The organism is Micromonospora sp. CNZ280 (assembly GCF_011759515.1).
Genome location: NZ_JAAOYP010000002.1, coordinates 1 through 57,123, shown reverse-complemented (window position 1 = coordinate 57,123; position 57,123 = coordinate 1). Strand labels below are relative to the sequence as shown.

Sequence of the window (57,123 nt, the reverse complement as noted above, 5' to 3'; positions counted from 1 at the left end):
TGGCCACCGGCACCTGCCGGATCTTGTAGCCGCGGCGGGCGGTGTGCACCAGCGTCTCGACGGTGTCGCCGAGGTACTCGGCCGGGTACCAGCGGGCGAACATCTCGATCACCCGCCGGTTGGCGGCGCGGAAGCCGGAGGTGGTGTCGGTGAGCTTGGTGCGGGCCACCCGGGACAGCACCGCGGAGAGCATGACCATCGCCCAGCGGCGCGGGCCGCGGACGGAGTAGTCGCCCTCGCCGGCGAACCGGGCGCCGATCACCAGGTCGTTGTCGTCGAGCAGGTCGACCAGCTTCGGCACGTAGCGGGGGTCGTGCTGGCCGTCGGCGTCGATCTGGATGGCGACGTCGTAGCCGTGGTCGCGGGCGTACCGGTAGCCGAGCCGCATGGCCCCGCCGACGCCGAGGTTGTACGGCAGCTGGGCGACCCGGGCCCCGGCGGCGGCGGCGACGTCGGCGGTCCGGTCGGTGGAGCCGTCGTCGACGACCAGCACGTCGACGCCGGGCAGTTCGCCGCGGACCTCGCCGACCACGTCGGCGATCGAACCGGACTCGTTGAGCGCCGGGATGATGATCAGGACGCGCTTGCCGTTAACCATCGTGCGACACCAGTTCGTCTCGGGCGGCCCGCTCGGCGGCGATCTCGGCGCGCAGCAGGGCGAAGTCTTCGGCCAGGGTGCGGGTCTCCTCCTCCAGCGCGCTGACCTCCCAGCTCAGGTGCACACAGACCAGGAGCAGGAAGACGATGCCGAGGAAGAGCACCAGGCTGACGCCGGAGGCGACGCCGAGCACCCCGGCGACGCTGTCCAGCAGTCGGGGGAAGAGCGACAGGGGGATGACGACCAGCAGCACGCCGAGCCACAGCATGCCGTACTTCTCCCGGAGCTGACGGCGGCGCAGCAGCTCGACGATGGTGCCGAGCAGCAGCAGACCGGTCAGGCCGGTGACGAGGGTGAGCTTCATGCGACCTTCCACGGGGCGGGTGGAGCGGCGGAGGCGAACGCGTCGGCCAGGGTGGCGTGCCAGTCCGGAAGCGGCGGCAGACCCGCGGCGGCCCAACGGCCGTGCCCTAGCACACTGTACGCCGGTCTGGGGGCCGGACGACGAAACCGATCGCTGGTGGTGGGTCGGATCCGGTCCGGGTCCAGCCCGCGCAGCGCGAACACCGCGCGGGCCAGCCCGTACCAGGTGGTCCGGCCGGAGCAGGTGCCGTGGTAGACGCCGGCGGGGGCCCGGCCGGCCAGGGCCGCGTCGCCGAGCGCCACCAGCTGCGCGGCGAGGGCGTACGACCAGGTGGGCTGGCCGTGCTGGTCGTCGACCACGTCGAGCTGCTCGCGCTGCTCGGCCAGCCGGAGCATGGTGGCGACGAAGTTGGGCCCGTGCGCGCCGTAGAGCCACGCGGTGCGTACCACGTAGCCGGTTTCGGGGAGAAATCGGGCGACGGCCCGCTCCCCGGTCAGCTTCGAGCGGCCGTACGCGTTGACCGGGGCGGTCGGCGCGTCCTCGGCGTACGGGGTGTCGCCGTCGCCGGGGAAGACGTAGTCGGTGGAGATGTGCACCAGCCGGGCGCCGGTGGCCGCGCAGGCGGCGGCGAGGTGCCCGACGGCGTCGCCGTTGACCGCGGTGGCGGCCGCCTCCTGCTCCTCGGCCCCGTCCACGTCGGTCCACGCCGCGGTGTTGACCACCAGGTCGTGCCCGGCGACGGCGGCGCGGACCGCGGCGGCGTCGGTGATGTCGAGGTCGGCCCGGGTGGCGGCGGTCACCTTCAGGTCGGGCCGGGTGCCGAGCACCGCGAGCAGGTCCCGGCCGAGCATCCCGCCCGCACCGGTGACGAGCAGGCGGCTCACGCCGGCACTCCGCTGCGCTCCGTGCCGTCCTGAGGCACCACGGCCCGGCATTGACGACTCGCTCGCTGCCGCTCGCTCATGCGGCCGGTGCGGACTTCAGGGGCTCCCACCAGGCCCGGTTCTCGCGGTACCAGCGCACGGTGTCGGCGAGCCCCCGGTCCAGGTCGATGCTCGGGGCGTACCCCAGCTCCTCGCTGATCTTGGTGATGTCCAGCGAGTAGCGGCGGTCGTGGCCCTTGCGGTCGGCGACCGGGACGACCCGGTCCCAGCCGGCCCCGCAGGCCTCCAGCAGCCGGCCGGTGAGCTCCTTGTTGGCCAGCTCGGTGCCGCCGCCGATGTTGTAGACCTCACCGGCGCGGCCCTTCTGCTGCACCAGTGCGATGCCCCGGCAGTGGTCGTGCACGTGCAGCCAGTCCCGCACGTTGCCGCCGTCGCCGTAGAGCGGCACCGTCCCGCCGTCGAGCAGGTTGGTGACGAACAGCGGGATGACCTTCTCGGGGAACTGGTACGGCCCGTAGTTGTTGGAGCAGCGGGTGACCACCACGTCCATGCCGTGGGTGCGGTGGTAGGCCAGGGCGAGCAGGTCGGAGCCGGCCTTGGAGGCCGAGTACGGCGAGTTCGGCGCCAGCGGCCAGGTCTCCGTCCAGGACCCCTCGTCGATCGAGCCGTACACCTCGTCGGTGGAGACGTGCACGAACCGGCCGGTGCCGTGGCGCAGCGCGGCGTCGAGCAGGGTCTGGGTGCCGAGCACGTTGGTGGTGACGAACGGCGCGGCACCGGCGATCGACCGGTCGACGTGCGATTCGGCAGCGAAGTGCACGACCACGTCGTGACCGGGCACCACCTCGTCGACCAGCGCCGGGTCGCAGATGTCGCCCTGCACGAAGCGGAACCGGGGGTCGTCGCGTACCGGCGCGAGGTTGGCCAGGTTGCCCGAGTAGGTCAACTTGTCGAGCACGGTCACGGCGGCGGGCTCGACCGCGGGCACACCCGTGGCGCTGCCGAGGGGCACGCCCAGCAGCATGCGGACGTACTCCGACCCGATGAATCCGGCTCCGCCGGTGACGAGGATCCTCACGGGTCCGGAAGTGTACGCGACGTGACGGCGGGGCCGGGGGACGCGGACCCGGCTGTCCGGTTCGGCCCGGTCCCGGTAGGCTCCCCCGGTGCGCGGAATCCTACTCGCCGGCGGCACCGGATCCCGGCTCTGGCCGATCACCCGGGCGGTGTCCAAGCAGCTGATGCCGGTCTTCGACAAGCCGATGATCTACTACCCGCTCTCCACGCTGGTGATGTCCGGCGTGCGGGAGATCATGGTGATCACCACGCCCGAGGACCAGAGCCAGTTCCAGCGGCTGCTGGGTGACGGCAGCCAGTGGGGGCTGCGGCTGGAGTACGTCGTCCAGGCCCGCCCGGAGGGCATCGCCCAGGCGTTCGTGCTCGGCGCGGACTTCATCGGCGACGAGGCGGTGGCGCTGATCCTGGGCGACAACATCTTCCACGGCGTGGGCCTGGGCCGGCAGCTCGCCGCGCACGGCGACCTGGTCGGTGGCCGGGTGTTCGCCTACCCGGTGGCCAACCCGGAGGCGTACGGGGTGGTCGAGTTCGACGCCGACGGCAAGGTGCTCTCGATCGAGGAGAAGCCGGCCCGGCCCAGGTCCCGGTACGCGGTGCCGGGGCTGTACTTCTACGACAACCGGGTGGTCGACATCGCCGGCAAACTCACCCCGAGCGCCCGCGGCGAGTTGGAGATCACCGCGGTCAACGAGGCGTACCGGGAGACCGGCGAGCTGTCGGTGACCGTGCTCGACCGGGGCACCGCCTGGCTGGACACCGGCACGTTCACCTCGATGATGCAGGCCGCCGAGTTCGTCCGGGTGATCGAGGAGCGGCAGGGCATGAAGATCGGCTGCGTCGAGGAGGTGGCCTGGCGGGCCGGCCTGATCGACGACGCGCGGCTGCGCGCCCTGGCCGAGCCGCTGACCAAGAGCGGCTACGGCGACTACCTGCTCGGGCTGCTGGCCGAGCGCGACGGCCAGGCGGTGCCGCGGTGAGCGCGGGGCGGCGGCGGGCCCGGCGGGCGGGGGTGGCCCGGTGAAGATCCGGCCGTTGGGCATCGAGGGCGCCTGGGAGATCACCCCGCAGCAGCACGGCGACCCGCGCGGGCTGTTCATGGAGTGGTACCGGTTCGACCGGCTCGCCGAGGCGGTGGGGCATCCGCTGCGGCTGGCCCAGGGCAACCTGTCGGTCTCGGCCCGTGGCGTGGTGCGCGGCATCCACTTCGCCGACGTGCCGCCCGGCCAGGCCAAGTACGTCACCTGCGTGCGCGGCGCGGTGCTCGACGTGGTGGTCGATCTGCGGGTCGGCTCGCCCACGTTCGGCCGCTGGGAGGGCGTCCGGCTGGACGACGTGGACCGCCGCGCGGTGTACCTCGGCGAAGGGCTGGGGCACGGGTTCTGCGCGCTGACCGACGACGCGACGCTGAGCTACCTCTGCTCCACCACCTACAACCCGGCCGGCGAGCACGCGGTGCACCCGCTGGACCCGGAGCTGGGCATCGAGTGGCCGGTCGACGAGCCGCAGCTGTCGGCCCGCGACGCCGCCGCGCCCAGCCTGGCCCGGGCGCGCGAGACCGGCCTGCTGCCCGACCACGCGACCTGCCGGTCGTACGTGGCGAGCCTGGGACCGGACGGTTTGCCGCGATCGGCCGGGAATTGACGGCCCCGCGGACCACGACCTGTGGTGTGACAGTGACGAACGGGCCCTCCGGGCGGCTAATGTCTCATCATGGAGCGGCGAATCTTCGGCCTCGAGACCGAGTACGGCGTCACCTGCACCTATCGGGGGCAGCGGCGGCTCTCCCCTGACGAGGTCGCCCGGTACCTCTTCCGCCGGGTGGTGTCCTGGGGCCGGTCGAGCAACGTGTTCCTGCGCAACGGCGCGCGGCTCTACCTCGACGTCGGCTCGCACCCCGAGTACGCCACCCCGGAGTGCGACTCGGTGGTCGACCTGGTCGCCCACGACCGGGCCGGCGAGCGGATCCTGGAGGGGCTGCTCGTCGACGCGGAGAAGCGGCTGCACGACGAGGGCATCGCGGGTGAGATCTACCTGTTCAAGAACAACACCGATTCGGCCGGCAACTCGTACGGCTGCCACGAGAACTACCTGGTCTCCCGGCACGGCGAGTTCGGCCGGCTGGCCGACGTGCTGATCCCGTTCCTGGTCACCCGGCAGCTGATCTGCGGCGCGGGCAAGGTGCTGCAGACCCCGCGCGGCGCGGTCTACTGCCTGTCCCAGCGCGCCGAGCACATCTGGGAGGGCGTCTCGTCGGCGACCACCCGCAGCCGGCCGATCATCAACACCCGGGACGAGCCGCACGCCGACGCCGAGCGCTACCGCCGGCTGCACGTCATCGTCGGCGACTCCAACATGAACGAGGTCACGACGCTGCTGAAGGTCGGCACCGCCGACATCGTGCTGCGGATGATCGAGGCCGGGGTGGTGATGCGCGACCTCACCCTGGAGAACCCGATCCGGGCGATCCGTGAGGTGTCGCACGACATCACCGGCCGGCGCAAGGTGCGGCTCGCCTCCGGCAAGGAGGTCAGCGCGCTGGAGATCCAGCAGGAGTACCTCGCCAAGGCGACCGAGTTCGTCGAGCGGCGCGGCGGCGACCAGACCGCCAAGCGGGTCGTCGAACTGTGGGGCCGGGTGCTGCGCGCGGTGGAGACCGGCGACCTGGAGCCGGTGGCCCGGGAGATCGACTGGGTGACCAAGCTGCGGCTGATCGAGCGCTATCAGCGCAAGCACGATCTGCCGCTGTCGCACCCCCGGGTCGCGCAGATGGACCTCGCCTACCACGACCTGCGCCGTGGCCGGGGCCTCTACGGGCTGCTGGAGCGGCGCGGCGAGGTCGACCGGGTGGCCACCGATCCGGAGATCTTCGAGGCCAAGGAGACCCCGCCGCAGACCACCCGGGCTCGGCTGCGCGGCGAGTTCATCCGGCACGCCCAGGAGAAGCGGCGCGACTTCACCGTCGACTGGGTGCACCTGAAGCTCAACGACCAGGCGCAGCGCACCGTGCTCTGCAAGGACCCGTTCCGGGCGTACGACGAGCGGGTCGAGCGGCTGATCGCCAGCATGTGACGGCACGCCCGCGCCCCGGCGGCGGTCACCGCCACCGGGCGCGGGCGGCCGGGTAGGCTGACCGCGCCATGACGACTTCCGAACCACCCGACAGCGGCCGGCAGCGGCAAAACTTCATCGAGCGCCGCCGCGAGAAGATCCGCGCCGAGATCGAGCGCAACCGCCGCGGCGAGTACACCGTGCCGACCTGGGTGCTCGCGGTCGCGCTGGTGGTGATCGTCGGCGCCTGGCTGGGCCTGATCTTCCTCGCCTGAGCGGCCCGGCCGCCGCGCCCTCCGCCCGGTCCGGCGGATCGGGTCAGCCGGCCAGGCGGGCGGCGTGCCGGCCGGCCGCGGCGGCGGCCAGGAAATAGGCGTGGTCGGCGTCCAGGCCACGGCCCATCGTGGACAGCCCGACCGGCGTGGCGCGCAGCGCGGCATCCAGCCCGTCGGTGGGCACCCGGACGATCCGGTGCCGCGCCGCCAGCGGGGCGAGGGTCGCGTCGACCTCGGCGGCCAGCGCCGGTTCGAGGCCGTCGGGCACCACCAGTTCGGCGGGAGCGAGGGCCACCCGGCCGTACGCGGTGAGGCTGTGGTGGGACACCCCACGGTGCCGGGGACGCGGGTCGGCGGCCGAGATCCGCAGCGACCCGACGGCCCGCCCGCCCAGCGCGGCGACCGCGTTGACCGCCTCGCCGACGGCCACCCCGGAGAAGCCCCAGCGGGTGCCGGTGCCCAGGTTGCCCGGCCCTTGGGCGACGATCGCCAGGTCGGCGCGGAGCACGTGCCGGGCGGCGAGCAGCCCGCTGTGCAGGGTGGCGGCCTCCAGGTCGCCGCCGAACGCCTGCCCGACGCTGATCGTGCCGACCAGGGTGTCCCGCAGCCCGGCGAGGGTGCGGGAGAACCAGGCGGGCAGCGCCCCGCCGTCGGTGAGCAGGTACGCCACCCGCGCGTCGGGTGCGTCTGCGTGGATGCCGGCCAGGATCGCCGGCAGCGCCGAGTGCAGATCGGCGGTGACCACGGGCAGTCCGGCGACGTCCTCGGCGGCCGCGAGCACCGCCCGGTGCGGGGAGGCCTCCTCGTCCACGCCGAGCAGGATCGGCTGCAACGGGGTGTAGCGGGCCTTGACCAGGTGACCGGCGTCGCGGCTGTCCAGCGCCTGCGGCGGGTCCGGCGGCAGCCGGTCCGGCAGCGCCACCACCAGGGCGTAGCCGCCGGTGCCGAGCCCCATCAGCAGGGCGCCGGCGTTGAGCAGCACCCGGTCGCCGGGCTCCGGCCGGCCGACCAGGTCGGGGTAGGCCAGCGCCCGCATGGTGGCGCCTTCCGGCAGGTCGACGTCGAGCTCGACCGCCCCGGCCCACTGCCGCCGCAGCGCCGTCACCGTTCCCGACCGCCATCGCACCATGCCCGGCACGCTAGCGGTCGCCGGGTACGGCCCCCGCGCCCGGGGCCGGGCGTCCGCCACCGGCCGTCGCCGTGGTGTCGGCGACCGGGTGGACCGCGCCGGGGAGCATCGCCGCCGAACCGGCGACCAGCCCGGCGACCAGCCTCGCCACCGCGATGGCGTGGTTGGCGGCGCCGGTGGCGACGACGTGCCCACGCTCTCGGTCCGGGCGGTCGCCGCGGTCTCCGGGTCACCCGGTGGCCGCCGGCGACGTGTCGCCGGGCGACGCGGTCCGCGACGGGCGAGGCTCCCCGGCGCGTGGGTGCGCGTCGCGGGCGTGCGGGCTGCTAGCGTTACCGCGTGTCGCGGACCCGCACCGAGCGCCTGGTCAACCTGGTGATCTGCCTGCTGTCCACGCGACGGTTCCTGACCGCCGCGCAGATCGCCGCGACCGTGCCCGGGTACGAGCACGACCCGGACGACGCCCGCGACCACGAGGCTTTCCAGCGCAAGTTCGAGCGGGACAAGGCCGAGCTGCGCGAGCTGGGCGTGCCGCTGGAGACCGGGACGGCGAGCGTCTTCGACGCCGAGCCCGGCTACCGGATCGCCCGCCGGGAGTACGCCCTGCCGGACATCCCCCTCGAACCGGACGAGGCCGCCGCGGTGGGCATCGCCGCCCGGCTGTGGCAGCACGCCGGCCTGGCCGCCGCCGCCTCCTCCGGGCTGGCCAAGCTGCGCGCCGCCGGCGTCGACGTGGACCCGCAGGCCACCCTCGGCCTGGAGCCGATGGTCACGGTCGACCCGGCGTTCGCGCCGCTCACCGCCGCCGCGCGGGACCGTCGCGAGGTCAGCTTCGACTACCGGGTGCCCGACCGGGACGCGCCGAGCCGGCGTCGCCTCCAGCCGTGGGGCGTGGTCTGCTGGCGTGGCCGGTGGTACGTGGTCGGGCACGACCTGGACCGGGCGGCCACCCGCTGCTTCCGGCTCTCCCGGGTGGTCGGCGCGGTCCGGGTGACCGGCGAGCCGGGCGGCTACCAGCCGCCGGCCGGGGTCGACCTGATCAGCCACGTGGCCCGCTGGTCGGGCCCGGTGGAGCGGGCCGGCCGGGCCACCGTGCTGGTCACCCCCGGGCGCGCCGCGGGGCTGCGCCGCTGGGCGGTGAGCGTCACCACCGGCGGCGACGCCGACCGGCTGGTGCTGCCGTACGCCGACCCGGACTCGCTCGCCGGTCAGCTGGTCGGCTACGGCCCGGACGTGCGGGTGCTCGACCCGCCGGAGGTGCGCGAGGCGGTCATCCAGCGGCTCAAGGAGATCGCCGCCCGGCACGACGAGCTGGCCGGCGCCGGAGGTGCCCGGTGACCCGCCCGGCCGCCAGGGGCGGCTCCCGGGCCTCGGCCGACCGGCTGGCCCGGCTGCTCAACCTGGTGCCCTACCTGCTGGCCCGCCCCGGCATCGAGATCGCCGAGGCGGCCGGCGACCTGGGCGTCACCGAGCGGCAGCTGCGCGAGGACCTGGAGCTGCTCTGGGTCTGCGGGCTGCCCGGCTACGGGCCCGGAGACCTGATCGACATGGCCTTCGACGGCGACCGGGTCACCATCACCTACGACGCCGGCATCGACCGGCCGCTGCGGCTCACCCCGGACGAGGCGCTGGCCCTGGTGGTGGCGCTGCGGATGCTCGCCGAGACGCCCGGGGTGGCCAACCGGGAGGCGGTGGAGCGGGCGCTCGCCAAGATCGAGAACGCGGCCGGCGACCTGGTGGCCGCGCCGGTCGAGGTCCGGCTGCCCGCCGACACCCGCCGGGTGCACGAGCTGCGGACCGCGGTGGAGAGCGGCCGGGCGCTGCGGATCACCTACTACACGGCCGCCCGGGACGAGACCACCGAACGGGTGGTCGACCCGCTGCGGATGCTGATGGTCGGCGGGCGCGCGTACGTGGAGGCGTGGTGCCGCCGGGCGGAGGCGGTGCGGCTGTTCCGCTCCGACCGGATCGACGCGGTCGCCGAGCTGGACGAGCCGGCCGTGGTGCCGCCGCAGGCCCGCCCGCACGACCTCACCGACGGGGTGTTCCGACCCTCGCCGGACCTGCCGCTGATCACCCTGCGGGTGGGCCGGAGCGAGCGGTGGATCACCGAGTACTACCCGTGCGAGTCGGTGGCGGCCGGCGACGGCGACCAGTGGCTGGTCTCGCTTCGGGTAACCGACCTCGGCTGGGCCCGCCGGTTCGTGCTCGGGCTCGGGCCGGAGGTCACCGTGGTCGCCCCGGTCGAGCTCGCCGAACAGGTGCGCGCGGCGGCGGCCGCCGCGCTGGACGCGTACGCCGCACCGGCGCCGGGCCCCGCGCCCGCGCAGCCGGCGGGGGGACCCGACACGCCCGCGGCGCCCGCCGCCGGTCCGGCGGTGACGGCGGGCGCCCAGTAGGCTGACCGCCGTGGTGACGTGGATCGTGCTCGCGGTGGTGCTGGTCGCGCTCGTCGGGTTCGCCCTGGCCGTCCGGACGGTGCTGGCCCGGCTGCCCCGGCTGCGCCGCGCGGCGCTGGCCCTGCAAGGGCGGGCGACCGAGGCGGAGGCGCTGCGGGAGAGCGCGGAGAGCCTCCAGCAGCGTGCCGAGACGCTGCAGGGCCAGCTCGACACCGCCCACCAGCGGCTGGAACTGATCAAGGCGAGGCGCGGCGACTGATCGACCACCGTTGTCGTCCCTGCGCGATCCGGTCGGATTGCGCGCAGGAACGATCGGGCGCCGGCGGTTGACGGGACACTCGGGGTTGGTCAAGACTTCACCGGCCGGGACGAACCACCACCGCCCGGCGGGTGGCAACGGCCTTCGGCGCACGTACGATGGGCTGCGACACACCCCTTGCCAGACACACAGAGCGACTGGAGCTTCCCATGGGTGCCCTCAAGCCGTGGCACATCGCCGTACTCGTGGTCGTGCTGATCCTGCTCTTCGGCGCGAAGCGGCTCCCCGACGCGGCCCGTTCGCTGGGCCGTTCGCTGCGGATCATCAAGGCCGAGACCAAGAGCCTGCACGACGACGACCGCGACCTGGCCGAGAAGGCCGACGCGCAGGCCGGCTACCAGCCGCTGCCGCCGCACGCCGGGCAGCAGGCGCCCTACCAGGCCCCGCCGCAGCAGCAGCCGGTCGTTGACCCGGTGCACCGCGTCCGCGACAACTGACCGAAAGGCCCGCAACCGTGGCCTTCGGTCTCCGTAAGCGCGGTCCGAGCAACTTCCAGCGGGCCGCCGACGGCTCGATGACCCTGATCGAGCACGTCCGCGAGCTGCGCAACCGCCTGTTCAAGGCGTCGCTGGCGATCCTGGTCGGTTTCGGCTTCGGCATCTGGCTCGCCGGCCCGGTGCTGAACGTGCTCAAGCGGCCGTACTGCGACCTGCCGCAGGCGCAGACGACCAACGGCGCCTGCGACTTCGTCCAGCTCGGGCCCGCCGACCTGTTCCTGCTCAACCTGAAGATCGGGCTCTGGGTCGGGCTGATCCTCGCCGCGCCGGTCTGGCTCTACCAGCTCTGGGCGTTCATCGCGCCGGGCCTGCACCGGCACGAGCGGCGCTACGCGTACGTCTTCACCGCGCTGGCGGCGCCGCTGTTCGCCGCCGGCGCGGTGCTGGCCTACTTCGTCACCTCGAAGGGCCTGGAGTTCCTGCTGGAGATCTCCGGCAGCGAGATCAACACCACCCTGGACATCACCCGGTACGTCTCGTTCGTCACCAACCTCATCCTGCTCTTCGGGGTGGCGTTCGAGTTCCCACTGCTGGTGCTGATGCTCAACTTCGTCGGCATCGCCAGCGCCAAGCGGCTGCTGGGCTGGTGGCGGGTGGCGGTCTTCGTCTTCTTCGCCTTCTCCGCGGTGGTCACCCCCACCCCGGACCCGTTCGGGATGACCGCGCTGGCGATCTGCCTCTGCGCGCTCTACTTCGCCGCCGTCGGTGTCGCGTTCCTCAACGACAAGCGCCGGGGACGCGGCAAGGAGGTCTACGCCGGCCTCGCCGACGACGAGGTATCGCCGCTGGAGTTCGACCGGGAGCCGGTGGAGGCGGGGGAGCGGGTGGACGCCAGCGCGCCGATCACCGCCCCGGAGCCGATCGCCGCGCCGGCGCCGATCGACCGCCGCTACGACGACATGACCTGACCCGCGGCGCAGCCACGACGGAAGCCGCCCCCGGTGGGCGGCTTCCGTCGTCTCGTACCGGGGTCAGCGGTGGCGGGCCCGTTCCCGGGCCAACCGGTGCGACACCCGGGGCATCCGCAGGAACGCGACCAGACCCACCCCGCCCACGATGTTGCCGAACACCGACCAGGCGAGCGCGCCGAGCCAGTCCAGGTAGCCGAAGGGTGCCCGGCCGGCGGTGAGCGCGGCGAGCATGAAGATCGAGTCGAGCACGCTGTGGAAGAGCTGCCCCGCGGCGAGCAGGGCGCCGAACAGCAGTGCCGCGGCCAGCCGGACGCCGAGGCTCTCGGTGGCGTGCTGCATCCGGGTCATCAGGGTGATCACCATGCCGGCGAGCACCGCCAGGGCGAACGAGCGCAGGTTGACGCCGAGCTGCGCGTAGTGGGTGCCGGTGCTGATCGCGGTCTCCCGCAGCTCCGGGTAGCCGCGGGTGATCAGCCAGGCGACCAGCCAGCCGCCGACCAGGTTGCCGGCGAGGGCGACGGACCAGAGCCGGAGCAGGGCGCGCGGGTGGCCGTGCCGGGCGGCCACCGCGGTCACCGGCACCAGGAAGTTCTCGGTGAACAGTTCGCTGCGGGCCAGCAGCAGCGCGGCGAAGCCGATGCCGAACGCCGCGCCGGCCAGCAGCGGCTCCCCGGTGACCTCCGCGACGAGCAGGTACGCCAGCACGCCGGTGCCGATGTCCACGCCGCCGAGCAGGCCCGTGACGACCAGGGACGGCCAGGGCCGGGCCAGCCGTACGGTGCCCTCCTCGACGAGCCGGCCGAAGGCCTCCTCGACCTCCGGCTCCGGCCGCGCGGGCTCCGCGAACCGGTCGGGACGCTTGTCGGGCATGCCGGCGTGTCCCCGGTGGCCTGACCGTTAAGCGTGGTGTCGGTGACACCGTCCGGACAGCCGGTGACGACCTGCCGGCCGAGGTCGGCGGGGTTGCCGGTGGGGGTACGGTGCTCGCCGTGACCGCTGACGATCACCCCTCCGTGGCCCCCGACGGTCCCGTCGCCGTGCTGGCCAATCCGACCGCCGGCCGGGGTCGGCACCGAGGACTGCTGCCCGGGCTGCTGGACCGGCTCTCCGCCGCCGGCCGGCCGGTGCGGCTGCTCGAGGCGCACAGCGCCGACCAGGCCGAGGCGGCCTGCCACGCCGCCGTCGCCGACGGGGTGGCCGCCCTGGTCGCGGTGGGCGGCGACGGCACCGTGCACCGGGCGTTGCAGGCGGTCGCCGGGACGCCGGTCCCGTTCGGTGCGGTGCCGGCCGGCACCGGCAACGACTTCGCCATGGACACCGGGTTCCCGGCCGACCCCCTCGCCGCCGTCGAGGTGATCGCCGACGCGCTGCGCGCCGGCCGCACCCACCCGGTCGACCTGGCCCGGCTGACCGGCGCCGACGGCACCCGGCGCTGGTACGGGGCGGTGCTGGCCGCCGGCTTCGACGCGATCGTCAACGAGCGCGCCAACCGGATGCGCTGGCCGCGCGGCCCCCGCCGGTACGACCTGGCGATCCTGGTGGAGCTGGCCCGGCTGCGGCCACGCCGGTACAAGCTGCGCCTCGACGGCGAGCCGCAGGAGGTGGACGCGGTGCTGGTGGCGGTGGGCAACGCGCCCAGCTACGGCGGCGGCATGCGGATCTGCCCGGACGCGGACCTCAGCGACGGGCTGCTCGACGTGGTGGTCGGCGGGCGGTTCGACCGGCTCACCCTGATGCGCGTCAAGCCGAGCATCTACCAGGGCACCCACGTGCGGCACCCGCTGGTGCGCAGCTACCGGGTGCGGGAGGTGGAGTTGGCCGCCGAGGGCATCACCACGTACGCCGACGGGGAGCGGGTGCTGGACCTGCCGGTCACCGTCACGGCTGTGCCGGCGGCGCTGCGGCTGCTGCGCTGACCCGCACCGCGCCGACGCTGGCCGCGATCACCAGCCCGATCGCCAGCACCTCCGGCACGGTTAGCGCCTGATCCAGCACCAGCCAGCCGGCCAGCGCGGCGATGGCCGGGCCGAGGCTCATCAACACGGCGAAGGTGTGCGTGGGCAGCCGGCGCAGGGCGAGCAGTTCGAGGGTGTACGGCAGCACCGAGGAGAGCACGGCGACGGTCGCGCCCAGCGCCAGCACCGCCGGGTCCAGCAGCGCCGTGCCCGACCCGAGCAGCCCGGCCGGCAGGGTGAGCAGCGCGGCGACGGCCAGCGCCAGGGCCAGCCCGTCGGCGCCCGGAAAGCGCTGACCGACCCGGGCGCTGAAGACGATGTACGCCGCCCACATCGCGCCGGCGGCCAGCGCCAGGCCGGCGCCGACCGGGTTGAGCCGGTCGAAGCCGCCCTGCCCGAGCAGGGCCACCCCGGCCGCGGCGAGCCCCGCCCAGCACCAACTGGCCAGCCGGCGGGCGGCCAGCACCGACAGGGTCAGCGGGCCGAGCACCTCCAGGGTCACCGCCGGGCCCAGCGGGATGCGCTCGATGGCCTGGTAGAACAGCGAGTTCATGCCGGCCAGGGCGACCCCGAACGCGGCGGCGGCCGCCCAGTCGCCGGGACGGTGGCCACGCAGCCGGGGCCGGCACACCGCCAGCAGCAGCACCGCGCCGATGGTCAGCCGCAGCGTGACCGCCCCGGCCACCCCGGAGCGCGGGAAGAGCAGGGCGGCCACGGCCGAGCCGAACTGCACCGACAGCGCCCCGCCGAGCACCAGCCCCACCGCCCGCAGGCCGCCGCGCGGGCGCGGTGGCACGGCGACGGGGGCGGGTGGGACGGGGCGCAGCGTATCGGTCACCCTTCCGACGCTAGGAGCCGGCGTCGCCGTGCGGAAATGCCGGTTCGCCCGCGCTTATGCTTGGCGGTCATGACCGTGGAGCTGCGCCACCTGCGGGCCTTCCTGGCCATCGCCGAGGAGGGCAGCATCACCCGGGCCGCCGCCCGGCTGCGGCTCACCCAGCCCGCTCTCTCCCGCACGCTGCGGCAGCTGGAGACCCACCTCGGCGTACGCCTCGCCGACCGCTCCACCCACCACCTGGCGCTCACCCCCGCCGGCCGGGCGCTGCGCGACCGCGCCGCCGCGGCGGTGGCCGCGGTCGACGACGTGCTCGACCCGGCGCACCTGGGCGGCCGGCCGATCCGGCTGGGGCACGCCTGGTCGGCGCTGGGCGGGCACACCGTGACCCTGCTGCGCCGCTGGCGGCGGCAGCACCCGCACACCCCGCTGGAGCTGCTGCGCATCGACGAACGCACCGCCGGGCTGGCCCGGGGCCGGGTGGACGTGGCGGTCCTGCGCCAGCCGGTGGACCTGCCCGGGATCCGCACCCAGCGGCTGCTCGACGAGCCGCGGCTGGCCACCGTGCCCGCCGACAGCCCGCTGGCCGGCCGGGCCGTGCTCACCCTGGCCGATCTGGTCGACCAGCCGATCGCGGTGAACGCCGCGACCGGCACCACCACCCTGGAGCTGTGGCCCGCCGGCCGGGCGCCGGCCACGGTGGTGCCGGTGGCCAACACCGACGACTGGCTGGCGGCGATCAGCGCCGGCCGGGCGGTCGGGGTCACCACCGCGGCGACCGCGGCGATGTATCCCAGCCCGGCGGTGGCGTACCTGCCGCTGAACGACGCGCCCCCGGTCACCGTGCTGCTGGCCTGGCGCGAGCCGCCCGGCCACCCGGCCGTCGCCGACCTCGTCGCGCTGGCCCGGGACACCGTCCGCGACTGAACCGCCAGCCCGACCCCTGCCGGCGGGGTGCCGTCGGCGGTCAGCCGGGCAGGGCCAGGTCGAGCACGGCGCCCAGGCCGTTCTCCCGGCCGGCCTCGGCCGCCGGGAGCACCAGCACGGCGCAGCCGGCCGCCACCGCACCCGCGTCGGCCGGGGTGTCGCCGACCATCAGCGTCTGCTCCGGGTCGACGCCGAGCATCCCGCAGCCGCGCCAGAAGATCGCCGGGTCCGGCTTGCAGCGCCCCACCTCGTACGACAGCACGAACGCGTCGACCAGGTCGGCCAGCCCCCAGGCGGCGAAGTGCGGCCGGATGTCGAAGCCGATGTTGCTGACCACACCGACCCGCACCCCGGCCTCGCGCAGCGCGCTCAACGTGGGCCGGGCGTCCGGGTAGGGCACCCAGCCCTCGGGCACCAGCAGCCGCTCGTAGAGGGCCTCGGCGAAGCCGTCGATGCCGGCGTCCACGGTCTCGGCGAGCCCGGTGTACGCGCCGCGGTGGGCGTGCGGGTAGAGGTCGCGGTCGGCCCACAGCTCGGCCAGTCGGGGCGGCACCCGGGCCGGCAGCGGCCCGCCCGCCCGGCCGGCGGTGAGCAGCCGGTCGGCCAGCGCGGTGGCCCGGGCCCGTTCCAGGGTGACCCCGCAGGTCGCGGCGGCGGCCAGCACCCACTCGCGCGCCTCCTCGACCTGGGCCAGGGTGCCGTGGAAGTCGAACAGGACCGCCTTCACGGGCCGGCGGTTCGCCCTCGGACCGGCGGCGGCGCTGCCCGGGGCGGGTGTCTGGGGCGGTTCGGGATGGTCCGGCACGTGCTGCACCCTACCGACCGGCCCCGACGGCCCCGATCGGGCGGCCTTGTCCGGTGTCGGCCGCCGGCACGCATTAATCTTGGTGCCATGTCGAGCCCCGCCGAGCGGTACGCCGCGGCGCGCCGCCGGGCCGCGCAGGCCTCCCAGTTCCCGGCGCTGGACGAGTTCGCCCTTGACCTGGGGTTCGATCTCGACGACTTCCAGCGCGAGGCGTGCCAGGCGTTGGAGCGGGGCAGCGGGGTGCTGGTCTGCGCCCCCACGGGCGCCGGCAAGACGGTGGTGGGGGAGTTCGCCGTGCACCTGGCGCTGCGCGGCACGCCCGGCCAGGCGACCGACGGGGCCCGGCGCAAGTGCTTCTACACCACGCCGATCAAGGCGCTGTCCAACCAGAAGTACCACGACCTGGTGGACCGCTACGGCGCCGCGCAGGTTGGCCTGCTCACCGGCGACAACGCGATCAACGGCGACGCGCCAGTGGTGGTGATGACCACCGAGGTGCTGCGGAACATGCTCTACGCCGGCTCGGCCACCCTGGAGGGCCTGGCGTACGTGGTGATGGACGAGGTGCACTACCTCGCCGACCGGTTCCGCGGCGGTGTCTGGGAAGAGGTGATCATCCACCTGCCCGCCTCGGTGACGCTGGTCTCCCTGTCGGCCACCGTCTCCAACGCCGAGGAGTTCGCCGACTGGCTGGTGACCGTACGCGGCGAGACGGCGGTGGTGGTCAGCGAGCACCGGCCGGTGCCGCTGTGGCAGCACATGCTGGTCGGCAAGCGGATGTTCGACCTGTTCCACGACGCCGATGCGGCCCGCAAGCACGACGTGCACCCGGAGCTGCTGCGCTACACCCGGGACACCATGCGCCGGCTGGAACTGGGCGAGGGGCGCAGCGCCGGCCCGGGCGGCGGGCGGCGCGGTCCCCGCTGGCGCGGCCCGATGCGGCCGGACATCGTCGACCGGCTGGACCGGGAGGGGCTGCTGCCGGCGATCCTGTTCATCTTCAGCCGCGCCGGCTGCGACGCCGCGGTGCAGCAGTGCCTGGCCGCCGGGCTGCGGCTGACCTCGCCGGAGGAGCGGGCGGAGATCCGCCGGGTGGTGGAGTCCCGGGTCACCGCCATCCCCGGCGAGGACCTGTCGGTGCTGGGCTACTGGGAGTGGCTCGACGGGCTGGAGCGCGGGCTGGCCGCGCACCACGCGGGCATGCTGCCGGCGTTCAAGGAGGTCGTCGAGGAACTGTTCGTCCGCGGCCTGGTCAAGGCGGTCTTCGCCACCGAGACGCTCGCCCTGGGCATCAACATGCCGGCCCGCTGTGTGGTGCTGGAGCGGCTGGTCAAGTACAACGGCGAGGCGCACGTCGACCTGACCCCGGGGGAGTACACCCAGCTCACCGGCCGGGCCGGCCGGCGCGGCATCGACGTCGAGGGGCACGCCGTGGTGATGTGGTCCCCGGAGACCGACCCGCGGCACGTGGCCGGCCTGGCGTCGACCCGTACGTACCCGCTGCGGTCCAGCTTCCGGCCCTCGTACAACATGGCGGTGAACCTGGTCGGCACGGTCGGCGCGGAGCCGGCCCGGGCGCTGCTGGAGTCGTCGTTCGCGCAGTTCCAGGCCGACCGGTCGGTGGTCGGCCTGGCCCGGCAGGTGCAGCGCAACACCGAGACCATCGAGGCGTACGGCGCCGAGGCCGTCTGCCACCACGGCGACTTCGACGAGTACTTCGCGCTGCGGGTGGCCGTCGCCGACCGGGAACGGGCGCTCGCCCGGCAGGGGCAGAGCCAGCGCAAGGCGGCCGCGGTGGCCTCGCTGGAGCGGCTGCGGGTGGGTGACGTGATCCGCGTGCCGTCCGGCCGGCGGGCCGGGCTGGCGGTGGTGCTGGACCCGGCGACCGGCGGGTTCGGCGAGCCCCGCCCGCTGGTGCTCACCCAGGACCGCTGGGCCGGGCGGGTCAGCGCCGGCGACTTCACCACCCCGGCCGAGGTGCTCGCCCGGATCCGGGTGCCCAAGCACTTCAACCACCGCTCCCCGGCCGCCCGGCGGGATCTCGCCGCCGAGGTCAGCGGCACCGGGCTGGACCGGCACGGCGGGCGGCGCGGCCGGTCCCGGCAGGCCGTCGGCGAGGACCACCGGCTCAGCCAGCTCCGCGCCGAGCTGCGCCGGCACCCCTGCCACGCCTGCCCGGACCGGGAGGAGCACGCCCGCTGGGCGGAGCGGCGGCGCCGGCTGGAACGCGACACCGAGGAGCTGCGGCAGCGGGTGGCCGGCCGGACCGGCTCGCTGGCGCGTACCTTCGACCGGATCGTCGCCCTGCTCACCGCGCGCGGCTACCTCGCGCCGGACGGCGCGGTGACCGACGCCGGACGGATGCTGGGCCGGATCTGGACCGAGGCCGACCTGCTGGTCGCGGAGTGCCTGCGGCGCGGGGTGTGGGACGGCCTCTCCCCGGCCGAGTTGGCCGCCGCGGTCTCCGTGGTGGTCTTCGAGGCGCGCCGCGACGTCGACGAGCGGGCCTCGCTGCCGCGCGGCGGGGTGTCCGAGGCGGTGGACGCCACGCTGAAGCTGTGGAGCGAGATCGAGGCCGACGAGGCGTCCCGGGGGCTGGCGGTGACCCGCGAGCCCGACCTGGGCTTCGCCTGGCCGATCTACCGCTGGGCGCGGGGTGAGCCGCTGGCCAAGGTGCTGGCCAGCGGCCACGAGATCGACGGGGAGATGCCGGCCGGTGACTTCGTCCGGTGGGCCCGGCAGGTGGTCGACCTGCTCGGCCAGCTCGCCGACTCCGGTGGCGCGTCGGCCGAGCTGCGGTCCACCGCCCGGCAGGCGATCGCCGCGGTCAACCGGGGCGTGCTGGCGTACCACGCCGCCGCCTGACGCCGCCGTCGGCCGGCTTCCGGCCGGGCCGGTGGCCGGTCAGGGGTGGGCGGCGAGGGCGTCGACCAGGCGGCGGGCGGAGCCGGCCAGGTTCCACCGCTGGGCCAGCTCCAGCAGACGGTCCGGGTCGGCCGGGGCGGTCGGCAGGTCGGTGGGCAGGTCGGGCAGCGGCACGTCGAGCGCGACCTTGACCACCTTCGGCGCCACCGCCAGGTAGTCCCGGGCGGCGGCGAGCTTGGCGCGCAGGCCGGGAGCGAAACCGGAATCCGGGTCGTCCAGGGCGGCCAGGATGCCGGCGATGTCGCCGTAGCGGGTCACCAGCCGGGCAGCGGTCTTCTCGCCGACACCGGGCACGCCGGGCAGGCCGTCGCTGGGGTCGCCGCGCAGCGCCGCGAAGTCGGCGTACCGGTCGGCGGGCACCCCGTAGCGGGCGCGCACCGCGGCGTCGTCGCAGTCCTCCAGCTTGGCCACGCCGCGCCCGACGTAGAGCAGCCGCACCGGGCGGGCGTCGTCGACCAGTTGGAACAGGTCGCGGTCGCCGGACACCACCTCGACCGGCGCGGGCTGGGTGACCGAGAGCGTGCCGAGCACGTCGTCGGCCTCGTAGCCGGCCGCGCCGACGGTGGTGATGCCGATGGCGTCGAGCACGTCGAGGATGACCGGCACCTGCGGGGTGAGCGTGTCCGGCACCACCTCGCCGCCCTCCGGGGCGAGCCGGTGCGCCTTGTACGACGGCAGGAGCGCCACCCGCCAGTCGGGCCGCCAGTCGTGGTCGAGCGCGCAGACCATCCGGTCGGGCCGGCGGGTGCGGATCAGGGTCGCCAGCATGTCGAGGAAGCCGCGTACCGCGTTGACCGGGCTGCCGTCCTCGGCTCGGGCGGCGGACTCGGGAATGCCGAAGTAGGCCCGGAAGTAGAGGCTGGGCGAGTCGACGAGCAGGATCGGGGGTTGCTGTGCCACATCCGACAGCCTGGCACAGCCCACCGACGATCGGGGGGACGGCCCGCCCGGGTCAGCTCCGGTCGTCCGGCCGGTAGACGGTCTCCCGGCGGGCCACGTACTGCAGGGCGTAGCTGACCACCAGCAGCAGGATGGCGGCGGTCACCTCGATCCACGCGGTGGCGCCGTCGGCGATGGTCAGGCCGACGACGAGCAGCAGCAGGCCGACCAGCGCGAGCACCCCGGACCAGAGCAGCCGGCGGCGGCGCGCCGCGGCGCGGTCCGCGTCGTTGGCTGCCACCGGCATCGGTCCTTTCGCCCGTCGGCGCCCGTCGCCGGACGCCTGACCTCAGGCTATCGAGGGTCCGGCGGCGGCACGCCGGAACCGGGATGCGGCCGGGCGGCTCGCTGGCGCAGACTGCTCGGCGTGGCTTTCCTTCCCGGCCTGAACCTGGCCCGCCGGTTCCACGACGAGGTGGTGGTCCCGGTCCTGCGCCGGCACTGCCCGGGTCTGCGGTACGCGGCCGGACTGCTGGACGGCGGTTCCGAGCTGCTCGGCCTGGACACGCCCCGATCGACCGACCACGACTGGGGGCCGCGGGTCCAACTGTTCGTCGACGCCCGCGACGCCGGGCGCGTCTCCGGCGTACGCGCCGCGCTGGACGCCGGCCTGCCGGCGGAGTTCCTCGGCTGGCCGACCCGGTTCGCCGGCGCGGACGCCCGACTGGGCGTCGCGGACCGGGCCGGCGTGCGGCACGGGGTGAGCGTCCACGAGCTGGGCGGCTGGTGGCACGATCGGCTCGGCTTTGATCCGACGGCAGGGGTGAGCACCGCGGACTGGCTGGCCACCCCCACCCAGCGGCTGGCCGAGCTGACCGGCGGCGCGGTCTTCCACGACGGCCTCGACGGCGCGCTCACCGCCGGCCGGGCGGCCCTGACGTGGTACCCCGACGACGTGTGGCGGCACGTGCTCCGCGCGGGGTGGACCCGAATCGCCCAGGCGGAGCACCTGCCGGGCCGCTGCGCCGAGGTCGGCGACGACCTGGGCAGCCGCACCGTCACCGCCGGGCTGGCCCGGGACCTGATGCGGCTCGGCCTGCTGACCCGGCGCCGCTGGCCGCCGTACGACAAGTGGCTGGGCACGGTCTTCAGCCGGCTGCCGGACGCGGCGCCGGTGGTGGCGGCGCTGTCCGACGCGCTCGGTCCCAGGGACTGGCCGCGGCGCCAGGACGGGCTGGTCCGCGCCCTGGAGGCGGTGGCCGGCTGGACCGACGCCACCGGGCTGGCCGACCCCGTGCGCGCCCGGGCCAGGCCGTTCCACCGCCGGCCCTTCCTGGTGCTGGACGCCGGCCGGGTCGCCGCCGCGCTGCGCGCCGCCATCGTCGATCCGGCGCTGCGGGACCGCCCGCCGCTCGGCGCGGTCGACCAGTACGTGGACAGCGTCGACGTGCTGACCCAAGCCCGTCGGGCCCGCCGGGTGGCCGGCGCGCTGAGCTGACCCGGCCCCGGTCATCGCGAGCACCCCGGCGAGCGGCCGCCGCCACCGGTGACCATCGCCGTGCGGCCCGCCCGGCCGGCGGCGGGTCAGCGACCGGCCGGCACCGGGACGGCGGGTTGGTCGTCGGTCTCCCGGTCGTGGTCGGTGAGGTCGCGCAGCCGGCGGACGGGGGAGAGCAGCAGCACCAGCGGCGCACCCACGACCGCGCCGGCGAAGATCAGCAGCGTGACCCGGGCGCCGAGAGCGGCGGCCAGGGCACCGGCGACCAGTCCGCCGACCGGGATCGCGCCCCAGGAGACGAACCGGACCGTGGCCATCACCCGGGAGAGCAGGTCGGGTGGGCTGGCGATCTGTCGGTAGGTCCGGGTGGTCACGCTGAGGACGACCACCCCGACGGAGAAGACCACGTTGCCGACCGCGAAGGCCGCGTACGCCGGCCAGCCGGTGCCCAGTGGGACGACTAACGCGCCGCCGACGGCGACCACGCCGGCGACGACCAGTGCCCGGGCGGTGCCGAGCCGGGCCGTGATCCGAGGGGTGAGTGCGGCGCCGAGCAGCGAGCCGACGCCCTCGACGGCGAGCAGCACACCGACCAGGCCGGCCGGGGCGTGCAACTCCCGGACCAGGTAGAGCGGGTAGAGCGCGTGCTGGGCGCCGCAGACGAAGTTGATCGCGGTCGCGGCCCACATGCTCGGGCCCATCACCGGGTGGTGCGCGACGAAGCGCCAGCCCTGCCGGATCAGTTCGCCCATCGGCGGCCACCGGTCCGGCGCGTCCGCGCGGCGGGCGGGCAGGGTCCGCAGCAGCACCGCCGAGACCAGGTAGCTGGCGGCGTCGACCAGCAGGGTCGGCACCGCCCCCAGCACCTGTACGGCGAGGCCGCCGAGCGAGGGGCCGCTGAGCTGGGAGGCCGCGTAGGTCGCGGAGGTGAGGCTGTTGCGCGCGTGCAGTTGCTCCCGCTCGACGATGCTCGGCAGGAAGGTCGAGTTGGCCACGTCGAAGAGCACGTTGGCGAAGCTGATCACCAGCGCGCTGACCACCAGGTGGGCGACCGTCAGGTGGCCCCACCACCAGGCGAGCGGGATCGACGCGACGGCCGCCGCCCGGGCCAGGTCGGCGCCGACCTGCGCGCCGCGCAGCGGCAGCCGCTGCACGATGACGCCGGCCGGTAGGCCGATCACCAGCCAGGCCACGTAGTTGGCCGCGGCGATCAGGCCCATCTCGAACGCGCTGGCGTCCAGCACGGTGAGCGCGGTCAGCGGCAGCGCCACCGCGCCGACCGCCGACCCGACCTGGCTGGTCGTGCCGGCGGTCCACCAGCGCCAGAACACCCCGGCTCGCTGCCCGACGCCCATGTCGTCCGCCCCCGTTTCGACCGAGCCAGTCCGTTCCAAACTGAAACGGACTATAGTCGGGGCGACGGCTACCGGTGAAGGGGTGGGGGTGTGCGGCGGGCCGACCTGGCGGACGCGGACTGCGGCATCGCACAGGCGCTGGGCGTGCTCGGCGACTGGTGGACCTTCCTGATCGTGCGCGACGTCGCCGGCGGGACGACCCGCTTCGACGCGCTGCAGCGGGCGCTCGGGGTGAGCCGGCGGGCCCTGGCGGAACGGCTGGCTGGGCTGGTCGAGCACGGGGTGCTGCGGCGGCGGGCGTACTCGCAGCACCCGCCGCGCTTCGATTACCTGCTCACCGCCAAGGGCGAGGCGTTGCTGCCGGTGCTGATCGCATTGCAGGACTGGGGCACCCACCACGTGATGGGCGACGGCGACCTCACCGCCACCGCGGGCGCGGACTCGGCCGAGGCGCGGCGGGTGCACGAGCTGGTCGGGCGGCGGCTGCCCGAGGTGCTGCTGCCCGGTCCGGACGGACGGCCGGTGGCCCCGGCCGGGGGCGACCGCTGGACCGTCCTCTACTTCTTCCCCGGCGCGTTCCCGCCCGGGATGCCGGGGCTGCCGCCGGGCTGGGGCGAGATCCCGGGGGCGCCGGGCTGCACGCTGGAGTCGACCACGTACGCCGCCCGGGCCGCCGAGTTCCACGCCGAGGGGGCCCGGATCGTCGGGGTGAGCACCCAGCGCCCGGACCAGCTGGCCGACTTCGTGGCGTACGCCGAGCTGCCCTTTCCGCTTCTGTCCGACCAGGACGGCCGGCTCGGGGCCGGACTGCTGCTGCCCACCTTCCGGGCCGGCGGGGTCGAGCGGTTCAAGCGACTGACCCTGCTGGTCGATCCGGCCGCCGTGGTGCGCGCGGTGCAGTTCCCGGTGACCGACCCGGCCGGCTCGGTGGACGGGATGCTCGACCTGCTCCGCAGCAGGGTGACGGTGCCCGACGCGTCGGCCGGCGTCAGGAGGCGCGGGGGCGGCGGCCGGTCCGCCGGGCCCACCCCGGCCGGCGAGCCGGCTACCGGGGTGGGCTGACGCGGGACCGCGGGCGATGTGGCCGACCGGTCGGCCCGCCGCCCGGCGGCCGCCGGGCGCGGGCCGGGGTGGCGCCCCGCCGCTCGGCGGGACCCCACGGCTCGGCTCAAGCGGGCAGGCGCCAGACCTGGTTGGCGCCGCCGAAGCAGTCCCAGATCTGTAGCCGGGTGCCGTCGGCGGAGCTGTTGTCGGTGGCGTCGAGGCACTTGTTGGCCTGCGGGTTGCGCAGCGTGCCGTTGGCCTGGGCCTGCCAGACCTGGGCGCCGGTGCCGTTGCAGTCCCACAGCTGCACCTTCGCGCCGTTGGCGGTGGAGCCGCTGGTCACGTCGGCGCACTTGCCGAGGGCGCGCAGCGTGCCGTCGGCGCCCACCGTCCAGCGCTGGGCGTTGGTGCCGTTGCAGGTCCAGAGCTGGATCGGCGTGCCGTTGGCGGTGTTGGCGGCCGCCACGTCGACGCACTTGCCGGCGATGCCGGTGATCGGGCCGGTCTGCCCGCCCGGCGGCGGGGTGCCGCCCATGACGGTGTCGTAGATGGCGCTGACCAGCGAGGTGGAGTCGGTGCGGTCCTGGGACAGCTCCCAGTTCATCATCCCGCCGGCGTTCGCCAGCGCCCACTGGGTCTTCCGCTTGACCGTCGGGATCCCGTTGTAGCACTGCTGCACGCCGCCGACGCTGGTGCAGTCCCGGTTGGCGTTGGCCGGGTCCATGCCCACCAGGGCCGAGTAGGTGTGATAGCCGGGCCGGCTGTAGAACGGCACCCCGAGCACCGCCTTGGCGGCCGGCAGGCCGCGCGCCTTCCATCCGTTGACGGCGTTGATCGACCAGTCGTAGTTGGCGTGCGGACTGCCCCCGTCGTACGCCATGATGTTCAGCCAGTCGACGTGGCCGAACACGGCGGTCGGCACGCCCTGCACGTAGTAGCCCTCGGACACCACGGCCGCGGTGAGCAGCTTGCCCCGGGGCCGTAGGGCGCCGCTGAGCTGCTGCATCAGCAGGCCGTAGTTGGTCGCCGACGCGCCCGGGTCGGGGTATTCCCAATCCATGTCGACGCCGTCCAGGTTGTACTGGTCGACGAAGTTGACCACGTTGTTGACGAACGCGGTGCGCGTGCCGGCGTTGGCGGCGAGCGCCTCGAACGCGGAGTCGTCGCCGTCGTTCCAGCCGCCGATGGCGATCGACACCTTGACGTTGTTGCCGTGCCCGAGCGAGACCAGTTGGGACAGCTTGCCCGGGTTCTCCACCGGGCGCAGGCTGCCGTCGGCGTTGGGCAGCACGAACGCGTAGTTGATGTGGGTGAGTTCGCCGTACTGGACGGAGGTGACGCTGCCGCTCCACGACGGCAGGTAACCGACGCTCTTGAAGTTGTTCGGCAGCACCGCGGCGGCGGCCGGGTCCGGTGCGGCGAGGGTCAGGCCGGCGCCGGCGGTGACCAGCGCGAGCAGGCCGGCGGCGGCGCGGGCCGATCGGGGACGGGGACGTGGTGAGGACATCGCGGGCCTTCCCGTGGGCGGGCGGTGGCGACCGTGCCGCCGTACCGGCGTCCGGGCGGGCCGGGCACCGGCGCGGCGTACGGAAGGGAGGGTGCGCATCCTCGGCGGAGCCAAATCCTAAAGAATGTTAACGGATTGCGTCAACGATGCTTCTCGATGATTGGGAGAGCGCTTTCCCGGTTGCGGGGCGGCTGGGGCGCCGCCCGAACGAGCGTTAAGCTGACCGGGTGGGAATCGACGAGCTGTACCCGCCGGACCGGCTGGCCGCCGCGCAGCGCGCCACCGCCGCCGCCGGCCTGGACGCGCTGCTGCTCACCCCCGGCTCCGACCTGCGCTACCTCACCGGCTACGACGCGCACGCGGGGGAGCGGCTGACCTGCCTGGTGCTGCCCGCCGAGGGCGAGCCGACGCTGATCGTGCCGACCCTGGAGCGTCCCGCCGCCGAGGCGTCGCCGGCCCCGGCCACCGGGGTGCGGATCGTCGGCCACGCCGACGGCACCGACCCGTACCCGCTGGTGACCGCCGCCCTCGACGGGCCGGTGGCGGCGGTCGGACTGGCCGACCGGATGTGGGCCGAGCAGGTGCTCGCGCTGCGCGCCGCACTGCCCGGCGCCGCCCAGCGCCTCGCCGGCGAGGTGCTGCGCGAGCTGCGGATCCGCAAGTCGGCGGCGGAGGTGGCCGCGCTGGCGGAGGCCGGCGCGGCGATCGACGCGGTGCACCGGCGGATGGGGCAGTGGCTGCGCCCGGGGCGCACCGAGGCCGAGGTAGCCACCGACATCGCCGCGGCGATCCGCGCCGCCGGTCACGTCACCGTCGACTTCGTCATCGTCGCCGCCGGGCCGAACGGCGCCAGCCCGCACCACGGCACCTCGGACCGGCCGATCGGGGCCGGTGAGCCGGTGGTGGTGGACATCGGCGGCACCATGCCGTCGGGCTACCGCTCCGACTGCACCCGCACCTACGTCGCCGGCGGTCCCGCCCCGGCGGAGTTCACCGACTACTACGCGGTGCTGCACGCCGCCCAGCGCGCGGCGGTGGCCGCGGTGCGCCCCGGGATCACCGCCGAGGCGGTCGACGCCGCCGCGCGCGAGCCGATCGCCGCGGCCGGGTTCGGTGCCGCGTTCCTGCACCGGACCGGGCACGGCATCGGCCTGGACGGGCACGAGGAGCCGTACGTGGTGGCCGGCAACCCCCGACCGCTGGAACCCGGCATGGCGTTCTCCATCGAACCCGGCATCTACCTCGCGGGCCGACACGGGGCCCGGATCGAGGACATCGTCGTCTGCACGACGGACGGCGTCCACCGGCTCAACACCACCCCCACGGAGCTCATCGCGCTATGACAGTCGACCGGATCCTCCCCACCGACGAGGCCCACGACCTGCTGGACCTCGCCACCGAACTCGCCGACCGGGAGCTCGCGCCGCGGGCCGCCGGGTTCGAGGAGCGCGCCGAGTTCCCCCGCGACGTGCTGCGCACCCTCGGCCGGGCCGGACTGCTGGGCCTGCCCTACCCGGAGGAGCACGGCGGCGCCGCGCAGCCGTACGAGGTCTACCTCCAGGTGCTGGAGATCCTGGCCAGCCGCTGGCTCGCGGTCGCCGAGGCGGTCAGCGTGCACACCCTGTCCTGCTACCCGGTGGCCGCCTTCGGCACCGACGAGCAGCGCAAGCTGCTGCCCGACCTGATCGGTGGCGAGCTGCTCGGGGCGTACTGCCTCTCCGAGCCGCAGGGTGGCTCGGACGCCGCCGCGCTGACCACCCGGGCGGTCCGCGACGGTGACGCGTACCTGGTCTCCGGCACCAAGGCGTGGATCACCCACGCCCGGGTGGCCGACTTCTACAACATCTTCTGCCGTACCGGCGGGCCCGGCCCGAAGGGCATCTCGTGCCTGCTCGCCGACCGCGGCACGCCCGGCATCCACCCCCAGGCGGCCGAGCGGACGATGGGCCTGCACGCCTCCCCGGTGGCGCAGATCGCCTTCGACGACGCCCGGGTCCCGGCCGACCGGCTGATCGGCGGGGAGGGCATGGGCTTCACCATCGCGATGTCCGCCCTGGACTCCGGCCGGCTGGGCATCGCCGCGTGCGCGGTGGGGCTGGCCCAGGCGGCACTGGACTACGCGGTCGGCTACGCCATCCAGCGGCAGCAGTTCGGCCGGGCCATCATCGAATTCCAGGGGCTCGGCTTCAACCTCGCCGACCTGGCCACCCAGATCTCCGCCGCCCGGGCGTTGACGCTGGCCGCGGCCCGGCTGCGGGACGCCGGCCGACCCTACTCGATCGAGGCGGCCAAGGCGAAGCTCTTCGCCACCGACGTGGCGATGCGGGTGACGACCGACGCGGTGCAGGTGCTCGGCGGCGCGGGCTACGTGGCCGACCACCCGGTGGAGCGGTACATGCGCGAGGCGAAGGTGCTGCAGATCGTCGAGGGCACCAACCAGATCCAGCGGCTGGTGATCTCCCGCGCGCTGGCCAGGGGCTGAGCCGGTCGACCGTGGGTGGCGGCGCCGGTGCGGTGGGTCGACCATGCCGGCGCCATCGCGGCCGTCCGGCGGCGGCGTCGTCGCCGGACGGCGGTTTTCCGGTAGGTTGCACGCCGTGGAGGAGATCGACCGCGCCATCGTCGCAGCGCTGACCGCTGACGGCCGGCTGTCGTACACGGATCTGGCGGAGAAGGTGGGCCTGTCGGTCTCCGCCGTGCACCAGCGGGTGCGCCGGCTGGAGCAGCGCGGGGTGATCAAGGGGTACGCCGCGCGGGTCTCCTTCGAGGCACTGGACCTGCCGCTGACCGCGTTCGTGGCGATCCGGCCGTTCGACCCGTCGCAGCCGGACGACGCGCCGGAGCGGCTGGCCCACCTGCCGGAGATCGATTCCTGCTACTCGGTGGCGGGTGAGGACTTCTACCTGCTGCTGGTGCGGGTCGCCAGCCCGGCGGACCTGGAACGGGTGCTCCAGGAGATCCGCACCGCGGCGAACGTCACCACCCGGACCACGGTGGTGCTCTCCACCCCGTACGAGGGGCGGCCGCCGAAGGTCAGTGCCGAACTCCCGGCGCGGGCACGGTCCCGGGTGCCGGGAGCGGTGGCTGGTTCCAACGCCGGATGACCTGCCGGCCGTGCTCGTGGCCGAGGGTGCTGACCGTGGCGGTGTCCAGCCGCAGCCGGCCGCCGGCGGCGGGGGGCAGACCGATCCAGCGGGCACCGGCCACCCGGAGGCTGTGCCCGTGCGCTACCAGCGCCACATGACCCTGGTCGAGCAAGGGGGTGACCCGGGCCAGCACCCGGTCGAGGCGGGCGCCCACCTGATCGGGTGACTCGCCGCCCGGGCACCCGTCGGTCCACAGGTTCCAGTGCGGGTGGTCGGCGCGGATGTCGGCGCTGGTGCGGCCCTCGTACTCGCCGTAGTTCCACTCGGCGAGGTCGTCGTCGGTCCCGGTGACGGTGAGGCCGGCCAGTTGGGCGGTGCGTACCGCCCGCTGCCGGGGGCTGCTCAGCACCGCGACGAACCGCCGACCGGCCAGGAACGCGCCGACCATCCGGGCCTGTCGCTCGCCGTCCGGGGTGAGCGACAGATCGGTGTACGAGGTGTGTCGGTGACTCGCGCTCCAGGTGGTCTCGCCGTGCCGGATCAGCAGGATCTCGCCCATTCGTCCAGTTAACCAGCCGCCGGTGTCCGGCGTGCACCTAGTGTCCTAGGACGCCGTAGGGAGTGTGCGGTAGGTGACCCACGTTTCCGCTCACCGGCCACGGGCATGCACCGGGTCGAGGGGCCTGTCGGCCCCCGGATCGGCCGGAGCAGAGGGAGGCGACATGAGCTTCACCGACAAGGCGAAGAACAAGGTCGAGCAGCTGACCGGCGCCGCCAAGGAGCGGATCGGCGACATGACCGAGAACCCCCGGATGAAGGGGGAGGGCGGCTCGCAGCAGCGCGACGCCCAGGCCCGTCCGGCCGGTGAGCAGGCCAAGGAGGCCGGCCGAAAGGTGCGGGACGCCTTCACCAGGTGACCTCGCCCGTCGTGGCGGCCCCCGGCGTGACGCCGGGGGCCGCCACGCGTCCCCGGGGCTTCCCGCGTCCCGGTGGGCCGGTCGGCTGCGCTTGCCGCAGCCACCAGGGGACTCCGGGTCGGCAGGCGGGGGTGGACCTGGTCGGTGGACGCCTTCAGCTCGCCGATGTGGCGTCGGTCGGTGGGCCGGACCGGTGGGACCTGACCGGCGCGGCGATCTGCCTGCTCGGGGTCGCCGTGATCATGTACGCGCCGCGCGGCTGACCGGTCGCGTCGGGCCGTCCGGCCGGTGGCCGTCGATGACCACCATCGCGGTCACCGAGGCGATCACGACGACCAGGTGCAGGGTGGCATTGAGGTGGCCGCCGATCGGGACGGTGGCCAGGACCAGGGCCGCGGTGACCAGGCGGCTGGCCGGGTGCCCGTGGTGGACGACGCGGCGGATGTCGGCGACGCCGACCAGGAAGAGGGCCACTCCACCGGAGAGGGCGAGCGCGGCCGGCCATCCGGTGGGGGCGTCGGGATGGGCGACGGTGGCGTGCAGGCCGGTGGCGGTGGCGATGATTCCGAGCAGCAGGACGAAGTGGCTGAGGATGTAGACGCGGGCGGAGAGCCGGCTGCGGGGGCCGAGTTCGGTGCGGTCGAGGGCCGCCTCGGCGGCGCCGGCCTCGGTGAAGTAGGTCCACCAGAGGGCGGCGGGGAGCGCGAGGGCCAGCACGATGGCGCCCGCCGTGCCGGGAGTGAGGTGGTCCAGGGGCGCGCCCATGCCGATGGTGACCACGGTCTCGCCGAGGGCGACGATGACGAGCAGGCCGTGCCGTTCGACGAAGTGGGCCGGGGCGATGCGGAAGCTGGCGGCGACGCCGAGCCACGAGTAACCGGGTAGCAGGTAGGGCAGCAGGGTCTGGACGAAGACGGCGGCGGCCCAGAGGGCGTACACGGCGGGTCCGGAGAGCAGGCCGGCGGCGAGGACGAGCAGGGCGGCGCCGAGGTTGTAGGGGGCCAGCCGGCGGACGCCGGCGCGGGCGGTGCTTCGGCTGAACAGGGCCAGGTGAACGGTGACCACGACGAGGTAGCCGATGCCGAAGAGCAGGCCGCTGCCGGTGAAGGCGTCGGGGATGGCGACGGCGGTGAGCAGGAAGCCGGCCATCCCGGCGAAGAGGAGGAGTTTGCGGGCGGGTCGGCGCGGTGGCACGTGGTTGGTGAGCCAGGCGTAGCCGCTGTAGAGGTACCAGAGCAGGCCGAGGATCAGGACGGTGCTGCCGAGGCCGGTCCAGTCGAGGTGGTCCTCGAGCAGGTGGGCGAGTTGGGTGATGGTGAGGACGAAGACGACGTCGAAGAAGATCTCGACGGGAGTGGCCCGGTCCGCGGTGTCGGCGTCGCCTCGCTCGGGTGCCATGGGTGCAGGGTAGCCAGCGGATCGCGCCGGGTTTCCGGATCGGGTGCCGCACCCTCGGTCGTCGTCGGGGCGACGACCGAGGGTGCGCGGGGGTCGGTCAGTCGTTGCGGTGGTCGGCCCACCACTGCTGGCCGGACTCGGGCAGGGTGTCGATCGGGTCGTAGTAGGCGTAGCGCTTGTTGAGCGCCTCCAGGTCGGCCGACTCGATGCTGGTGCGGTAGTTCTTGGTCCAGTACGAGATGCCGCGTTCGCGGTCGTACTCGGTGAGCATGTGCACCCAGCGCTTGCCGACGAAGGGGACGTCGCAGACGATCCGCGGGGTGGCGTAGCCGGGCAGGTAGCCCATGATGTCGTGCTGGAGCTGCTGGGCGTGCCAGACCGGGACCCGCCAGTGTTCGGCGTTGGGGATCATGTCGCACATGTAGAAGTAGTACGGCAGGATGCCTGCTTCGCCCTGCAGGGCGAAGCAGAGGTCGAGCAGGTCCTTGCTGGTGGCGTTGACGCCGCGCATGAGCACGCCCTGGTTGCGTACGTCGCGGACGCCGACGTCGAGGGCGGTCTGGGCGGCCTTGGCGACCAGTGGGGTGAGCGACTGGGCGTGGTTGACGTGGGTGTGGATGGCGAGGTTGACACCGCGGCGGGCGGCGGTGCGGGCGACGCGTTCGAGGCCCTCGACGACGTCGGCCTGGAGCCAGTGCTGCGGCAGGCCCATGAGGGCCTTGGTGGCGAGCCGGATGTCGCGGATGGTCTCGATCTCGAGCAGCCGCATCAGATAGGACTCGAGGTTGCGCCAGGGCACGTTGGCCACGTCGCCGCCGGAGACGACGACGTCGCGGACGCCGGGGTGTGCCTTGAGGTAGGTGATGTGGGCGTCGTAGCGGTCGACGGGCTTGAGGGTGAGCTTGAGCTTGTCGACGGCGGGGGTGGAGTTGCCGACCAGGTCCATCCGGGTGCAGTGGCCGCAGTACTGCGGGCAGGTGGAGAGCAGTTCGGCGAGGACCTTGGTGGGGTAGCGGTGGGTGAGGCCCTCGGCGACCCACATGTCGTGCTCGTGCAGGGAGTCGCGGCTGGCGTATGGGTGTGAGGGCCAGTCGGTGCGCCGGTCGGAGGCGACCGGGATCATGTAGCGCCGCACCGGGTCGGCGAGGAACGCCTCGGTGCTCATCGGCGCGAACGGGACCATGGTGTTGAGCATCTGCGGCGGCACCAGCATCGACATGGTGGCCAGGGCGGCCTGGTCGGCGGCGAGGTCGGCGTAGAAGGTCTCGTCGACGAGATCGCCGAGGACGGTGCGCAGCTGCTTGATGTTCTTGACGCAGTTGACGCGCTGCCACTGGGCGGATTCCCACTGCTCGCGGGTGACGTGGCGCCAGCCGGGGAAGCGGGTCCAGTCGGGTTCGACCAGGGGTGCGCGGCGGTATTCGTAGGGCTGTCCGGCGGTGGGGACGGTGGCCGGCGTGGGGCGGGGCGCTGGGATGGTCTCCACCGGTTGGGTCTGGGTCACGGCCCCTCCTCGTATGTGCGATGATCGGCGGCCTCGAAGGCTACTGGAAAATATCCGGCGAAGAAATTAGTCTGCCGGAAGTTTTCCCGCTACGCGAGCCCTGCCCGGGGGTTCGGGCGGTTGGACAGGGGAGGTCAGCGTGACGTCACCGGTGGGTCTGCACCGCGTTGTGGAACCGGCGGGGGTGCTGCCGCAGGCGGCGTGGCGGCTGGACGCGTCCCCCGAGATCGCGCCGAACGAGGTGCGGATCCGGGTGGAGCGGCTGAACCTGGACGCGGCGAGCTTCCGGCAGTTGTGGGAGAGGCACGGCGGCGACGGCGACGCGGTGCGCGCCGAGGTGCTGGAGATCGTGTCGACCCGGGGGAAGATGCAGAACCCGGTGACCGGGTCGGGCGGGATGCTGATCGGCACGGTGGACGATGCCGGGCGGCGCTCGCCGCTGGGGCTGAAGCCGGGGCAGCGGGTGGCGACGCTGGTGTCGTTGACGCTGACCCCGCTGGTGATCACCGACGGGCTGGCCCGGTGGGACGGGCGTAGCGAGCAGGTGCCGTGCGACGGGTACGCGGTGCTGTTCGCCCGGTCGATCGCGGCGGTGCTGCCGGACGATCTGGATCCGCAGTTGTCCCTCGCGGTGCTGGACGTGTGCGGGGCGCCGGCGCTGACGGCGCGGGTGGTGGCGCGGTATGTGGCCGACCGGGCGCGCGAGGGGGACGCCCGGCCGGTCAGCGTGGCGGTGATCGGCGGGGCGGGCAAGAGCGGGTCGCTGTCGTTGGCGGCGGCGCGGCGGGCAGGTGCCGCCCGTACGGTCGGGGTGGTGCCGGTGGCGGCGGAGCGGGACGCGCTGACGGCGGCCGGGCTGGCTGACGTGGTGGCGTTGGCCGACGCCCGGGATCCGGTGGCGTTGTCGCAGGCGGTCACGTCGGCGCTGGGGGTGCCGGCGGACGTGACGGTGGTCTGCGTGGACGTGCCGGGTTGTGAGCACGGGGCGGTGCTGGCGACCGCGGACGGCGGCACGGTGATCTTCTTTTCGATGGCGACGAGCTTCTCGGCGGCGGCGTTGGGCGCGGAGGGGTTGGCGGCGGACGTGACGATGCTGGTCGGCAACGGCTACGTGCCGGGGCACGCGGAGTTGGCGTTGGGTCTGCTGCGTGCGGAGCCGGGGGTCCGGGCGCTGTTCGAGTCGCGGCTGGCGGCAGACTGAATGCCATGACGAACCCCTCGACCCTGTACCGCGGTGGGCTGCTGTACTGCCCGGCCGACCCGAGCGCGACGGCCCTGCTGGTCGCGGACGGCAAGATCACCTGGCTGGGGACGGACGCGGACGCGCCCGCCGCGGACCGGGTGGTGGACCTGGCCGGGGCGTTGGTGACCCCGGCGTTCGTGGACGCGCACGTGCACGCCACGGACACGGGTCTGGCGTTGTCGGGGCTGGACCTGTCGGGGGTGCGGTCGGCGGGGGAGCTGCTGGACGCGGTGGCCGGGTTCGCGGCGGGTCTGCCGGCGGACGCGGTGGTGCTGGGGCACGGTTGGGACGAGTCGTCGTGGCCGGTGCCGCGGTTGCCGGACGCGGGGGAGTTGGACCGGGCGGCCGGTGGCCGGCGGGTGTACCTGTCGCAGGCGTCGATCCATTCGGCGTTGGTGTCGCGGGCGTTGCTGGCGGCGTGTCCGGAGGCGGCGGGCGCGGCCGGGTACGACGGGTCGGGGTGGCTGCGCCGGGACGCGCACCACGTGGTGCGGGCGGCGGCGTTCGGGTCGGTGACCCGGGCGCAGCGGGTGGCCGCGCAGCGGCGGGCGTTGGCGCACGCGGCGTCGTTGGGTATCGCGGCGGTGCACGAGTGCGGTGGGCCGGAGATCTCCGACGAGGAGGACTTCACCGGGCTGCTGGGGATCTCCGGTGCGGGGTTGCCGGAGGTGTACGGCTACTGGGGTGAGCTGGGCGGCGCGGCGCGGGCGCGGGAGTTGGGCGCGGTGGGCGCCGGTGGTGACCTGTTCGCCGACGGGGCGTTGGGGTCGCGGACGGCGCACGTGTCGCGGGACTACCTGGACGGGGACGGTGGCTGCGGGCACGGGTACCTGAGCGCGGAGCAGGTGCGTGACCATCTGGTGGACTGCGCGGCGCACGGGTTGCAGGGCGGGTTCCACGCGATCGGTGACGCGGCGATCGGCACGGTGCTGGCGGGGTTCGCGGCGGCGGCCGAGCGGGTGGGCACGGATCGGTTGCGGGCGGCCCGGCACCGGGTGGAGCACGCGGAGATCATGGACAAGCGGTTGATCGCCGGGTTCGTGGAGTTCGGGATCGTGGCGAGCATGCAGCCGGCGTTCGACCGGTTGTGGGGTGGCGCGGGCCGGATGTACGAGGCGCGGTTGGGCCTGGACCGGTCGTTGGCGTCGAACCCGATGGGGTCGATGCACGCGGTCGGGGTGGCGTTGGCGTTCGGGTCGGATTCGCCGGTGACGCCGCTGGACCCGTGGGGGTCGGTGCGGGCGGCGGCGGCGCACCACAACCCGGCGCAGCGGATGAGTGAGCGGGCGGCGTTCGCGGCGCACACCCGGGGTGGTTGGCGGGCGGTGCACCTGGACAACGAGGGCGTGCTGGCGCTGGGCGCGCCGGCGACGTTCGCGGTGTGGTCGACGCCGGCGGGGGTGGACCGGGGGTTGCCGGTGTTGCAGGCCGACGACCCGGAGGCGCGGGGTCCGCAGGATCGGACGCCGTTGCCGGTGTGCCGGCGCACGGTGCTGCGCGGTGAGGTGATCTATGAGGAAGGGTCTGCGTGAGCGAGCGAACCATCGGTGCGGCGCGGGTGGCGCCGTCGCCGGGCGTGGCGGGGTGACGGCGTGACGGGCAAGCTTGACCTGGATCCGGCGCTGGTGGCGCGGGCGCGGGAGTTGGCGCGTCGGGCCGGGCAGCCGGTGGTGGAGTTGGCGCGCAGCCACACGACGGTGTCGGTGGAGCGGGCGGTGCTGCGGCTGGCCGGGGTGACCGGCGCGGACCCGGACGGCATTCCGTGGGTGAACCGCCTGGTGGACGCGGTGGTCGCGGACGTGGGGCTGGGCCACGGGGTGGCGGTGCCGGTGTTCGATGCCCTGGCGCGGGAGCAGATCAGCGACGTGACGTTGCTGGCGCAGAAGGCCGCCGCCGGGTCGGTGCGGTTCGGGCAGCCGACCGGGAAGGCGGCCACCGCGGCGCGGCGGGCCGCGCGCAAGGCGGTCGCCGCGGGGGTCCGGCGGATCGACCGGCGCCGGGCCGAGCGGGAGCGGCTGGTGAAGCGGTACGGGGATCCGCCGCGGCGGCCGTGGATCTACCTGATCGTGGCGACCGGGGACATCTACGAGGACATTCCGCAGGCGCAGGCGGCGGCGCGGGCGGGCGCGGACGTGATCGCGGTGATCCGGTCGACGGGTCAGTCCCTGTTGGACTACGTGCCGGAGGGGGCGACCCGGGAGGGGTTCGCCGGCACGTACGCCACGCAGGAGAACTTCCGGTTGATGCGGGCTGCGTTGGACTCCTCGTCGAAGGAGCTGGGCCGGTACGTGCGGCTGACGAACTACGCGTCGGGGCTGTGCATGCCGGAGATGGCGACCCTCGCCGGTCTGGAGCGCCTCGACATGATGCTCAACGACTCGATGTACGGGATCCTGTTCCGTGACATCAACCCGATCCGCACCTTCGTCGACCAGCGGTTCTCCCGGCAGGTGCACGCCCGGGCGGGCATCATCATCAACACCGGGGAGGACAACTACCTCACCACCGCCGACGCGGTGGAGGAGGCGCACACGGTGACGGTGTCGCAGCTGCTCAACGAGTACTTCGCGCACGAGGCGGGGTTGGCGGACTGGCAGTTGGGGCTGGGGCACGCGTTCGAGATCAACCCGGATGTGCCGGAGTCGTTCCGGTTGGAGTTGGCGCACGCGTTGCTGGCGCGGGAGTTGTTCCCGGACGCGCCGTTGAAGTGGATGCCGCCGACGAAGCACATGACCGGTGACGTGTTCCGCGGCAACCTGCTGGACGGGTTCTTCAACCTGGTGGGCACGATGACCGGGCAGGGCATCCTGCTGGTGGGGATGATGACCGAGGCGGTGGTGACGCCGTGGTTGTCGGACCGGGACATCGCGCTGCAGAACGTGCGGTACGTGCTGGGCGCGGCCGGCGGGTTGCACGAGGACTTCGTGCCGGCGCCGGGCGGGTTCATCCAGCAGCGGGCGAACCGGGTGCTGGGCGAGGCGGTGGAGTTGCTGGAGCGCATCGGTGAGCAGTCGCTGCTGACGGCGATCGCCGAGGGCACGTTCGGGATCATGAAGCGGCCGGCGGACCGGGGCAAGGGGCTGGACGGGGTGGCCCGGCACGAGGCGGACTACTACAACCCGGCCACCGAGATGCTGGAAGGGGACGCGGCGTGAGCGCCGTCGAGGTCGGCGCGGCGGCGCCCGGCGGCGGGGCCGCCGAGAAGAGGATCGTCCGGCCGTACGGGGACACCACCGGTGACGGCATGGTGCAGGTGTCGTTCACGCTGCCGGTGCCGCACGACAAGCGGGCCGAGGGCGCGGCGGTGCAGTTGGCGAACAAGATGGGCATCGATCCGGCGATGCTGGTGCACGCGAAGCAGATGGGTGACGGGTTCACCTTCTTCGTGGTGTACGGGCGGGTGAACCATCTGGTGGACCTGGCCGCGGTGCAGGTGGTGGAGCGGGACTTCCCGCTGCTGAGCGCCAAGGAGGTCAACGCGGTGGTGAAGCAGAAGTTGCGGCGCAAGTTGTCGGTGGTGGGCGCGTGCATCGGCACCGACGCGCACACCGTCGGCATCGACGCGATCCTCAACGTCAAGGGCATCGCCGGGGAGAAGGGTCTGGAGTACTACCGGGAGTTGAAGGTCGTCAACCTGGGCGCGCAGGTCAGCGTGCCGGAGTTGGTGGAGGCGGCGCGGGTGGAGAAGGCCGACGCGGTGCTGGTGTCGCAGGTGGTCACCCAGCGCGACGCGCACCTGCACAACACCCGGGAGATGTCCGCGGCGTTCCGGGAGGCGATGCCGGCGGGGAAGCGGCCGCTGCTGATCGTCGGCGGGCCGCGGTTCGACGAGACGATGGCCGAGGAGTTGGGGGTGGACCGGATCTTCGGCCGGGGCACCACTCCGGGCGAGGTGGCCAGCTACCTGGTGCACGCGTTGGTCACGAGCAGGAAGGCGGCGAGGGCATGACTGATTCCCGGGTCGGGTTGACCGTGACGCACCGGCGGTACGTGCCGTACTCGCACGCCCACTACGCGGGGAACCTGGTCGACGGGGCGTACGCGTTGGGTCTGTTCGGGGATGTGGCCACGGAGGTGTGCATCCGCGCCGACGGCGACGAGGGGTTGTTCGCGTCCTATTCGGACGTGCAGTTCAGGGCGCCGATGAAGGCCGGGGACGTGCTGGAGGTGACGGCGACGGTGACCCGGGTGGGTACCCGCAGCCGCACTGTCGATTTCGTCGCCCGGGTGGTGTGCCGGGGCCGGCCGGACCGGGGTGAGTCCGCGGCGGAGGTGCTCGATCCGCCGATCGTGGCGGTCACCGCGACCGGCACCGTGGTCGTCCCGCCGCCGGCGTGAGCCTGGCGGTCTGCGCCGACGTCGGGTCCACGTACACGAAGGTGGCGGTGGTGGACCTGGACGCGGCGGCGCTGGTCGCGGCGGCGTCGGCGCCGACCACTGTCGGCACGGACGTGTTGCACGGCCTGGACGCGGCGGTCGCCGCGGCCACCGCCGGGCTCGGGGCGCGCGACGCGCCGTGGTACGTGTGTTCGTCGGCCGGGGGCGGGTTGCGGCTGGCGGTGGTCGGCTACGAGCAGCTGGTGACCGCGCAGGCGGGCCGGCGGGTGGGCCTGTCGGCGGGCGCGAACGTGGTGCACGTGGCGGCGGGGCGGCTGGGTGCGGCGGAGCTGACCGGGTTGCGGGCGGCCCGCCCGGACGTGGTGCTGCTGGTCGGCGGCACCGACGGCGGGGACGCCGAGACGCTGACCCACAACGCGGCCCGGCTGGCTCGGGCTCGCTGGCGGCGGCCGGTGGTGCTGGCCGGCAACGCCGACGTGCGCGACGACTTGCGGGCTGTGCTGGCCGGGGCGGGGGTGCCGGTCACGGTGGCGGAGAACGTGCTGCCGCGGATCGGGGTGCTGGCGCCGGCGGGTGCCCGGGCGGCGATCCGGGAGGTGTTCCTGCGGCACGTCATCGGCGGCAAGCGGTTGTCGCGGGGGTCGCGGTTCGCGCGGCTGGTGCGCGCGGCCACCCCGGACGCGGTGCTGACCGGGGTGGAGGTCCTCGCCGACGCGACCGGTGGGGACCTGGCGGTGGTGGACGTGGGTGGGGCGACCACCGACGTGTACTCGGTGCTCACCCCGGACGAGCGGGACAGCGGGCCGGGTCGGGAGGTCGCCGGGACGCTCTGGCGGGCCCGCACCGTCGAGGGGGACCTGGGCATGCGGTGGTCGGCGCCGGGGGTGGTGCGGGCCGCCGCGGAGGAGCGGCTGCTCGACCCCGGTGAGCAGGAGACGTTGGCGGCGGCCGCGGCGGCGCGGGCCGCCGAGCCGGGCCTGCTGGCGGCGACGGACGGGGAGTGGGCCGCCGACCGGCGGATCGCCGCGCTGGCCGCGACGGTGGCGTTGCGGCGGCACGCCCGCGGCGGCGCCACCGGGGAACGCGGCGGGCGGGACCTGCGGGACGTGCGGTTGCTGGTGGGTTCGGGCGGGGTGCTGCGGCACGCCCCGGCCGGCGACGCGGCGCGGGTGCTCGCGGCGGCGTTGACCGATCACGCCGGCGGGTGGCCGCTGCCGCGGGCGGCGCGGCCGGTGGTGGACGTGGACTACGTGCTGGCCGCCGGTGGGCTGCTCGCCGGCGACCATCCGCAGGTGGCGGCGGCGTTGCTGCGCCGGCACCTGGCCGTCGACTGAGGACGCCGGGCGCGACACGCCGAAGCGCGACACACGACAGGCCGGGGGGTGGGTTGACAGCGCCCGGGGGGCAGCACGTACCGTCTTTGAGTCCTACCACGGGAAGCGGCTGCTGTTCGCTTCGTCCCTTCGTCCGCTGGCCGAGCGACCTGCTTGGGTCGCGGCGGCCAGGTCCAGCGGGCGGGGGTCGGCGGGGCGGCGCGAACCGGCCGCGGTTACCGGTGTACGGGCAGGGTGAGGTGCACGGCCAGTAGACAACGGCCCGGCGGGGGCAGCCAGTCCGCGTCCGGTCGGTCCGAAGGTCGGCGTGCCGCATCCTCGCCCCACCGGCCGGGAAGGGCCTGGGAGCATCGGGGCGCGGCTCACGCCGCGCCCCGATTTCGTTTCCGGTCAGCGGCGGGTGGGTCGGGCGCGTACGTGCAGCCGTTCGCCCTGCGGGCCGAAGAGGGTGAGCAGTTCGGTGGGCTCGGGCCCGGGGTTGAGCACACAGTGCGGCACCCGGGTGTCGAACTCGGCGACCTCGCCCGGGTTGAGGATCAGGTCGTGCTCGCCGAGCAGCAGCCGCACCCGGCCGGAGAGCACGTACAGCCACTCGTAGCCCTCGTGGGCTTGCTGTTCGGGCTCGGCGGGGGTGTGCGGGGGCAGGATCTGCTTGAACGCCTGCAGACCGCCCGGGCGGCGGGTCAGCGGCAGGAACGTCACCCCGTGGCGGACGATGGGGCGGGCGTGCACCCGCGGGTCGCCGGTCTCCGGCGCGCCGACCAGCTCGTCCAGCGGCACCTGGTGGGCGCGGGCCAGCGGCAACAGCAGTTCCAGGGTGGGCCGGCGCTGCCCCGACTCCAGCCGGGACAGGGTGCTCACCGAGATGCCGGTGGTTGCGGCCAGGTCGGTCAGGGTCGTGCCACGCTGCTTGCGCAGGGCCCGCAGCCGGGGACCCACCGCCGCCAGCACCGCCGCCTCGTCGTTTGCCATAGCAGCAACACTACTTGTCGAATCCGCGACGCCGGTGGAGCGTGGTAGCCCGCACGAGGTGACGAGGGGGAGCAGATGGACGACAGGTACGACGTGGTGGTGGTGGGCGGCGGCGCCGCCGGGCTGGCCGGGGCGCTGGCGCTGGGCCGGGCCCGCCGGTCGGTGCTGGTGGTCGACGCCGGTGAGCCACGCAACGCGCCCGCCGCGCACATGCACAACTACCTGGGCCGCGACGGCACCGCTCCGGGTGAGCTGCTGGCGGCGGGCCGGGCGGAGGTCACCGGGTACGGCGGGCGGATCGTGTCCGGCCGGGTGGCCTCCGCCGCCCGCGACGGGGCCGAGTTCATCGTCACCCTCGACGGCGGGCGTACGGTGCGGGCGCGGCGGCTGCTGGTCACCACCGGGCTGGTCGACGAACTGCCCGAGCTGCCGGGGCTGGCGCAGCGGTGGGGCAGGGACGTGCTGCACTGCCCCTACTGCCACGGCTGGGAGGTGCGCGACCGGCGGATCGGGGTGCTGGCCACCGGCCCGCTCGGGGTGCACCAGGCGCAGCTGTGGCGGCAGTGGAGCGAGCACGTGCTGCTCCTGCTGCACGGCGCGGCGGCGCCCGGGGCCGAGGAGGCCGAGCAGCTCGCCGCGCGGGCCATCCCGGTGGTGGACGGGCCGGTCGCCGGGCTGGAGGTGACCGGCGACGCGCTGACCGGGGTGCGGCTGGCCTCCGGTGAGGTGGTCGAGCTGGACGCGCTGGTGGTCGCGCCGCGGTTCACCGCCCGCGCCGGGCTGCTGGCCTCGCTGGGCCTGGAGCCGGTCGAGGTGGAGATGGGCGGGCACGTGTTCGGCAGCCAGATCCCCGCCGACGCCAACGGCGCCACCGCGGTGCCGGGGGTGTGGGTGGCCGGCAACGTGGCCGACGTACGCGCCCAGGTGATCACCTCGGCGGGGGCCGGCCTGACCGCCGGTGCGGCGATCAACGCCGACCTGGTCGCCGAGGACACCCGCGCCGCGGTGGCCGGCTACCGGGACCGGCGGGAGACCATGTTCACCGAGGCCGCCTGGGAGGAGCGCTACCGGTCCCGGCCGGCGGTGTGGAGCGGGCGGCCCAACCCGCAGCTGGTCGCCGAGGCCGCGCAGCTGCCGCCGGGCCGGGCGCTGGATGTCGGCGCCGGCGAGGGCGCCGACGCGGTCTGGCTGGCCGGGCGGGGGTGGCGGGTGACCGCGGTGGACATCTCCGCCACCGCGCTGGGACGGGCCGCCGCGCACGCCGACACCGCCGGGGCGGACGTCGCCGCGCGGATCGACTGGGTGCACGCCGACCTGCTGGCGAAGCCGCCCGCCGCGGACTCCTACGACCTGGTGTCGGCGCAGTTCATGCAGCTGCCGCCGGAGCAGCGGCAGGAGATGTTCGCCGGACTGGCCGCCGCGGTGGCCTCCGGCGGCACCCTGCTCATCGTCGGGCACCACCCGTCGGACCTGCGTACCAGCGCCCACCGCATGCACTTCCCGGAGATGATGTTCACCGCCGAGGAGGTGGCGGCGTCGCTGGACCCGGCCCGCTGGCAGGTGCTGGCCGCCGAGACGCGGCCCCGGGCGGTGGTGAACCCGGAGGGGCGGGAGATCACCATCCACGACGCCGTCCTGGTCGCCCGCCGCCGCTGACCCGGCCGGCCCCGCCCTGGCGCCCGGGACCGGCCGCGCCGGGCCGGTCCCGGGCGCCGGGAGGCGGGTGGGGGCTGCGGGTCCCGCCTCACCCGCCCGGTCGCCGGCGGCGGCGACGCGGGTCGGGCGGGTAGCCTTCAGCACCGTGATCGAGATGAGGCGCCGGTGACGACCCTGGACTCCACGCACGCCGAGCCGGCCGCCCGGCCGGCCACCGCGGCGTGCCCGCTGCCGCTGCGGGTGGCCGCGCCGCTGGCGATCGCCGCCGGGGTGGCGCTGCTGCTGGCCTTCCCCCCGTACGGGGTGTGGCCGCTGGCGCCGGTCGGGGTGGCGCTGCTGGCCGCCGCGGCGCACCGGCGGCGGCTGCGCGCCGGCGCCGGCCTGGGCTTCCTCACCGGGGTGGCGCTGTTCGCGCCGCTGCTGTCCTGGACGAACCTGCACACCGGCTACCTGCCGTGGGTGCTGCTGTCCCTGCTGCAGGCCGGCTACCTGGCGCTGCTCGGCGCGGCCACCGCGTGGGTGTCCCCGCTGGCCGACCGGTGGCGGTGGGCGTGGCCGGCGCTGACCGGCCTGCTCTGGGTGGGGCAGGAGGCGCTGCGCGACCGCACCCCGTTCGGCGGGTTCCCGTGGGGGCGGCTGGCGTTCAGCCAGGACACCTCGCCGCTGCTGCGGCTGGCCGCGCTGGGCGGGGCGCCGCTGGTGACGTTCGCGGTGGCGGTGGCCGGTGGGCTGCTGGTGACGGCGGTGTGGCGGCGCTACGACGTGCGGCGGTGGTGGGCGCCGGCCGCCGCGCTGACCGCCGGCGCGGTCGCCACGGTCGCCGCCGGGCTGCTGGTGCCGGTCGGCGCGGCCGGCGGCGGACCCGCCGTCACGGTGGCGATCGTGCAGGGCAACGTGCCCCGGCTGGGGCTGGACTTCAACGCCCAGCGGCAGGCGGTGCTGAACAACCACGTCGACGCCACCATCGAGCTGGCCGCCCGGGTGGCCGGCGGCGAGCAGCCGCAGCCGGACCTGGTGGTGTGGCCGGAGAACTCCAGCGACATCGACCCGCTGCGCAACCCCGCCGCCGGGGCGCGGATCTCCGCGGCCGCCGACGCGGTCCGGGCGCCGATCCTGGTCGGCGCGGTGCTGCTCGGCCCGCAGCCCGGCCAGGTCCGCAACGCGGGCATCCTGTGGCGCCCCGGCGCCGGCCCCGACCTGGAGCAGCTGTACACCAAGCGGCACCCGGTGCCGTTCGCCGAGTACGTTCCGCTGCGCGACCTCGCCCGGATGGTCAGCAAGCAGGTCGACCGGGTCCGCAACGACTTCGTGCCGGGCAGCGAACCGGGCGTGCTGCGTGCCGGGCAGACGGTGCTCGGCGACGTGATCTGCTTCGAGGTCGCCTACGACGAGGTGGTCCGCGACACCGTCACCGGCGGTGCGCAGCTGCTGGTGGTGCAGACCAACAACGCCACCTTCGACGTCGCCGAGGCCCGCCAGCAGCTGGCCATGGTACGGCTGCGCGCCGTGGAGCACGGCCGGCCGGCGTTGATGGCCTCCACGGTCGGAGTGTCCGGGTTCGTCTCGCCGCACGGGCGGGTAAGCGACGCCACCGGGTTCAACACCCGCGCGGTCGTGGTCCGGCAGCTGACGCTCGCCGACGGGCGGACCCTGGCCACCCGGGTCGGGCTGTGGCCGGAGGTGGCACTGACCGCCCTCGCGGTGGCAGCCCTGGCCGGCGCGGCGGTGCTGCGCCGGCGGCGCGCCGGATAGCGGCCGGCCGGCCCCGGGCGGCGGAAGGGGTGACAGTGGTGGGCGAGGCGACCGACATCCGACGGCCGGGCGCCGGCACACCAGGGCTGGGTCGGGTGCTGGTGGTGATCCCGACCTTCAACGAGGCCGACAACGTCACCCGGATCGTGGCGCGGGTACGCCGGGCCGCGCCCGAGGTGGAGGTCCTCGTCGCCGACGACAACAGCCCCGACGGCACCGGCGCCATCGCCGACGCCCTGGCCGGCGCCGATCCGCGGGTGCACGTGCTGCACCGCGAGGGCAAGCAGGGCCTCGGCGCGGCGTACCTGGCCGGCTTCGACTGGGCCCGCCGGCGTGGCTTCGACGCGGTGGTGGAAATGGACGCCGACGGTTCGCACGCCCCCGAGGACCTGCCCGCGCTGCTGGCGGCCGCCCGGGACGCCGACGTGGTCATCGGGTCGCGGTGGACCCGTGGGGCGCGGCTGGTGAACTGGCCGCTGCGGCGCATGCTGCTGTCGCGCTGCGGCAACCTGTACGCGCGGCTGGCGTTGGGCATGCCGGTCGCCGACGCCACCGGCGGCTACCGGGTGTACCGGCTCGACGCGTTGCGCCGGCTGGACCTGGCGTCGATCTGTTCGCAGGGGTACTCGTTCCAGGTGGAGCTGTCCCGGCTGGCGCACCGGGCGGGGGTGCGGATCGTCGAGGTGCCGATCACCTTCGCCGAGCGGGAGCGCGGCAGCAGCAAGATGAGTCCGCTGATTGTGGCCGAGGCGCTGTGGCGGATCACCGGCTGGGCGGTGCAGGACCGCCGGCTGGCGGTGCGGCGTGGCCTGTACGGCACCCCGACCGGTCAGGTGCGGTGGCCTTGAGCGGGGGCGTGTCATGCTGGACGGGCGGGTCGTGCGGACGGGATGGGGTGACATGCGCCGGGGACTGAGGTTCGTACCGTTGGCGCTGCTGCTGGCGGTGGTGCTGGAGCTGGCGGTTTTCGTGCTGCTCGGGCGGGCCGTCGGGTTCGGCAGCGCGGTGCTGGTGGTGTTCGCGGTGTCGCTGGTGGGGCTGGTGTTGCTGCGCCGGGAGGGGATGCGGGCGTGGCGGGGCTTTCGGGCCTCCGCGCAGGCCGGGCAGCCGCCGGGGCGGCAGGTGACCGACGGGCTGGTCGGGCTGGGCGGCGCCCTGCTGCTGGCCACCCCCGGCCTGGTCAGCGGGGCGGCCGGGCTGCTGCTGCTGGTGCCGCCGGTGCGGCGGCTGGCCCGCGCCGGGGTGCAACGTGCCGCCGAGCGGCGGGTGTCGTCGATGGTCGCCGGTGACCTGTTCGGGCCCCGCCGGGTGCGGGTGCGCCGGGGCGCGCCGCAGCCGACGCCGCGGCCGGCCGAGGAGCCGACGGTGGTCGACGGCGGTCGCGCCATCGAGGGGGAGATCGTCGAACCGGGCCGCTGAGCCGGCCCGTGATGGACGACGGCGCCCCGGGAGGGTTCTCCCGGGGCGCCGTGGTGTCGGTGCGGTCAGGCGCGGCCGCGGCGGGTGCGGACCTCCTGCAGCCGCTCGGCGAGGATGTCCTCCAGCTCGGCGATGGAGCGCCGCTCCAGCAGCATGTCCCAGTGGGTACGCGGCGGCTTGGCCTTCTTCTGCTCCGGCTCGCTGCCGTCGACCAGCCGGGCGACGCTGCCGTCGAACTTGCACTCCCAGGTCGTGGGGACCTCGGCGTCGACGGCGAACGGCACCTCGAACTGGTGGCCCTTGGCGCAGAGGTACTCGCGGGTCTGCCGCGGCGCGAGCTCCGTGTTGCGGTCGGACTCGTAGCTGACCGCGCCCAGCCGGCTACCGCGCAGCATACGCTCGCCCATGATCGACTTCCCCTCGTTCGTGGTGCTGGTCTTCAGGTGTAACGGTCCGTCTCCGCCGGGCCATTCCCGCCCCGGGCGCTGCCGCTGCCCGGGTCGAGCCTGACCAAGGGTAGCCGGCCATGACAGCCGCCCGGCGGGGTCGTCCCCGGCCGGGTGGAAACGGTGGAGTGTTTTCGCTGCCAACGGGGATGTTAGCCGCCCGAGCAGAGCGGAGGGTGCGATGGCTGGTGACGCGCCGGTGGCGAACCGACCGCCCGCCGGGCGGAGCTTCTTCGGCCATCCGCGGGCCTTGGCCACGCTCTTCCTCACCGAGATGTGGGAGCGGTTCAGCTTCTACGGCATGCGGGCGATCCTGGTGCTCTACCTCACCGCGGAGTTGGCCGACGACGGGCTCGGCCTGGCCGAATCCACCGCCAACGCCGTGTACGGCACGTACAACGCGATGGTCTACCTGATGGCGCTGCCCGGCGGCTGGGTCGCCGACCGGCTGATCGGCGCCCGCCGCAGCGTGCTCTGGGGCGGCGTGGTGATCGCGGCCGGCCACTACGTGATGGCGGTGCCGGCGCGGTGGAGCGTGTTCGCCGGGATGGCGCTGATCGTGCTCGGCACCGGGCTGCTCAAACCCAACATCTCCACGATGGTCGGCGACCTGTACGACCGGGACTCGCCCCGCCGCGACGCCGGCTTCTCGATCTTCTACATGGGCATCAACCTCGGCGCGTTCATCGCTCCGCTGATCACCGGCCTCCTCGGCGAGAAGATCAACTGGCACCTGGGTTTCGGGGCGGCGGCGGTCGGCATGACCTTCGGCGTGCTGCAGTACGTGCTGGGCGGGCGCAACCTCGGCGAGGCCGGCGCCCGGCCGGCCGACCCGCTGCTCGGCGCGGACCGCCGCCGCGCGCTGACCCGGGTCGGGCTCGCCACCGCCGCTGTCCTGGTCGTGGTGGCGGTGCTGGCCGTGGCCGGGCTGTTCACCGTCGACACCGTGGTCAACCTGCTCGCCGCGGTCACCGTGCTGGTCACCATCGGCTACTTCGCCCGGATCACGCTCGACCGGGAACTCAGCGCCACCGAACGCAGCCGGATGAAGGCGTACGTGTGGCTGTTCGTCTTCGCCGCGGCGTTCTGGCTGATCTACGACCAGGCCGGGTCGGTGCTGAACCTCTTCGCCGCCGACCGCACCGACCGGGACGTCGCCGGGTTCACCTTCCCCGCGTCCTGGCTGCAGTCGGTCAACCCGATCCTGATCATCATCGGGGCGCCGCTGTTCGCGCTGCTCTGGCTGCGGCTGGGACACCGGGTCTCCACCCCGGTGAAGTTCGCCGTCGGCCTGGTTCTCAACGGCCTGTCGTTCGTGCTGATGGCCGCCGCCGCGCGGGCCGCCGTCGGTGGCGACCTGGTCTCCCCGTGGTGGCTGGTCGCGGTGTACGCCATCCAGGTCGCCGGTGAGCTGTCGCTGAGCCCGGTCGGCCTGTCCGCCACCACCAAGCTGGCGCCGGTGAAGTACGCCAGCCAGATGATGGGGCTGTGGTTCCTGGCCACCGCCGTCGGCGACGCGATCGGCGGGCAGGTGGCCCGGCTCGCCGCCACCTGGTCCGAGCCGGTGTACTTCCTGACCTTCGGGCTGGCGTCGGTGGCGCTCGGCCTGGGCGCGGTGATGTTCGCCCGGCAGATCCGCGCCCTGATGGCCGGCATCCACTGACCCGGGTCGCCGACGTCGCCGCCGCGGCGGGCCGCCAAGCCGGGCCCGCCCGGGCCGCCGAACCAGCGCCCGGCCGGTCGGCCCCGGGTCAGGGCGCCGGCGCCGGCGTCGGGGGCAGCGGCAGCGGCAGTCCGGGCAGCCCGTCGATGCTGTGCGCGACGTGGTCCTTCTTGGCGAAGTAGTCGTTCAGCGAGGCGTCGTCCTCCCGGGCGAAACGGCGGGCGTGCAGGTCCCGGTCGGCGTCGTAGGACATGAACGGCACCGCGTAGCCGCAGGTGTCCCGGATCAGGTCGGCGCGCACCACGATGATGGCCCGCAGGCCGTGCACGCTGCTGTCGATGTCCGGGAAGTGCGCGGCCAGGTCCCGCCAGCGCGGGTCGTCGCGGAACACCGGCTCGCCGCGCCCGTGCACCCGGACGATGTTCGGCGGCCCCTGGAAGGCGCACCACATCAGCGTGATCCGGCCGTTCTCCCGCAGGTGCGCGATGGTCTCGGCGTTGGAACCGGCGAAGTCCAGATAGGCCACCGTGTGCGCGTCAAGGACCGCCCAGGAGCCGCGCAGCCCCTTCGGGGACAGGTTGATGGTGCCGTCACCGGCCAGCGGCGCGGTCGCGGTGAAGAACAGCGGCTGCTCCTCGATGAAGGTCCGCAGCCGGCGGTCGATGCGTTCGTACGTCTTTCCCACTCCGGCATCATCCCCGGCCGCCGCACCGGTCGGCCGCCCGGACCGGCGCCGTCCCAACCGCTGGCCGCGCTCCCGGCTGGTCCGCCACCCGACGGCCCGGTCAGCCCAGCCGGGCCGGGCGGGGATCGCACCAGCCGGTCAGGTGGGCGTCCCGCCCGGCCACCGCGTCCAGGATCCGGCGCGCCCACACCGCGGCCATCGGCAGGTAGTCGAAGGCGTAGCCGGGCCCGGTGCGGTCCATCAGGTCGACGAACTTGACCAGTTCGACCAGCGCGGCGACCGGCTTGGCGACCCGCCACGCCTCCCGCAGCTCACCGGGGGAGGCCATCTGCCGCCAACCGTCCAGATAGGCGCCGACCTGCCGGCGCGCCTCCGGCTCGGCAACCTGGTGCAACCAGCCGGCCAGGTCGAACAGCGGATGCGCGATCCGGGCGAAGCTCCAGTCGAACAGCAGCGGCCCGTCCGGGCGGTCCGCCGCGTTGTCCGGGTGCAGGTCGCCGTGTGTCAGGGTCGGCGGCAGGTCGAGGTCGTCGAGTTCGGCGCAGCGGTCCTGCAACCACATCGCTACGCCGGTCAGCCCACCCGGGCCGGTGCCGGCGCGGTCCCACACCTCGGCGCGGCGGGTCAGCGCCGGCACCCGGTCGGCCAGGTCGTCCAGGGTCAGCACCGGGCAGCCCGCCGCCTCCAGCGGCCCGGTCCGGCCCACCGTGGCGGCCTGCACCCGGGCCAGCAGGCGCAGGGCGGCCGCGCCGTCGCGGGCCGGCGGCTGGGCGCCGAAGTCGGCGCTGAGCCACCAGCCGTGCTCGGCCGAGTCGGCCAGCACCTCGGGCACCGCCCGCGGCCACGTCCGAGCCAGTTCGGCGATCACCCGGGGTTCGGCCACCAGGTGCGGCAGGGCCGCCTTGAGGAACACCGCTCCGTCGGTGGTCGGGGCGCGCAACACCGTCGAGGTCGTCCAGTGCCGGATCTGGCTGACCGGGCCGGTGCGGCGGGCGCCCCGCCCGGCCAGCACCCCGTCCAGCCAGCCGGTGGCGGCGGCGAACCAGCCGGGCCGGTACCAGGCCGGGCGGCCCGCCGGCGCGGACCGGTCCAGCCAGTGCCGCACCGATGCCGCGCCGAACGCAGTCGCGTCGTGCCAGCCGTAGCCGGCGGCCGGCTCGCCGTCGACCGGCTCGGCCACGAACAGGGTGGTGTCCAGCGGTTCGAGCAGCGCCACCCGCAGCCCCGTCTCGGCGGCGACGGCGCCGGGCAGTTGGCTGCTCGGCGGCGGCCACGACGCGGTCAGCCGCAGCCGGGGCAGGAGCACCACGCCGTCCTGCCGGCGGCCCAGCACCCGGCCCGGTCCGGCGGCGATGATCACGTCCACGTCGACCGCCGCGGCCGCCGTGACGGACGCGTTCACGCGGCGCTCCCGGCCCGCGGCCGGGACGGGACCACCGGCTGGACGCCGGCCGGCTCCCGCCGGTGACGCAGCGACTCCACGCCGACCAGGTCGTCGGCGACCGCGTCCGGGGCGTCGGTGTCGAACCGGGCGATCGCCCGGATCCGCGCGGCGGCGGCCACCAGCACCGCGATGACCAGGCCGCAGAGCAGGAAGACGAACGCGATGCCGCGCCCCTCGCCGACCCCGATCAGCCGCCCGACGCTGCCGGCCAGCCGCCCGCCCGGCATCAGCATCGGCTCGAACAGCGCGGTCGCGGCGGGCGCCACCACCGCGAAGCCCAGCGGCAGCGTGGACCAGGAGATCATCTGGTTCAGCGCGGCCGCCCGGCCGTGGTAGCGCTGGGGGATCTTCACCTGCACGATCGCCCGGTAGATGCCGGTGGTCAGGGTCAGCCCGGCGGTCAGCCCGAACGCGCCCGCCGCGACCAGCAGCGGATCCGGACGCAGCGCGATCACCACACAGGCCACCGCCATGGCCAGGATGGACAGCAGCACCCCGCGCATCGGCCGGCGGGCCGGACCGCCCCACAGGGCGACGGTCAGCCCGGCCACCGTCGCGCCCAGCCCGGACACGAACGACACCTGGGCCGCGTCGGCGAGCGTGCCGAAGGACAGCACCAGCGGGCTGACCAGGATCAGCGGCGGCGCCAGGAAGATGTTGAGCACCAGGAAGAACAGCAGCATCGCCCGGAAGTGCCGGTGCCCCCACGAGTAGCGGAAGCCGTTGGCGATCTCGGCGGTCAGCGTTTCCCGCCGGTGCCAGCCCATCCGCGCCGGCCAGCGGACCAGCGCCACGACCAGCACCGCCGCCGCGTAGCTGACGATGTCGATCACCAGGATGCCGTCCAGGCCGACCGTCGCCAGCAGGCCGGCGGCGAACAGCGGCACGAACAGCGTCCCGACGCCGTTGACCATCTCCACCACGCCGATGGCGTGCCGCAGGTACCGCTTGGGCACCAGTTGCGGCACCGACGCCACGTACGCCAGGCGCTGGAACGCGGTGGCCACCGACAACCCGACCAGCAGCGCGTAGATGTGCCAGATCTGCAGGGCGTCGGTCCACAGCAGCACGCCGAGCGCGATCTGCACCGCCCAGGCGGCGACGTCCCCGGCGAGCAGCACCGCCCGCCGGCTGGACCGGTCCACCACCGCGCCGGCCAGCGGGGCGACCACCAGGCCGGGCACCAGCGCCAGCGTCACGAACAGCGCCAGCTGGGCGACCGAACCGGTGGTCAGGTAGATCCAGATCGGGATGGCCCACTGGGTGAACGCCGAACCGATCAGCGAGATCAACTGGCCGGCGGCCACGCCGAGGAACCGGCCCATGCTCGGCTCGGCCGGGCGGCGGCTCGGGCCCGCGTCCGCCGGCGGGCCGCCGTCACCCGGCCCGCCCGGCCCCGCCACGCCGCGGCGGTGCACGCCGTGCAGCCACCAGTCGCTGTCCGCGCCGCGGGCCGGCCGGGTCAGCTGCGCGCCGCCGTCGGCGTCCAGCACCAGGTGGGTACGGGTGACGATCTCGGCCAGCTCGGTGGCCCGGTAGCGGTTGAAGTAGTGCCCGCCCTCGTCGAGGACGACCAGCGCGCAGGTGTCGGAGAGGAAGTCCCACTCCCGGAACCGTTCGGCGTAGTAGTCGGTGGCCGGGTCCTGCTCGCCGACCACCGAGATGACCGGCGCGTCGATCCGGTCGATCCGGCTGTCCAACAGACCGCTGTAGTAGTCCTCGGCGCTGCGGGTGTCGTGGCGCATGTTGCGGATCACCCGGTCCGCCTCGTCCAGGCCCAGCTCCTCGATGTCCACGCCGCGCCCCACGAGGCGGTTGATGAAGGTGCGGTTGCTGCGGAAGCGTTCCAGCTCGGCCAGCCGGGACAGCCGGCTCAGCACGCCCCGGGGCCGGGCGAACGGGAAGATGCCGCCCACGTACACCGCCTCGACCGGCCGGCCGGCGACCTGCAGGCGGCGGGCCACCTCCACCACCAGCGCGCTGCCGATGCCGCAGTGGCCGTAGAGCACCAGCGGCCCGCCGACGTCGCGCAGGATCTCGGTGACGGCCCGGTCGACCAGCTCGCCGAAGGGCAGGGTGTCCTGCTCGCCGCCGGCCTCCTGGCCGTGGATGGCGGCCGAGTAGAGCCGGTGCCCGGGCGGCATCGCGTCGGCCAGCGCCTGGTACACCGCGGCGCTGCCACCGCCGTACGGTACGCAGACCAGCGACCGGACGGGCTCGGTGTCCGGGACCGGCCGGGTCAGCTCGTGCAGCAGTCGGGCCGGCCGGTCCCCGGTGGCCGGCTCGTCGAGCAGCCGGGCGAGGTCCCGTACCGTGCGGCAGCGGAACAGGTCCATCAGGGAGATGGTGCCGGCCGCGCCGGCGGCCTCCAGGCCGCGGCGGATCCGGGTGACCGCCTGCGCGGCCAGCAGCGAGTGCCCGCCGACGAGGAAGAAGTCGTCGTCGATGCTGACCCGGTCGACCGGCAGCAGGTCGGTCCAGACGTCGGCGATCAGCCGTTCGGTCGGGGTGTTCGGTGCGGTGAACTCCTGCTCGGCCTGCCCGGCCAGGTCGGGGTCGGGCAGCGCGCGGTGGTCCAGCTTGCCGTTCGGGGTCAGCGGCAACGCGTCGAGCACCACGAACGCCGCCGGCACCAGGTAGTCGGCGAGGCTGCGGGCCAGGTGCTCGCGCAGCTGCCCGGCGGTGGGTCGGCGGGCGGCGTCGGCCGGCACCACGTACGCGACCAGCCGCCGGTCGCCGGTGCCGTCGGGCTGCGCGAGCACAGCGCAGCCGCGCAGGTCGGGGTGGCGTTGCAGGGTGGCCTCGATCTCGCCCAGCTCGATGCGGTAGCCGCGGACCTTCACCTGCCGGTCGACCCGGCCCAGGTATTCCAGGGTGCCGTCGGGGCACCAGCGCACCCGGTCGCCGGTGCGGTACATGCGGGCGCCCGGCTCGCCGCTGAACGGCTCGGGCAGGAACCGCTGCGCGGTCAGCGCGGCCCGGTTCAGGTAGCCGCGGGCCAGCCCCTCACCGGCGACGAACAGCTCACCGGGCACCCCGACCGGCACCGGGTTGAGGTGCCGGTCCAGCACGTAGGCGCGCAGGTCGGCCAGCGGCCGGCCGATCGGCGAGGCGACCGGGCGACGTACGTCGGCGCGGCGCAGCCGCTGCGCGGTGACGTGCACCGTGGTCTCGGTGATGCCGTACATGTTGACCAGCGCTGGGCGCTGCTCGCCGTAGCGGCTCAGCCAGTGCCGCAGTTCCCGGACGTAGAGCGCGTCGCCGCCGAAGACGATGGTGCGCACCGACAGGTCGGCGAAGGACCGGTCGGTCTCGGTGAGGGTGGCCCGCAGGCCGCGGAACGCCGCCGGGGTCTGGTTGAGCACCGTCACCCGCTGCTCGGCCAGCACGTCGAGCAGCCGTTCGGTGTCCCGGACCACCTCCGGCGGCACCACGACCAGCCGGCCGCCGTAGGCCAGCGCCCCCCACATCTCCCAGACCGAGAAGTCGAACGCGTACGAGTGCAGCAGCGCCCAGACGTCGTCCGGGCCGAAGTCGAAGTGCGCCTCGGCGGCGGTGAGCAGCCGGACCACCTGCCGGTGCTCCACCAGCACGCCCTTGGGTTGGCCGGTGGAGCCGGAGGTGTAGATGACGTAGGCCAGGTCGCCGGGGCCGGCCGGGCGGGCGGCCGGCGGGGCGGCCGGCGCGGGCGGGTCGTCGTCCGGGGCGTCCAGCCGCAGCACCCGCCCGGCGTGGCCGGGCAGGTCGTCGCCGGGGGCCGCGTCGGTGACCAGCACCGGCGCGCCGGTGTCGGCGAGGATGAATTCCAGCCGTTCCCGCGGGTAGGCCAGGTTCAGCGGCACGTACGCGCCGCCGGCCTTGAGCACGCCGAGGATCGCCGTGACGGTGCCCGGGCCGGGCCGCAGGTGCAGCGCCACCAGGGTGTCCGGGCCGACCCCGAGGCGGCGCAGCCGCTCGGCGAGGCGGTCCGCGCGGCGGTTCAGCTCGGCGTAGCTGACCTGCTGGCCGTCGAAGGTGAGGGCGACGGCGTCGGGCTGGCGGGCCGCCTGCTTCTCGAACAGCGAGTGCAGGGTCCGCTGGACCGGGAAGCGGGCGGCCCGGGCGCCCCAGCCGTCCAGCACCTCGGCGCGTTCGGCGTCGGTGAGCAGGTCCACGGTGCGCAGCGGGGCGTCCGCCCGGTCGACAATGGTCCGCAGCAGCCGGGTGAACCGGTCGCCGAACCGGGCCACCGTCGGCGCGTCGAACAGCGCTGTGTTGTAGGTGAACTCGCACCACAGCTCGCCGGTACGGGTCTGCACCGCCAGCAGTTCCAGGTCGAAGCGGGTGGTCGCCAGGTCGAGCACCTCCCAGCTGACCGCCGGCCCGCCGCCGGGCTCGGTGTGGTCGCGGAACTGGTAGTTCTGCAAGGCGAAGGTGACCTGGAACAGCGGGGACCGGCTGACGTCGCGGGGCACGTCCAGTTCGGACACCAGGTGCTCGAACTGGACGTCCTGGTGGGTGAGGCCGTCGAGGACCAGCTGCCGGGTGCGGGTGAGCAGCGCGCTGAACGACTCGTCCGGGTCCAGCCGGGCCCGCACCGGCAGCATGTTGACGAACATGCCGACCAGCGGCTCCAGCTCCGGCCGGGTGCGCCCGGCGACCGGCGAGCCGACCGCGAAGTCACGCTGGTCGCTGTGCGCGGCGAGGAGGACCTGGTAGGCGGCGAGCAGGGTCATGTAGACGGTGGCGTCGTGCCGGCGGGCCAGCGCGGTGACCGCGGCGGCGAGCGGGGCGTCCACCTCGAAGCGGTGGGTGGCGCCGTCGAAGCGTTGCGTCGGCGGGCGCGGCCGGTCGGTGGGCAGGTCCAGGGCGGGCACCCCGGCCAGCTGCCCGGTCCAGTACGCCAGGCCCCGGTCGGTGCCGGGCCGGTGCCGCTGCCAGTGGGCGTAGTCGCCGTAGCCGACCGGCAGCGCCGGCCAGGTGGGGGCCGTCCCGGCGCGGCGGGCCCGGTACGCGGTGAGCACGTCGCCGACCAGCACGTCGATGGACCAGCCGTCGCTGACGATGTGGTGCGCCTGCAGCGACAGCAGCCAGCGGTGCGGGCCGTAGTCGACGAGCAGGGCCCGGAACAGCGGCCCGGCGCCGAGGTCGAAGGGGTCGGCGGCGTGCTCGCGGGCCAGTTCGCCGGCCTGCCGGCGGGCGTCGTCCGGGTCGTCGGCGGTGACCGTGGCCCAGGACAGCGGCACCGGGCCGGGCGGGTCGACGACCACGCTCGGCTGGCCGTCGTCGCCGGTGGGGAAGCGCATCCGCAGGCTCTCCTGCCGGGCCGCCACGTCGGCGAGGGCGTCGCCCAGCGCGGCCGGGTCGACCTCGCCGTCCAGCCACACCGCCACCGGCACGTGGTAGGCGGTGGAGCCGGTGGCGAACTGGTCGGCGAACCAGAGCCGCTCCTGCGCGTACGACAGGGTCCGCGGCGCGTCCGCGGGAGCGCGGCCGACTCGGCCCGCGCCGGTGTCGGCGGGTTGGCGCAGGAGCCGCTCCAGCAGGGCCTGCTTGGTGGCGGACAGCGGCGCCTCCCGGGCCGCCGACTCCGGGGTTGCGGACATGCGGGGTTACCTTTCGTAGGTGGCGAGCAGCGCGGCGGCCTCGTCGTCGGAGATCTCGTCGAGCCGGGCGACCAGCAGCCGCTCGACCTGGACGGCCAGCTCGGCGACCGTGGGGTGGGCGAAGAGCATGTAGACCGGGACGTCCACGTCCAGGACCGCGCCGATGCGGGCGACGGCCCGGCTGGCCAGCAGCGAGTGCCCGCCCCGGTCGAAGAAGTTGTCGTGCACGCCCAGCGAGCTGACGCCGAGCACCTCGGCCCAGGCCGCGGCGACCAGTTCCTCGGCGCCGGTGCGCGGGGCGGTGACGGACGGTGCCGCGTCGTCGGCGTCGGCCGGGTCGGGCAGCGCGGCGACGTCGAGCTTGCCGCTGGGCATCAGCGGCAGGGCGTCGAGGGTGACGAAGGCGGTCGGCACCAGGTGTCCCGGCAGGACGGCCCGCAGCCCGGCGCGCAGCCGTGCCGGGTCGGCGTCGCCGGTGAGGTAGCCGATCAGCCGCCGGCCGCCGTGGCCGTCGGGGCGTACGGCCACCGCGGCCTGATCGACGCCGGGCTGGGCGCGCAGCGCGGTCTCGATCTCGCCGAGCTCCACCCGCGCGCCGTTGACCTTCACCTGCCGGTCGAGGCGCTCCAGGAACTCCAGCGTGCCGTCGGAGCGCCAGCGGCAGCGGTCGCCGGTGCGGTACAGCCGGGCGCCGGGCGGGCCGAACGGGTCGGGCACGAACGCGGCCGCGGTGTCGGCGGGGCGGCGCAGGTAGCCGCGGCCGACCGGGCCACCGCCGATGTGCAGGTGCCCGGGTACGCCGACCGGGACCGGGTCGCCCCGCTCGTCGAGCACGTGCAGCCGGGCGCCCGGCATCGGCACCCCGATCGGCACCGCGCCGGCCGGGTGGGCGCCCGGCGGCACCGTGTGCGCGGAGACCGCGATGGTCGTCTCGGTCGGCCCGTAGAGGTTGTGCAGCGGCACGGCGCGCACCGCGCCCAGGTCGGCGGCCAGGTCGCCGTCGAGCTGCTCGCCGATGCAGACCACCTGCCGCAGGTCGGTCGCCTCGGCCAGGCCGGGGTGGCCGACCAGGTGCCGCAGCACCGTCGGTACGCAGGACAGCAGGGTGACCCGTTCCCGGCGGAGGGTGTCGAGCACCGCGTCCGGGTCGAGGGCGCCCCGCTCCGGGGCGATCACCAGGGTGGCGCCGGCCACCAGGGCCGGGTAGACCTCCTGGCCGAACAGGTCGAAGCTGGGCGAGGCGAGCACCAGCAGCCGGTCGGCGGGGGTGAGCGCGTGCTGCCGGGCGAACCAGGTGGCGTGCGCGACCAGCGAGTGGTGCTCGATCATCGCGCCCTTGGGCCGGCCGGTGGAGCCGGAGGTGTGGATCACGTACGCGAGGCCGTGCGGGTGCACCGGCGCGGGCGCGGCGGCGTCCGGGTCGGCGCCGCCGTCGAGGTCGTCCACCAGGATCGTGCGGTACGCCCCGGCCGGCAGCGCGTCGGCGACGGCGGCGGAGGTGACCACCACCGTGGCGGCCGTGTCGGTGACCAGGTGGGCCAGCCGCTGCGCCGGGTAGCCGGGGTCCAGCGGCACGTACGCCGCGCCGGCCCGCAGCACCGCCAGCATCGCCACCACCACGTCGGCGCAGCGGGGCAGCGCCACCCCGACCAGTTGCTCGGGGCCGGCGCCGAGGGCCCGCAGTCGGGCGGCCAGCCGGCCGGTGCGCTCGTCCAGCTGCCGGTAGGTCAGCGACCGGCCCGCGTCGCGGACGGCGACCGCGTCGGGGGTGCGGGTGGCGTGCGCGCGGATCAGCTCGACCACGCCGGGGCCGGCCGGTGGCGCCGGCGGGCCGGCGGCCCAGCCGGTGACGAGCAGGTCGCGTTCGGCGGTGGGCAGCAGCGGCAGGGCGGACAGCGGCCGGTCGGGCCGGGCCAGGCCGCCGCGCAGCAGGGTCAGCCACCGCGCGACGATCCGCCGCGCGGTGGCGGCGTCGAACAGGTCGCTGCGGTACTCCAGCCGCCCGGCGGTGTCGCTGACCTCCAGCAGCAGTTCCTCGCGGGCCACCCCGTTGCTGGTGCTCAGTCCCACCTGGCCGAGGTGGTTGAAGCCGAGCTGGTAGAGCGGCTGCACGCCAGGCAGCCGGGGCGGGTTGAGCGCCTCGACCAGCCGGGGCAGTGGCAGGTCCTGGTGTTCCCAGGCCGACAGCATCGTCTCCCGCACCCGGCCGATCAGCTCGCCGAAGCTCGGGTCGCCGGTCAGGTCGACGCGCAGCACCAGCGTGTTGACGAACATGCCGATCAGCGGCGCCAGCTCGGGCCGGTTCCGCCCGGCGACCGGCAGCCCGACGCGGACCTGCGGGTCGCCGCTGAGCCGGTGCAGCAGCGCGGCGTAGCCGGCCAGCAGCACCATGGCGCTGCTGGCCGAGTGCCGGCGGCCGACCTCGACGACCGTGTCGCGCAGCTGCCCGG

General features: G+C 74.7%; 51 protein-coding genes and 1 pseudogene (1 of these 52 only partly in view). 30 read left to right on the top strand and 22 right to left on the bottom strand.

Features of this window, described 5'->3' with window-relative positions:
- The 4 genes from FHX32_RS15175 to rfbB all read right to left on the bottom strand — a co-directional run.
- On the bottom strand, positions 1–598 hold the 5' portion of the coding sequence (locus FHX32_RS15175; RefSeq protein WP_167182910.1) for a glycosyltransferase family 2 protein. The gene continues 104 nt to the left of window position 1, outside the view; only the first 598 of its 702 coding nucleotides appear in the window; it begins with the start codon at positions 596–598; the stop codon falls past the left edge of the window.
- Positions 591–962 (bottom strand): DUF2304 domain-containing protein, encoded by a 372-nt coding sequence (locus FHX32_RS15170; protein ID WP_167182907.1) that lies wholly within the window; start codon positions 960–962, stop codon positions 591–593. Before FHX32_RS15170 ends, FHX32_RS15175 begins: the two co-directional genes overlap by 8 nt.
- Positions 959–1,846, bottom strand: coding sequence for a dTDP-4-dehydrorhamnose reductase (rfbD, locus tag FHX32_RS15165; protein WP_167182904.1), 888 nt, complete (start codon positions 1,844–1,846; stop codon positions 959–961). The genes FHX32_RS15170 and rfbD overlap by 4 nt, the downstream gene beginning before the upstream one ends.
- 76 nt (positions 1,847–1,922) lie before the next feature.
- Positions 1,923–2,924, bottom strand: a complete 1,002-nt coding sequence (gene rfbB / locus FHX32_RS15160; protein WP_167182901.1) for a dTDP-glucose 4,6-dehydratase — start codon at positions 2,922–2,924, stop codon at positions 1,923–1,925.
- Positions 2,925–3,012: 88 nt separating this feature from the next.
- Between rfbB and rfbA the strand changes: the two genes are divergently transcribed.
- The 4 genes from rfbA (at position 3,013) to FHX32_RS15140 (ending at position 6,246) form a co-directional block, all read left to right on the top strand.
- Positions 3,013–3,900, top strand: coding sequence for a glucose-1-phosphate thymidylyltransferase RfbA (gene rfbA / locus FHX32_RS15155; RefSeq protein WP_167182898.1), 888 nt, complete (start codon positions 3,013–3,015; stop codon positions 3,898–3,900).
- A 40-nt stretch (positions 3,901–3,940) separates the two neighbouring features.
- Positions 3,941–4,564, top strand: coding sequence for a dTDP-4-dehydrorhamnose 3,5-epimerase family protein (locus tag FHX32_RS15150; RefSeq protein ID WP_167182895.1), 624 nt, complete (start codon positions 3,941–3,943; stop codon positions 4,562–4,564).
- A 69-nt stretch (positions 4,565–4,633) separates the two neighbouring features.
- Positions 4,634–5,992 (top strand): Pup--protein ligase, encoded by a 1,359-nt coding sequence (pafA, locus tag FHX32_RS15145; protein ID WP_088993761.1) that lies wholly within the window; start codon positions 4,634–4,636, stop codon positions 5,990–5,992.
- Positions 5,993–6,060: 68 nt separating this feature from the next.
- Entirely contained in the window at positions 6,061–6,246 is a 186-nt protein-coding gene (locus FHX32_RS15140) for a hypothetical protein (protein WP_167182892.1), read from the top strand.
- A gap of 43 nt (positions 6,247–6,289) precedes the next feature.
- Here the strand turns inward: FHX32_RS15140 and FHX32_RS15135 are convergent, their stop codons facing one another.
- Together FHX32_RS15135 and FHX32_RS34505 are read right to left on the bottom strand one after the other, a co-directional pair.
- Positions 6,290–7,375, bottom strand: coding sequence for a DUF3866 family protein (locus FHX32_RS15135; protein WP_167182889.1), 1,086 nt, complete (start codon positions 7,373–7,375; stop codon positions 6,290–6,292).
- Positions 7,376–7,385: 10 nt separating this feature from the next.
- Positions 7,386–7,526 carry a hypothetical protein gene (locus FHX32_RS34505; RefSeq protein ID WP_208418806.1) on the bottom strand — a complete coding sequence of 47 codons (141 nt, stop codon included), beginning with the start codon at positions 7,524–7,526 and terminating at the stop codon, positions 7,386–7,388.
- Positions 7,527–7,714: 188 nt separating this feature from the next.
- On the opposite strand from FHX32_RS34505, the gene FHX32_RS15125 reads away from it, so the two are divergent.
- The 5 genes from FHX32_RS15125 (at position 7,715) to tatC (ending at position 11,498) form a co-directional block, all read left to right on the top strand.
- The gene (locus FHX32_RS15125; protein WP_167182886.1) at positions 7,715–8,713 is read left to right on the top strand and encodes a helix-turn-helix transcriptional regulator; all 999 of its coding nucleotides are present in this window, start codon (positions 7,715–7,717) and stop codon (positions 8,711–8,713) included.
- Entirely contained in the window at positions 8,710–9,774 is a 1,065-nt protein-coding gene (locus tag FHX32_RS15120; protein WP_486481114.1) for a helix-turn-helix transcriptional regulator, read from the top strand. The genes FHX32_RS15125 and FHX32_RS15120 overlap by 4 nt, the downstream gene beginning before the upstream one ends.
- A gap of 10 nt (positions 9,775–9,784) precedes the next feature.
- Positions 9,785–10,033, top strand: coding sequence for a hypothetical protein (locus FHX32_RS15115; protein ID WP_167182883.1), 249 nt, complete (start codon positions 9,785–9,787; stop codon positions 10,031–10,033).
- A 209-nt stretch (positions 10,034–10,242) separates the two neighbouring features.
- Positions 10,243–10,530, top strand: coding sequence for a Sec-independent protein translocase subunit TatA (gene tatA, locus FHX32_RS15110; RefSeq protein ID WP_167182880.1), 288 nt, complete (start codon positions 10,243–10,245; stop codon positions 10,528–10,530).
- 17 nt (positions 10,531–10,547) lie between these two features.
- Positions 10,548–11,498 carry a twin-arginine translocase subunit TatC gene (gene tatC / locus FHX32_RS15105; RefSeq protein ID WP_167182877.1) on the top strand — a complete coding sequence of 317 codons (951 nt, stop codon included), beginning with the start codon at positions 10,548–10,550 and terminating at the stop codon, positions 11,496–11,498.
- A 63-nt stretch (positions 11,499–11,561) separates the two neighbouring features.
- On the opposite strand, the gene FHX32_RS15100 is transcribed toward tatC, so the two are convergent.
- Positions 11,562–12,371, bottom strand: coding sequence for a formate/nitrite transporter family protein (locus FHX32_RS15100; protein ID WP_167182875.1), 810 nt, complete (start codon positions 12,369–12,371; stop codon positions 11,562–11,564).
- 110 nt (positions 12,372–12,481) lie between these two features.
- Between FHX32_RS15100 and FHX32_RS15095 the strand changes: the two genes are divergently transcribed.
- Positions 12,482–13,417 carry a diacylglycerol kinase gene (locus tag FHX32_RS15095; RefSeq protein ID WP_167182872.1) on the top strand — a complete coding sequence of 312 codons (936 nt, stop codon included), beginning with the start codon at positions 12,482–12,484 and terminating at the stop codon, positions 13,415–13,417.
- Here FHX32_RS15095 and FHX32_RS15090 read toward each other — a convergent pair.
- On the bottom strand, positions 13,380–14,294 hold the full coding sequence (locus FHX32_RS15090; protein WP_167182870.1) for an EamA family transporter: 915 nt from the start codon (positions 14,292–14,294) through the stop codon (positions 13,380–13,382). The two genes, FHX32_RS15095 and FHX32_RS15090, sit on opposite strands and share 38 nt — an antisense overlap.
- A 69-nt stretch (positions 14,295–14,363) precedes the next feature.
- On the opposite strand from FHX32_RS15090, the gene FHX32_RS15085 reads away from it, so the two are divergent.
- Positions 14,364–15,218, top strand: a complete 855-nt coding sequence (locus FHX32_RS15085) for a LysR substrate-binding domain-containing protein (RefSeq protein ID WP_167182868.1) — start codon at positions 14,364–14,366, stop codon at positions 15,216–15,218.
- A gap of 40 nt (positions 15,219–15,258) precedes the next feature.
- Here FHX32_RS15085 and FHX32_RS15080 read toward each other — a convergent pair whose 3' ends face one another.
- Positions 15,259–16,023 (bottom strand): HAD family hydrolase, encoded by a 765-nt coding sequence (locus FHX32_RS15080; protein WP_167182865.1) that lies wholly within the window; start codon positions 16,021–16,023, stop codon positions 15,259–15,261.
- Positions 16,024–16,110: 87 nt separating this feature from the next.
- Here FHX32_RS15080 and FHX32_RS15075 point away from each other — a divergent pair, with 87 nt between their 5' ends.
- Entirely contained in the window at positions 16,111–18,888 is a 2,778-nt protein-coding gene (locus tag FHX32_RS15075) for a DEAD/DEAH box helicase (RefSeq protein ID WP_167182863.1), read from the top strand.
- 39 nt (positions 18,889–18,927) lie between these two features.
- On the opposite strand, the gene FHX32_RS15070 is transcribed toward FHX32_RS15075, so the two are convergent.
- Positions 18,928–19,857: a 5'-3' exonuclease gene (locus tag FHX32_RS15070; RefSeq protein WP_208418933.1), complete on the bottom strand. Its 930-nt coding sequence runs from the start codon at positions 19,855–19,857 to the stop codon at positions 18,928–18,930.
- Between the two features lie 43 nt (positions 19,858–19,900).
- A complete protein-coding gene (locus FHX32_RS15065; protein ID WP_167182858.1) occupies positions 19,901–20,128 on the bottom strand; it encodes a hypothetical protein in 228 nt (75 codons plus the stop codon).
- Between the two features lie 126 nt (positions 20,129–20,254).
- On the opposite strand from FHX32_RS15065, the gene FHX32_RS15060 reads away from it, so the two are divergent.
- A complete protein-coding gene (locus tag FHX32_RS15060) occupies positions 20,255–21,325 on the top strand; it encodes a DUF4037 domain-containing protein (protein ID WP_167182855.1) in 1,071 nt (356 codons plus the stop codon).
- Between the two features lie 86 nt (positions 21,326–21,411).
- On the opposite strand, the gene FHX32_RS15055 is transcribed toward FHX32_RS15060, so the two are convergent.
- Positions 21,412–22,680: an MFS transporter gene (locus FHX32_RS15055; RefSeq protein WP_167182852.1), complete on the bottom strand. Its 1,269-nt coding sequence runs from the start codon at positions 22,678–22,680 to the stop codon at positions 21,412–21,414.
- Between the two features lie 90 nt (positions 22,681–22,770).
- Between FHX32_RS15055 and FHX32_RS15050 the strand changes: the two genes are divergently transcribed.
- Entirely contained in the window at positions 22,771–23,742 is a 972-nt protein-coding gene (locus tag FHX32_RS15050; protein WP_167182849.1) for a winged helix-turn-helix transcriptional regulator, read from the top strand.
- Positions 23,743–23,848: 106 nt separating this feature from the next.
- On the opposite strand, the gene FHX32_RS15045 is transcribed toward FHX32_RS15050, so the two are convergent.
- A complete protein-coding gene (locus FHX32_RS15045) occupies positions 23,849–25,231 on the bottom strand; it encodes a glycosyl hydrolase family 18 protein (protein ID WP_167182846.1) in 1,383 nt (460 codons plus the stop codon).
- 227 nt (positions 25,232–25,458) lie between these two features.
- Between FHX32_RS15045 and FHX32_RS15040 the strand changes: the two genes are divergently transcribed.
- The 3 genes from FHX32_RS15040 to FHX32_RS15030 all read left to right on the top strand — a co-directional run bounded on the left by FHX32_RS15040 (position 25,459) and on the right by FHX32_RS15030 (position 28,335).
- Positions 25,459–26,574, top strand: coding sequence for a M24 family metallopeptidase (locus tag FHX32_RS15040; RefSeq protein WP_167182843.1), 1,116 nt, complete (start codon positions 25,459–25,461; stop codon positions 26,572–26,574).
- Positions 26,571–27,713 (top strand): acyl-CoA dehydrogenase family protein, encoded by a 1,143-nt coding sequence (locus tag FHX32_RS15035; protein ID WP_167182840.1) that lies wholly within the window; start codon positions 26,571–26,573, stop codon positions 27,711–27,713. The genes FHX32_RS15040 and FHX32_RS15035 overlap by 4 nt, the downstream gene beginning before the upstream one ends.
- Positions 27,714–27,828: 115 nt before the next feature.
- Entirely contained in the window at positions 27,829–28,335 is a 507-nt protein-coding gene (locus tag FHX32_RS15030; protein ID WP_167182837.1) for an Lrp/AsnC family transcriptional regulator, read from the top strand.
- Here FHX32_RS15030 and FHX32_RS15025 read toward each other — a convergent pair.
- Positions 28,265–28,876 carry a histidine phosphatase family protein gene (locus tag FHX32_RS15025; RefSeq protein ID WP_167182834.1) on the bottom strand — a complete coding sequence of 204 codons (612 nt, stop codon included), beginning with the start codon at positions 28,874–28,876 and terminating at the stop codon, positions 28,265–28,267. The genes FHX32_RS15030 and FHX32_RS15025 overlap by 71 nt on opposite strands.
- A gap of 163 nt (positions 28,877–29,039) precedes the next feature.
- Between FHX32_RS15025 and FHX32_RS15020 the strand changes: the two genes are divergently transcribed.
- On the top strand, positions 29,040–29,234 hold the full coding sequence (locus tag FHX32_RS15020) for a CsbD family protein (RefSeq protein ID WP_167182831.1): 195 nt from the start codon (positions 29,040–29,042) through the stop codon (positions 29,232–29,234).
- 182 nt (positions 29,235–29,416) lie between these two features.
- Positions 29,417–29,497 (top strand): annotated as a pseudogene (locus FHX32_RS15015) (YnfA family protein); the annotation flags it as partial.
- Here FHX32_RS15015 and FHX32_RS15010 read toward each other — a convergent pair.
- Complete coding sequence (locus FHX32_RS15010; protein WP_167182829.1) at positions 29,475–30,632, bottom strand: low temperature requirement protein A; 1,158 nt, start codon at positions 30,630–30,632, stop codon at positions 29,475–29,477. The pseudogene FHX32_RS15015 and the gene FHX32_RS15010 overlap by 23 nt on opposite strands.
- Positions 30,633–30,729: 97 nt before the next feature.
- Positions 30,730–32,136, bottom strand: a complete 1,407-nt coding sequence (locus FHX32_RS15005; protein WP_167182827.1) for a lysine 2,3-aminomutase — start codon at positions 32,134–32,136, stop codon at positions 30,730–30,732.
- A gap of 139 nt (positions 32,137–32,275) precedes the next feature.
- Between FHX32_RS15005 and kdd the strand changes: the two genes are divergently transcribed.
- Genes kdd through FHX32_RS14975 form a run of 6 tightly spaced genes read left to right on the top strand, consistent with a single transcriptional unit; the run spans position 32,276 to position 39,051 of the window.
- Positions 32,276–33,337 carry an L-erythro-3,5-diaminohexanoate dehydrogenase gene (gene kdd, locus FHX32_RS15000; protein ID WP_167182825.1) on the top strand — a complete coding sequence of 354 codons (1,062 nt, stop codon included), beginning with the start codon at positions 32,276–32,278 and terminating at the stop codon, positions 33,335–33,337.
- A 5-nt stretch (positions 33,338–33,342) separates the two neighbouring features.
- On the top strand, positions 33,343–34,911 hold the full coding sequence (locus tag FHX32_RS14995) for an amidohydrolase (RefSeq protein ID WP_167182823.1): 1,569 nt from the start codon (positions 33,343–33,345) through the stop codon (positions 34,909–34,911).
- 60 nt (positions 34,912–34,971) lie between these two features.
- Complete coding sequence (gene kamD / locus FHX32_RS14990; protein WP_167182821.1) at positions 34,972–36,534, top strand: lysine 5,6-aminomutase subunit alpha; 1,563 nt, start codon at positions 34,972–34,974, stop codon at positions 36,532–36,534.
- Positions 36,531–37,328, top strand: coding sequence for a lysine 5,6-aminomutase subunit beta (gene kamE, locus FHX32_RS14985; protein ID WP_167182819.1), 798 nt, complete (start codon positions 36,531–36,533; stop codon positions 37,326–37,328). Before kamD ends, kamE begins: the two co-directional genes overlap by 4 nt.
- Positions 37,325–37,717 carry a 3-aminobutyryl-CoA ammonia lyase gene (kal, locus tag FHX32_RS14980; RefSeq protein ID WP_167182817.1) on the top strand — a complete coding sequence of 131 codons (393 nt, stop codon included), beginning with the start codon at positions 37,325–37,327 and terminating at the stop codon, positions 37,715–37,717. The genes kamE and kal overlap by 4 nt, the downstream gene beginning before the upstream one ends.
- The gene (locus tag FHX32_RS14975; protein WP_167182814.1) at positions 37,714–39,051 is read left to right on the top strand and encodes a glutamate mutase L; all 1,338 of its coding nucleotides are present in this window, start codon (positions 37,714–37,716) and stop codon (positions 39,049–39,051) included. The genes kal and FHX32_RS14975 overlap by 4 nt, the downstream gene beginning before the upstream one ends.
- A 390-nt stretch (positions 39,052–39,441) precedes the next feature.
- Here FHX32_RS14975 and FHX32_RS14970 read toward each other — a convergent pair whose 3' ends face one another.
- Positions 39,442–40,023: a helix-turn-helix domain-containing protein gene (locus FHX32_RS14970; RefSeq protein WP_167182811.1), complete on the bottom strand. Its 582-nt coding sequence runs from the start codon at positions 40,021–40,023 to the stop codon at positions 39,442–39,444.
- A 75-nt stretch (positions 40,024–40,098) separates the two neighbouring features.
- Between FHX32_RS14970 and FHX32_RS14965 the strand changes: the two genes are divergently transcribed.
- The 4 genes from FHX32_RS14965 to FHX32_RS14950 all read left to right on the top strand — a co-directional run bounded on the left by FHX32_RS14965 (position 40,099) and on the right by FHX32_RS14950 (position 44,850).
- The gene (locus tag FHX32_RS14965) at positions 40,099–41,679 is read left to right on the top strand and encodes a bifunctional NAD(P)/FAD-dependent oxidoreductase/class I SAM-dependent methyltransferase (RefSeq protein WP_167182808.1); all 1,581 of its coding nucleotides are present in this window, start codon (positions 40,099–40,101) and stop codon (positions 41,677–41,679) included.
- A 174-nt stretch (positions 41,680–41,853) separates the two neighbouring features.
- The gene (gene lnt, locus FHX32_RS14960; RefSeq protein ID WP_208418923.1) at positions 41,854–43,431 is read left to right on the top strand and encodes an apolipoprotein N-acyltransferase; all 1,578 of its coding nucleotides are present in this window, start codon (positions 41,854–41,856) and stop codon (positions 43,429–43,431) included.
- A 38-nt stretch (positions 43,432–43,469) separates the two neighbouring features.
- Positions 43,470–44,279 (top strand): polyprenol monophosphomannose synthase, encoded by an 810-nt coding sequence (locus FHX32_RS14955; protein ID WP_486481113.1) that lies wholly within the window; start codon positions 43,470–43,472, stop codon positions 44,277–44,279.
- A gap of 52 nt (positions 44,280–44,331) precedes the next feature.
- A complete protein-coding gene (locus FHX32_RS14950; protein WP_167182801.1) occupies positions 44,332–44,850 on the top strand; it encodes an FxsA family protein in 519 nt (172 codons plus the stop codon).
- Between the two features lie 65 nt (positions 44,851–44,915).
- Here FHX32_RS14950 and FHX32_RS14945 read toward each other — a convergent pair whose 3' ends face one another.
- Entirely contained in the window at positions 44,916–45,257 is a 342-nt protein-coding gene (locus tag FHX32_RS14945) for an RNA polymerase-binding protein RbpA (protein WP_046564157.1), read from the bottom strand.
- Between the two features lie 220 nt (positions 45,258–45,477).
- Between FHX32_RS14945 and FHX32_RS14940 the strand changes: the two genes are divergently transcribed.
- Positions 45,478–46,959: a peptide MFS transporter gene (locus FHX32_RS14940; RefSeq protein ID WP_167182798.1), complete on the top strand. Its 1,482-nt coding sequence runs from the start codon at positions 45,478–45,480 to the stop codon at positions 46,957–46,959.
- Positions 46,960–47,047: 88 nt separating this feature from the next.
- Here FHX32_RS14940 and FHX32_RS14935 read toward each other — a convergent pair whose 3' ends face one another.
- From FHX32_RS14935 to FHX32_RS14920, 4 genes are all read right to left on the bottom strand, one after another.
- Positions 47,048–47,644 carry a pyridoxamine 5'-phosphate oxidase family protein gene (locus FHX32_RS14935; RefSeq protein WP_167182796.1) on the bottom strand — a complete coding sequence of 199 codons (597 nt, stop codon included), beginning with the start codon at positions 47,642–47,644 and terminating at the stop codon, positions 47,048–47,050.
- A gap of 100 nt (positions 47,645–47,744) precedes the next feature.
- Positions 47,745–49,046 carry an aminoglycoside phosphotransferase family protein gene (locus FHX32_RS14930; protein WP_167182792.1) on the bottom strand — a complete coding sequence of 434 codons (1,302 nt, stop codon included), beginning with the start codon at positions 49,044–49,046 and terminating at the stop codon, positions 47,745–47,747.
- On the bottom strand, positions 49,043–54,673 hold the full coding sequence (locus tag FHX32_RS14925) for a non-ribosomal peptide synthetase/MFS transporter (protein ID WP_167182789.1): 5,631 nt from the start codon (positions 54,671–54,673) through the stop codon (positions 49,043–49,045). The genes FHX32_RS14930 and FHX32_RS14925 overlap by 4 nt, the downstream gene beginning before the upstream one ends.
- Positions 54,674–54,679: 6 nt before the next feature.
- The coding region (locus FHX32_RS14920; RefSeq protein WP_167182786.1) for a non-ribosomal peptide synthetase at positions 54,680–57,123 on the bottom strand (2,444 nt) is incomplete at its 5' end.

Excerpts from the sequence above, each read along its gene's own strand:
- FHX32_RS15170 (WP_167182907.1), bottom strand. The coding sequence starts at position 962 with ATGAAGCTCACCCTCGTCACCGGCCTGACCGGTCTGCTGCTGCTCGGC.
- pafA (WP_088993761.1), top strand. The coding sequence starts at position 4,634 with ATGGAGCGGCGAATCTTCGGCCTCGAGACCGAGTACGGCGTCACCTGC.
- FHX32_RS15140 (WP_167182892.1), top strand. The coding sequence starts at position 6,061 with ATGACGACTTCCGAACCACCCGACAGCGGCCGGCAGCGGCAAAACTTC.
- FHX32_RS15135 (WP_167182889.1), bottom strand. The coding sequence starts at position 7,375 with ATGGTGCGATGGCGGTCGGGAACGGTGACGGCGCTGCGGCGGCAGTGG.
- tatA (WP_167182880.1), top strand. The coding sequence starts at position 10,243 with ATGGGTGCCCTCAAGCCGTGGCACATCGCCGTACTCGTGGTCGTGCTG.
- FHX32_RS15100 (WP_167182875.1), bottom strand. The coding sequence starts at position 12,371 with ATGCCCGACAAGCGTCCCGACCGGTTCGCGGAGCCCGCGCGGCCGGAG.
- FHX32_RS15085 (WP_167182868.1), top strand. The coding sequence starts at position 14,364 with ATGACCGTGGAGCTGCGCCACCTGCGGGCCTTCCTGGCCATCGCCGAG.
- FHX32_RS15075 (WP_167182863.1), top strand. The coding sequence starts at position 16,111 with ATGTCGAGCCCCGCCGAGCGGTACGCCGCGGCGCGCCGCCGGGCCGCG.
- FHX32_RS15055 (WP_167182852.1), bottom strand. The coding sequence starts at position 22,680 with ATGGGCGTCGGGCAGCGAGCCGGGGTGTTCTGGCGCTGGTGGACCGCC.
- FHX32_RS15045 (WP_167182846.1), bottom strand. The coding sequence starts at position 25,231 with ATGTCCTCACCACGTCCCCGTCCCCGATCGGCCCGCGCCGCCGCCGGC.
- FHX32_RS15035 (WP_167182840.1), top strand. The coding sequence starts at position 26,571 with ATGACAGTCGACCGGATCCTCCCCACCGACGAGGCCCACGACCTGCTG.
- FHX32_RS15025 (WP_167182834.1), bottom strand. The coding sequence starts at position 28,876 with ATGGGCGAGATCCTGCTGATCCGGCACGGCGAGACCACCTGGAGCGCG.
- FHX32_RS15020 (WP_167182831.1), top strand. The coding sequence starts at position 29,040 with ATGAGCTTCACCGACAAGGCGAAGAACAAGGTCGAGCAGCTGACCGGC.
- FHX32_RS15010 (WP_167182829.1), bottom strand. The coding sequence starts at position 30,632 with ATGGCACCCGAGCGAGGCGACGCCGACACCGCGGACCGGGCCACTCCC.
- FHX32_RS14995 (WP_167182823.1), top strand. The coding sequence starts at position 33,343 with ATGACGAACCCCTCGACCCTGTACCGCGGTGGGCTGCTGTACTGCCCG.
- kal (WP_167182817.1), top strand. The coding sequence starts at position 37,325 with ATGACTGATTCCCGGGTCGGGTTGACCGTGACGCACCGGCGGTACGTG.
- FHX32_RS14970 (WP_167182811.1), bottom strand. The coding sequence starts at position 40,023 with ATGGCAAACGACGAGGCGGCGGTGCTGGCGGCGGTGGGTCCCCGGCTG.
- FHX32_RS14965 (WP_167182808.1), top strand. The coding sequence starts at position 40,099 with ATGGACGACAGGTACGACGTGGTGGTGGTGGGCGGCGGCGCCGCCGGG.
- FHX32_RS14950 (WP_167182801.1), top strand. The coding sequence starts at position 44,332 with ATGCGCCGGGGACTGAGGTTCGTACCGTTGGCGCTGCTGCTGGCGGTG.
- FHX32_RS14945 (WP_046564157.1), bottom strand. The coding sequence starts at position 45,257 with ATGGGCGAGCGTATGCTGCGCGGTAGCCGGCTGGGCGCGGTCAGCTAC.
- FHX32_RS14940 (WP_167182798.1), top strand. The coding sequence starts at position 45,478 with ATGGCTGGTGACGCGCCGGTGGCGAACCGACCGCCCGCCGGGCGGAGC.
- FHX32_RS14925 (WP_167182789.1), bottom strand. The coding sequence starts at position 54,673 with ATGTCCGCAACCCCGGAGTCGGCGGCCCGGGAGGCGCCGCTGTCCGCC.